The following is a 57,671-nucleotide window of genomic DNA, read 5'->3' as shown; positions in this document are numbered from 1 at the left end:
GTTTCACAAATAATTGGACATTCTTGTGTATACCGTTCACAAAAGCTACAATAGAATGGTGAATCTGTGTAAAGGTGGTCCAGTATGAATATTTTTAAACAATTAATTAAAAGTATCTATTCTCCAAAGGATATTGCCCTATTTCGTTTTCAAGGAATCGGAAAAACCATTTTATTTGTCTTCTTCTTGACATTAATTTCTATTCTGCCATCAATTATTTTTTTTAGTACCGCCCTTTCTACTGGAATAAATTCCGCTAGAACCATTATAAGTGATGAATTACCTGCTTTTTCAATAAAGAACGGTCAACTTACTGCCGATACAAAGGTTCCCGTTACGAGTAATCAAGATGACTTAACGATTATTCTCGATCCAACAGGGGCAGTTTCAAACACTGATGTTGAGAATGAAGGAAATGCCTTTGCTTTATTAAAGGATGAATTTGTCCTTGCTTCAGGGGGCAGGAGTAATACATATCCTTATTCCATGCTACAGGGGTTAAATTTCTCTAAAGAAGATTTGCTGAAATTTATTGATATAATGGGTGAAAATCAGGGGATTATCATCCCAATTATCTCCGTGTTACTCTTTTTATTTTCTAGTGCAGCCAGTTTTATCGAAGTTTCCGTTCTAGCATTAATTGGATTAGCATTAAAAAACCTGTTAGGCAGAAAGTTAACATATCGGCAATTATGGAGAATGGCCGCCTACAGCGAAACCTTGCCTACTCTATTTTTCACCATTATGGCTGCCATTAAAACAACGGTACCTAACAGTTTTATGATTAATTGGTTAGTCGTGATTATCGTCTTATACTTAGCTATTAACGAAATACCGAAACCAAAACAGAAGATTAATTAAAAAGCGTCCATTGGATGCTTTTTTTTTATCCTGAGGTTCTTTTTGAAAGTGGACAAGCATAGGAATGTACAAATATTCCATTTTGGAGGCTTGTCCGATGAAAAAAATTTTGGGTTTCCTATTCGCTGTTCTTGTCATATATGTTATTTATTTCGATTTAACAATTGGCACGCTTCCAACTGCATCAATTCAGCAGCAAGTGGATGCCAACGTTAAAACAACAGGAAAACCAAAAATCGATATTCCCTCCTTTGACGCAAAAGTAAAGCCTGGTGAAACAGTGATCTCAATTGTTGAGCATAAGATAAATAAACCACTGCCGATTTCAATTGCCGATCTGATAGTCGACTTTCGTAAACTAAATCCTGGTCAAACACCTGAAAAAATTCAAACTGGGTCTACCTATCATTTTCCTGATTACTCACACTAAAGCGGATAGACGCTAATTCTTGTCAAAAACAGTAGTAGACTGATAAAATAGAGTCGAATTGTTTTTTATCCCCTATTCGAATTCCAATTAAAGGAGCGAATGAAAGTTGAATGAAATTATCCATCGCACAAAGACCCGACCAATAAAAGTTGGTAATTTAACGATTGGCGGGAGCAATGAATTAATTATACAAAGTATGACAACAACCAAAACCCATGATGTTGAGGCAACTGTTGCTGAGATAAAACGCCTAGAGGATGCAGGCTGTCAAATTGTTCGAGTTGCCTGCCCGGATGAACGTGCAGCAAATGCCATCCCAGAAATCAAAAAAAGAATTAATATTCCCCTTGTTGTTGATATTCACTTTGATTATAAATTAGCCCTCAAAGCGATTGAAGGCGGGGCTGATAAAATCAGGATTAACCCTGGGAACATTGGGAAACGGGAAAAGGTTGAAGCAGTCGTAAAAGCCGCAAAAAAACGCGGTATTCCAATCCGAATTGGGGTAAATGCTGGTTCTCTTGAAAAGAAGATACTAGACAAATACGGTTATCCAACTGCAGATGGTATGGTTGAGAGTGCGCTCCACCATATTAAAATTCTTGAGGATTTAGATTTTCATGATATTATCGTCTCTATGAAGGCATCTGACGTAAATCTGGCAATTGAAGCTTACGATAAGGCAGCACGAGCTTTCGATTATCCGTTGCATTTAGGAATAACTGAATCAGGAACACTTTTTTCCGGTTCTGTAAAAAGCGCTGCAGGACTTGGTGCCATCATCAATAAAGGAATTGGAAACACACTTCGGATCTCCTTAAGTGCCGACCCTGTTCAAGAGGTAAAAGTAGCACGAGAGCTCTTAAAGGTATTTGGTCTTTCATCTAATGCTGCAACACTTATTTCTTGTCCAACCTGCGGACGTATCGAGATTGACCTGATTAGTATTGCAAATGAAGTCGAGGAATATATTCAAAATATTAAGGCACCCATAAAGGTTTCAGTCCTTGGCTGCGCCGTTAATGGACCGGGTGAAGCTCGAGAAGCTGACATCGGTATTGCTGGTGCACGCGGGGAAGGACTATTATTCCGGAAGGGCGAAATTGTCCGAAAGGTCCCGGAAGCGCAAATGGTTGAAGAATTGAAAAAGGAAATCGATCAAGTCGCAGAAGAATACTTCCGGAAAAAAGCCGAGGAAGAAAAAATAACAAAATAAACATTAAGAAACCCGGTGATTTTACCGGGTTTCTTTTTGCTCCTATGCAGTATCGTGTTAAAAAAAGGGAAGAATAAAGATACCGACAATTATCGACATCGCCCCAATTCCGATTGCCCATGCACCAAGTCCTGTAGCACCTCTGCTTCTTGCAATGAACCCTAACACAATACCTGCAGCACCAAAAAGAATAGGCATTACAAACAGTGATAAAATCGAAAGCGCTAAAGCAAGTGTACCCATTCCGGTTCCACCTGCAGTCGTTTCCCTTTCGTCATCCCGTTCTCTTCCTCGTACGACTGGAACAGGCGCCGCAATTTCTGCGGCTGTTTCTTCCTGATAAGCTGATTTAATTGGTACCGTAGCACCTATTTCTGGAGACATTTCTTCTTTATAGGCTGAAGATTTCATTGGAACAGACGCACCAATTATCGAGTCAGCATTTTCCCTATTTGTTGTGGATTCAGTCGTTACTGGTTGATCATTTTCCGCTGCTGCATCCCTAAACTCTGAAGGGAAATTTGGGATATCTTCACCGATATTAGCATTTTGGAGAGCTTCTTGTACTTTCTTGTCTCTTTCATCTGCCATCCGAATCCCTCGCTTTCAGTAATAGGAGCATTTATTATTGTTTGCCCTTATCGCAATTTTAATATGTTAATGTTTGTCACATCTAGTTAATCATTTCTTCTCCAGATGAGATTTTCCACTAAATAGATACTTTATTGAAACCTCGACTTTGGTAAAATAAAAGTAGATAATCTACAGCAATTTGAAGGTGAGCATAACTAATGAAAAAAAGATTTGGAATGGACATCGATGGGACAATCACATGCCCTAAATCAATAATACCTTATATTAATAAAGCTTTTTGCATGAACATTGCTTATGAGGAGGTTGATCAATACGAATTAACCCCCTTCGTTAATGTTCCTGAAGAGGTATTTGCAAAATGGTTTAGCGAAAATGAACCGATTATTTACCAGGGCTCCCCGCCCGCACATGGCGTAATAAAAGTACTTAATAACTGGAAAAAGGACCATGAATTGTATTTTATTAGTGCGCGATCATCCTATTTATTAGAAGTGACTGAAAAATGGTTCCTTGATCATCGATTAACTTTTGATCACATCGAACTAATCGGTTCCCATGATAAAGTTGAAACAGCCAAAAAGCATGAAGTGGATATCTTTTTTGAAGATAAACATGATAATGCCGTAATGATTCATGAAGAATGCCAAATTCCTGTTATATTATTTGATACACCTTATAATCAGCAACCAATTCCAAAAGGTGTCATCCGCGTCAATGATTGGAAAGAGGCAAATATTTGGGTAGAAAACTGGCTAAAGAACGAAAAATATCGCCAACAACTGGTTTTGGAACATAATAAGAAAAGCGCAAGCGCCCGTTAAGCGGCGTATGGACTGGAACACTTTGACTTATCGTAGGGAAAAGGGCGAAGTACACTAGCCGCTGGGCGCTGGAGCTGGACAATTCTCAAAGTCGAAAATCTTATACTTTCATATTTTTTAACAAAAAAACTCGCCGTTTTTGAAATTGGCGAGTTTTCTTTTACAAGCATTCTGGACAACGTCCATAAATCTCGAATTTATGTCCGGAAATATCATATCCTTTTAAGTTTTCGCTTAATCCATTCATAGGGCATGTATCAATTTCTTTCGTTTTGCCACAGTCAAGACAGATAAAATGATGGTGATGTTGGTGTCTAGAACAAGTAAAGCGGAAGTGCTTTTCTCCTGATAACTCGGTCATTTCTAAAATCCCCATATTCACAAATAACGTCAAGTTTCGATAAATAGTATCAAAGCTCAAGCCCGGATATTCATCCTTTAACTGATCAAGGACTTCCTTTGCCGTTAAATATTTATCACTATCAGCAAATAGTTGAAGCATATCTTCACGTTTTCCTGTCTGTTTAAATCCATGTTCTTTTAAATATTGAATAGCCTCCTGTACGTTCACTTGGCTGCCCTCCCTATATCTACGTGTTTATTAATCATTATTTTTTTATAAAAGATTACCAACACTAATATTAGCACCGCTAGCATGACAATGGTTCCACCAGGAGCTAGGTCTAGATAATAGGCTGTGAAAAGCCCTCCAAGCACGGAAATTTCCCCAAAAAGGATGGATAAGAATATCGTCTGTTTAAAACCTTTAGCAATGCGAATACTTGCTGCAACTGGTAACGTCATTAACGAGGAAACCAAAAGGATCCCGACAATTCTCATCGAAGCCGCAATCACAAGCGCAACCATGATAATAAATATGAAATGAATGCTTTTCGCTGCAATTCCTGAGGCCTTCGCATGCTCTTCATCAAATGAAAGTAAAAATAGCTCTTTATACAATGAAATAATCACGATAATGACTACGATACTAATGATAAAAATAACCCATAAATCGGCCCGGCTGACGGCGGATACACTTCCAAATAAATAACTGAATAAATCAGTATTAAATCCATTTGCCAGCGAAATAAAAATAACCCCGAGCCCAATGCCACTTGAAAGGATAATTGGAATCGCCAATTCTTGATAGTGTTTATAGACACCTCTTAGTTTTTCAATGAACAATGATCCGCCCACTGAAAAAGCCATCCCTAAGTAAAGAGGATTTAGACCTGCCATCATCGGAAAATTTCTTTCGATGAGTAGGCTTGCAGCAATACCTGCCAGTGTCACATGACTAAGGGCATCAGCAATCAAGGATAATCTTCGAACGACGATAAATACCCCAAGGAGCGGGGCAAGGATTCCGATCAGTATCCCTGTTAGGAAAGCATTTTGTAAAAATTCATAATGAAAAAGTCCTTGAATCATTTTTAAACGCCTCCGTGCTCATGGTGATGGGCAAGCAAATGAACATCATGACCATAAAACTCAGAAACACCTTCAGTTCTAAGCTGTTCAAATTCCTTTGTTTCACCGTGAAAATGCAAATGCTTATTTAAACAGGCAACATGTGAGACCCTATCCGATATCGTACCAATATCATGGGTAACCAATAGGAGGGCGATATTTCTGCTCTTATTTAATTCACCAAGCATTTGATAGAAAGAATTGACATTCTCGGCATCGACCCCAACAGTTGGTTCATCAAGGATAAGCAGCCGTGGTTCACTCACAAGGGCGCGGGCAATAAAAATCCTTTGCTGCTGTCCACCTGAGAGTTCGCCAATATTTCTGTTACTATACCCTTTCATTCCGACAGCATCTAGAGCCTCGTTTACTTTTATTGCATGTTCTTTTTTAAAAAATGTAAACAGACCTAATTTTTTTGTTAAACCACTTGCGACGACTTCAAAAACAGTAGCTGGAAAACCTGTATTAAAGGAATTAGCCTTTTGCGATACATATCCAACTTGCTGCCAATCCTTAAACTTAGTTATTTCCTGACCAAATAAAAGAATCTGACCTTTTTGCAGCTTTAGCAAGCCTAATATTAACTTTAAAAGTGTTGATTTCCCTGACCCATTTGGGCCGACAATCGCCAAAAAAGAACCATAAGGAATAGTCATATTGATATTCTCAAGGACAGTATCTTTTTCATAGCGATAGGTTAGCTGTTTTATTTCAATAATTGATTGCATAGTCTTTATTCTCACCTTTAATTTTAAGAATCATTCCGATTTAACTTTAAGTAGTATACAATAGGCCCAACTAATTTGTAAAGGATACAGCCTGGTTGCTCTAACAATAATCGATTGTCACACTCCTGTATCTTCTTCATACATTAACATGGAGGAGTGGTGAGAGTGAAAATTTTTGAAAACATCATTAATCATAAGATTAACACGATTACAGCTGAAGAATTATTAAAGTACGCCCATCAATTTAATATTGCCGTTAGCAGGCATCAGGCTAGAAAAATCGCCGAATACTTAAAAGGGAAAAATGTGAATATATTTGATGATGCAGAGCGTGCACAATTAGTAAAACAAATAGCCAAATCAGCCGGACCCGAGACGGCACGTGAAGTTAATAAATTATTTCTACAGTTTACAAAACAGTAAAAGCTGTGCACTAGGCACAGCTTTTTGTTCCGATAATTATGCTTGGATAATTTTATCAAGTAAATCCGCGTCAAACTCTCTACTCTGAAGCATGGCTATTTCGAATTGATAGGGTGCTTTTTTATTATTTTTATCTTCACCTACATAGGGGGTTTCTAAAATTTTGGGCACATCAGCTAACTGTGGATGATGAACAATGTATTGGAGTGCCTGAAAACCGATATGACCAAACCCGATATTTTCATGTCTGTCCTTCCGCATACCCACTGCATTTTTGCTGTCATTAATATGGAGCACCTTTAATTTGTCGAGACCAATGATTTTATCAAACTCATTTAATACACCGTCAAAATCTTCGATAAGGTTATAGCCAGCGTCATGGGTATGGCAGGTATCGAAACACACAGACAACCTATCACTATAGTTGACACCATCGATGATCATCGCGAGTTCCTCGAATGACTTACCACACTCAGAGCCTTTTCCTGCCATTGTTTCCAAAGCAATTTGAACCTGCTCCTTACCCGTTAATACTTCATTTAAGCCCTCAATAATCTTCTTAATCCCCGCCTCTGTGCCTGCACCAACATGGGCCCCAGGGTGGAGGACAATTTGTTGTGCCCCAATCGCTTCTGTTCGTTCTATTTCACTGCGAAGGAACCTAACCCCCAATTCAAATGTGTCCGGATTGGTAGTATTGCCAATATTGATGATATAGGGCGCATGGACAACAATTTCGGAGATCCCGTTTGCCTCCATATGTCGTCTCCCTGCTTCAATATTTAGGTCTTCAATTTTCTTTCGTCTTGTATTTTGCGGTGCGCCCGTGTAGACCATAAACGTATTAGCGCCATATGATACCGCCTCTTCACTTGCAGCAAGCAGCATATTTTTCCCACTCATCGAAACATGTGAGCCAATTTTTAACATCCCTACCCTCTCCAATCCTTCCTTATTTCTTTCTCTGATCTATTTTTCTTTGACGTTTTTTAATTTTATCCATTTCCCATTGCATTTTCTTTTTATAGCCTGGTTTCACATTTTGCGGTTTCTTAATCATTGATTTGGCTTTTTTATCTGCCTCATCCTCTTTCCTCACGCGGGTCTTTCTTTTATTTCGATCATCCGCTTCGACAAAACCGTCTTTCTTTAGATCCACATAGTTAAATTGAATACCCATTTTTTCTAATCGATTTAATGCATCTTCATCGGAAAGTTCAAACACAGTAAGAGCAATCCCTGAATTTCCTGCTCGCGCTGTTCTTCCCACCCTGTGAATATAAAAATCTAAATCAGAAGGCAATTCATAGTTAATAACATGGCTGACTCCTTCAATATCAATCCCTCGGGAAGCTAGGTCAGTGGCAACAATATATTGGTATTCCAAATCCTGAATCTGTTTCATCATCTTTTTTCGTTCACGCGGGTTTAAATCACCATGAACGCGGCCAACCTTTAATCCTTTTCCAGTTAAAAAGCCGGCCACTTCTTCAGCCATTTTTTTGGTATTTGTAAAAACAATGGCCAAATATGGATTGTACTGAATGAGTGCATCATGAACAAGCTGCTTTTTATTACGATGCCTTGATGGCAGAAGATAATGCTGCAGGTTTTCAGCCGCTTTTCTTTTTGAATCAATCTGAACCGTCTTTGGATTTTCCATATATTTTTTTAGAAATGGTTTTAATTTCTCAGGAATAGTTGCTGAAAAAACAAGCATCTGCAGGTTTACCGGCATTTTAGCAGCTACTTGATCCATATCTTCAATAAATCCCATATCGAGCATCATATCTGCTTCATCCACCACCAGGATACTCGAAGTATGGATAAAAAGAGCCTTCTCAATCATTAGATCCTTAATTCTCCCCGGCGTTCCAACGACAATATGCGGCTGCACCTTCAATTTCTCAATTGTACGCTGCTTGTCCGTGCCCCCGACATAGCATCTTGTCATGATAGGGTTTTCCGGGTTGCATTGTTCTGTAACTTTCAGGATTTGGTGATAAATTTGGGTTGCTAGTTCTCTTGTCGGTGCGGTAATAACAGCCTGAACTTCCTGTCGCTGTGGATTGATTTTTTCAAGGATGGGTAAAACATAGGCAAATGTTTTACCAGTCCCTGTTTGCGATTGACCGATAGCACTTTCTCCCTTTAAAACGACTGGAATCATCCGCTCCTGAATTTCCGTCGGCTCAAAAAAGCCAAATTTATTCATGGATTCTATAATAAAAGACTGAAACTTAAAACGCTCAAATTGGTTTACTTTCATATAATTGCTCCTTATTTTAAAAATTCTCTAGTGATTATGACGTAGTTTTCTTCCCTCAGCATGAGCTTTCACTTTCTTTCCATCCTGTAATTATAGTAGAGTTTCTCTAAAATCACCAGTTAACATTTCTTTTATCCTCATCTTTTACCTTTCGTCCACTTTTTAAAAACGTAAATTTAGTTTTTTCTATGTGTTTAATACCTAAACCAAATTAGGTTAATTGCATATTTTAATGTATGAAGGATATTGAAAGGAGTAGTTTGTATGCAGCCAAGACCAAGAATGCCCATGCAAGGCGGGATGGGCCAAGGTCTGTTTGGAGGAAGAGGTCCAATGATGGGACCAGGCGGAAATCCATTTGGCGGGAGGGGACCGATGATGGGGGCTCCACCCAATTTTATGGGTGGTAGGAATCCGATGATGGGGCAATTGATGGGACCCTCACAAATGAATAGGGGCGGCGGTGGTTTACTCTCGAAAATTCTCGGCAGAGGAGGCACCCAAGCTGGCGGTCCAGGTGGTCTTTTGGGTATGCAAGGAGCAGGAAGAGCTGCAGGCGGCGGTCCAGGTGGTCTTTTGGGTATGCAAGGAGCGGGAAGAGCTGCAGGCGGCGGAGGCTTGCTCAAATCATTAAGTAATCCTGCAGGAATATCTGGCTTTCTGAACAATACCCAGCAGGTATTAAAGACAGCACAGTCAATTGGACCGATGGTTCAACAGTACGGCCCTATGGTCAGAAATATCCCAGCCATTTGGAAATTATATAGAGGCTTCAAAAATGCCTCAAAAAGCACTGAAAATTCATCAGATGAAACTAAAAAAGCAACAGAAGCATTTATCGATGAGTCGTCAAGCACTGAATCTAAAGAAAACAAGACTACCACCCGAGTAAAAACTAGCCGAAAAAAAGAACAACGGCCACGTTCTGAAAAAAGAAGTCAGCCTAGTTCCGAAAAAAGAAATAAGCCTAGCTCCGAAAAAAGAAATCACCACCAAAGGGGAACTTCGAGACCTAAATTGTATATATAAATCGAGAATGCTGAAAAACAGCATTCTTTTTTACTTCCCAAAGCTAAAAGGTAAAATGTATCTTTGTATTATATCTATTAGTTTTATATAATACATACATAGACTATTAAACAATGTCTTTTTAGGGGGACTTCCTATATGCAAATTATCAAAATCTCACCACGAGGTTACTGTTATGGTGTTGTCGATGCAATGGTTATTGCCAGAAATGCCGCATTAGATAAATCACTGCCACGGCCAATCTACATTTTAGGGATGATTGTTCATAATAAACATGTTACCGATGCTTTCGAAGAGGAAGGAATTATTACCCTTGACGGGAAAAATCGGAAAGATATACTCGATAAAGTAGAAAAAGGTACTGTTATTTTTACTGCACATGGAATCTCCCCGGAGGTACGGCAGCTTGCGAAAAAGAAAGGTCTTGTAACGATTGATGCAACCTGTCCTGATGTCACAAGAACACATGACCTGATTGAGGAAAAAACGAAACAAGGGTATCAAGTCATATACATTGGAAAAAAAGGACATCCTGAACCAGAGGGAGCCGTTGGTGTTGCTCCAGGTATGGTCCATCTTGTTGAAACTCCAAAGGATGTTGAAGCGTTAACATTGGAAAGTGATAACCTAATTGTTACAAACCAAACAACCATGAGCCAATGGGACGTTTCCGATACGATGAAAAAAGTAAAGGAAAAATATCCCCATGTAGAAGTTTATAATGAAATTTGCCATGCAACTCAAATCCGACAGGAAGCGGTTGCTGAACAGGCAACCGAAGCGGATGTGACTATTGTGGTTGGTGATCCGAAGAGTAACAATTCCAATCGATTAGCACAGGTTTCTGAGGAAATTGCCGGAACAAAGGCCTATCGTATTGCTGATATCACTGAATTAGAAATAGAATGGATTAAAGAGGCCAAAAATGTTGCAGTAACATCTGGAGCCTCCACCCCAACACCGATAACAAAAGAAGTGATTACGTTCCTTGAACAATTCGACCCAAATAATGAAGCTACCTGGGAACGCAGAAAAAAGGTCCAATTAAGCAGGATTCTACCACGGGTTAAAAAAGCTGAGGTTTAAAATAAGAAAAGCAAAAGCGCCCGTTTAGCGGCGTATAGACTGGAGCGCTTCGACTGAGATAAAGGAAAATCGAAAAGCGGAAGTGCCTTGCCCAGAGGCGACAGGCATAAGACGAGCCGGCGAGAAGGCTGTCTTTTAGCCTTCTTGACGGATTGACTTATGACCCTGAGCCCCTAGGCGCTGCAGCTAGACAACACGGAGAGCAATAGTGATCCGATGTTGACTTATCGTAGGGAGAAGAGCGAAGTCTACTAGCCGCTGGGCGCTGGAGCTGGACAATTCTCAAAGTCCAATGATATAAATTCTGATAGTATTAGAAAGAACCGTGTCATTGACCGGTTCTTTTTGTTTGTCTATGTTAAAAAATAGCTATTGTTTTAAAAACTTACTGCTCTTTTGATTAATATAAGCCCGATTGGCTACCGTTGGCTTCAGTATTTTGACTTTTCGGTCGCTTAGAACCCTAAAAAAGTTTCACAAAACTCTATAAAAATTGAAACGGGTCAGTATTTACTTCGGAAGGAAAAATCTCTACTTCAAAGCCTGATTCTTGGCACATCCATTGTAGCTTCGCTGTCAGACCTTTTTTCATTACCTTTTCAACGTTATGACCGGGATCAATCATATTCAAGCCTTGCATCATGGCGTCATGGGCAGTGTGATAATAAATATCTCCTGTCACATATACATCTGCCCCTTTAAACTTGGCATTCATGAAATATTTGTTGCCATCCCCGCCTAGAACAGCAACCTTTTTAACCTTCGTGGTTAAATCCCCCACTACCCGAACTTTTTCCACTTCAAGCGCTGTTTTGACTTTTTCCGCAAATTCACCAAGGGTCATTTCACTTACCTTGCCAATTCTGCCAAGCCCAAGCACTTCTCCTTGATTTTCCACTGAATATACATCATAGGCAACCTCTTCATATGGATGTGCCTTTATCATTGCGGTAATCGTCTTCTTCAAAAGCGGCTCAGGAACGATTGTCTCAATCCGAACCTCATCCACTTCTTCTAACTTGCCAGCTTGACCCAAGTAAGGGTTAGTATGATCCCCCGGCAAAAACCTGCCAGTACCATTTGCCGAGAAAGAACAATGGCTGTAATTACCAATAAACCCCGCCCCTGCATTGCCCAGGACTTGCCTGATTTCTTCCCCATGGCTGGTAGGAACAAAAACGACTATTTTCTTAAGCTTTGTTTCATATGTAGGCACGAGCACCTCTGCATCTTCTAACCCTAACGCTGCAGCCAAGAGATCATTTACTCCGCCCTTCGCTACATCCAGATTTGTATGTGCCGCGTACACTGCAATATCATGTTTTAATAATTTTTCAATCATTCTTCCCTGTACCGTATCAGTCAGTAAGTTCTTAAGTGGGCGATAAATGATGGGGTGATGGGCGATAATCAGCTGCACTTTTTTTTCGATGGCCTCGTCGATTACATTCTCGAGAACATCGAGGGCAATCATAATTCGCTCAACCTTTTGGTTTAAGCGGCCGATTTGTAAGCCTATCTTATCACCCTCCATCGCCAAACCCTTCGGTGAAAACTGTTCAAACAGCTGAATAACCTCATAGCCATTAGGATTCTTCATTCTTCAAAACCTCCTCTACTAATTTTATTTTTTCGCTTATTTCTTGCTTTTTTTCAATTGTCTCGACGGTTTCAGCTGCACCCTCAAGAGCAGCATATATGCGCTGCCAATTTTTCTTCTCAGCTGTCCATTTCTTAATAAATATTTCGTCCTGTTTTTTTACAAGTAATGGTCCTAATAAGAGTCCAGTTTCCAGATCTGATTTATAAGGTCTGTCAGGCACACCCTTTTCGCCAACCAAAACCTCATAAATCTTTCCGTCTTCTTCAATTATTTCTTCCGAGGTGAGCTCCCAGTTGTTATCCAAAAACCACTTCCGAATCGATATCGCACTGATATTTGGTTGTAAAATAAGACGATTGACTGAACCTAGCTTATCTTTTCCCCGTTCTAAAATATTTGTAATTAAGGCACCGCCCATTCCGGCAATTGTCACACAATCAACCTCACCAGATTGAATAACGTCAAGACCGTCACCCAAACGAACAGAAATAATTTCTGACAATCCTTCAGCTAAAACATTTCTTTCCGCCGATTGATAGGGACCTGCAGCCACTTCACCAGCTACGGCAAATAGTATCTCCGCGTTCTTCACTAAGTAACAAGGTAAATAAGCATGATCGGAACCAATATCCACCATTCTTGCTCCTTTGGGTACATATTTAGCAACCGTACCCAATCGGACTGATAACTTATCTGTATTCAAAAAAACCACCACTTTTTAATTTATGTATTTAGATTCTTTTAATTATAAAAAAAGTCCTTTACAGATGCAAAGGACCTTTCTTAATAAAACTTATTTAATTTTAGATACCCATTCTACCATCGCATCCATTTGTTCAGGTTTTACCAAGCCAGGTGGCATTCCTTTTGGACTACCATTGGTTAAAAATCCCTTGATTTGGTCTTTTGATAACTTGTCACCAATACCTTTTAACGCAGGGCCCATTCCCCCTTGATACTGATTACCGTGGCAACCAATACAACCGGCATTTTTATAAATATCCTCTGGGTTGGATGAAGCTACTTCTGTTGTCTTACCGCCTTCCCCTTTATCCTTAGCGACTTCTTTCATATCTCCAAGGCCTTTGAAGGACAAGATAAAGACAAGAACAATTCCAAAAACCAGGATGAGAATGTAAGGAATAACCGGATTTTTTTTCATGATATAACCTCCCTATGTACGTAAATCTGTTAAATATAAAAACCGTCTACAAACAACTACTATTTTACTTGAAAAAGAACAGAAGGAAAAGCCCTAAACTTATTTTATCACTATAATCTTTGTAAAAAAGAATAAGAGGCGAAATATATATATTAACTTCAGCCTCTTGTTATCTTCCCCTATTTAGTTATTTACAACCAATTAATCGTGAAATAACCATTCGTTGAACTTCAGACGTACCCTCGCCAATTTCGAGCAGTTTCGCATCACGCATCATTCTTTCGACGTGATATTCCTTCATATAGCCGTAACCTCCATGAATTTGCACGGCTTGATCCGTCACTTCCATACAAATTTCTGAAGCATATAGTTTACACATCGCAGCTTCTTTTGAAAACGGTCTTCCCTGGTCTTTTAACCATGCTGCCTTATATACCATATTTCGTGCTAATTCAATTTTCATCGCCATATCGGCAAGCTTAAATTGAATCGCTTGAAAGGAGGAAATCGATTTGCCAAACTGTTTCCGTTCCTTCGAGTAGGCAAGGGCCTTATCAAATGCTCCCTGAGCAATCCCTACTGCCATTGCACCAATTCCTATACGTCCGCCATCAAGTGTAATTAAAAACTGCCTAAAGCCCTCTCCACGCTTCCCTAAGAGGTTTTCGACCGGGACTCGTACATCCTCTAACACAAGCTCTGTCGTATTAGAAGAATTCAAGCCCATTTTTTCATAGTTATCAATAACCGTAAAACCAGCCTCGTGAGTAGGGACGATTATAGCTGAAATCTCCTTTTCTCCCTCCTTCTCACCAGTCACAGCCGTTAACGCTAAATGGTTTGCGAAGCTAGCATTGGTAATAAAACACTTATTACCATTAATAATAAATTCACCGTTTTCTTCCTTGGCAGATGTTCTTGTTCCGCCTGCATCAGAACCAGCATTCGGTTCCGTCAAACCAAAAGCACCAAAAGATTCTCCTCTACAAATCGGAATTAAATATTTTTGTTTTTGCTCCTCCGTTCCAAACAAATAAAGCGGTGCCCCTCCTAAAGAAATATGGGCTGAATAGGTAATACCTGTCGAACCGCAAGCTCTGCTTAATTCTTCGACTACAATAGCAAAACTGACAGTATCTGCACCGCCACCACCATATTCTTCAGGAAAAGGAAGCCCCATAATCCCCATTTCTGCTAATTCCTTAAATATCTCTACTGGAAATCTTTTCGTTCTATCGCGTTCTATGGCACCAGGTGCAACTTCTTCGTCAGCAAACTGGCTGATCATGCGTTTAATCATTTCTTGTTCAGAAGTTAAATCAAAATTCATTTCCATCCCCCTCAGAAACTTTGTATACGCTTTCTTTATTATTATAAGAGCAACTATCTTATTTTCTCAACATTTAAAAATTTTTAAAAATAAAATATTATCTAAATATAATAAATGCAACAAAATAGCTTTTAGGATAAAGATAATTGAATGGGGATTTTAAACACATCCTATAACATAGAAGATCTGTTAGTCAGTTTTCACAAAAATAAAAACCTCAATAATTTGCTAATATTTCCATAAGCCTATTTGCAAAATGAAAGACAATTCAGTAAAATAAACAGAAAGTGCTTCGACTAAGATTAAGCCTAAATGATATAAATTCTGGTAATAAAAAAATAGTTCACTCCTATTAAGAAGTAAACTATTTTTTCGCGATCTTTATCTAGTTTGTCGCGCCTAGACAAATTGCTTCCGCTTTTCTATTTATTCTAAAAAGTCTTTTAATCGTTTGCTGCGGCTTGGATGGCGTAATTTCCGCAATGCCTTTGCTTCAATTTGACGAATTCGTTCACGAGTTACACCAAAAACCTTACCTACCTCTTCAAGGGTACGAGTCCGGCCATCATCCAGTCCAAAACGGAGGCGAAGAACATTTTCTTCCCGGTCTGTTAGCGTATCAAGGACATCTTCAAGCTGCTCTTTTAATAATTCATAGGCTGCGTGCTCTGAAGGCGAAGTAGCATCCTGGTCTTCAATAAAATCTCCAAGGTGTGAATCATCTTCTTCACCAATCGGTGTTTCAAGTGATACAGGCTCTTGGGCAATTTTTAGTATTTCCCTTACCTTATCTGGTGTTAAATCCATATCTTCACCAATTTCTTCAGGTGTAGGTTCACGTCCAAGATCCTGAAGTAACTGACGTTGGACACGAATCAATTTATTAATGGTCTCAACCATATGCACGGGAATACGAATCGTCCTAGCTTGGTCAGCGATCGCACGGGTAATCGCTTGACGAATCCACCACGTTGCGTAAGTACTAAACTTAAAGCCTTTTCGATAGTCAAATTTTTCAACGGCTTTAATCAGACCCATATTTCCTTCTTGAATCAAATCAAGAAACAACATTCCCCGACCCACATACCGTTTGGCAATACTAACAACAAGGCGTAGGTTTGCTTCTGCCAGACGTCGTTTAGCTTCTTCGTCGCCCTCTTCAATTCGATTAGCGAGTTTAATTTCTTCTTCAGCAGAAAGCAAATCAACCCGGCCAATTTCTTTTAAGTACATGCGAACAGGATCATTAATCTTAACTCCTGGAGGAACACTAAGATCATTTAAATCAAATTCCTCATCATCTTCTTTTGCTAATTTTTTAATATCTGGATCTTCCTCGTCACTTTCACCGACTAATTCGATTCCTTGATCACCAAGAAATTCTAGGAATTCATCCATTTGATCGGATTCTAATTCGAAATTTGCCATTTTTTCAGCAATATCATCATAGGCAAGGACGCCGGTCTTTTTACCCAGTGCCGTTAACTGGTCTTTCACTTGTTCAAAAGTTAATTCATTTTCAACCTCTTTTGAACGGGCTGATTTTTCAGCAGCCATATGGGCCCCTCCTTCCAGTATCAAAACAATAAAATGGAATCTATAGCGATTTACGTAATCGAATGATTTCAATTCCAATTGCTGCAGCTTTCGTAAAATCACTTTGACGCTCAGCTTCTTTTTGTTCCGCTTCTTTTTCTTTTATCATTAACAACTTTGGATAATTCAACACCTGTTTGATATAATCAGTTAATTCCTGATTGCTTAACTCTTCATTTATCGACATCATTTCGATATTGGCAATCATTCTTCTAAGATTATCATCTTGAATATAGGTTAAAAACGCGCTTGAGTCTGGTTCTAAGTGATCTTCATAAAATCCTAACAGATATGTGATTATTGCCTGATGTTCATCAATATTAAACGAATTCCCTGCAAGCAAATCCTGAACCTTATAAGCAATCTCCCGATTTTTCAACATATGGGCAATTAAACACCGTTCAGCCGTATAATGAGCTGGCTTTAGCTTATTTGCTGGCTGAGTTAGTAAAATTGGCTTGTTTTTCGGTTCACTTTTACCCTTTGAAAGTCTCTTTTCAGCAAAGAAAATTTGCTTTTGCTGTTGGTTTAAAGCATCTAACGAAAGCGAAAATTCTGCTGCAAGCTGCCGCAAATAGTGATCTCTTTCAACAGCTTTAGTTAATTTGCTGATTTCTTTAATTATGACTTCGATATATGCAAGCCGTTCTCCTTCAATCTGAAGATTTTTTCCTCTTCGAAAGTAAAGAAATTTAAAGGCCATCCAGGTTAAACTTGCCCCTAACACTTCATTGCGGAATTTTTCAGGACCATTTTTCTTAATGTATTCATCAGGGTCCATTCCATCTGACATTATTGCTATCTTGATTTGAAAACCCGCATCATTAAGGTGATTTCCTGCCCTGAAAGCAGCTTCAATTCCCGCTTTGTCAGAATCATAGCAGATGGTTACGGATTGAGAGCTTTGCCTAAGTAGGGATATATGTTCATCTGTCAAGGATGTCCCCATTGTGGCAATACCATTCTCTACTCCAGACCGTTGTGCAGCTATACAATCGGCAAATCCCTCAAATAAAATAGCGTGCTGCATTTTTTTTATACTTGGTTTAGCCAAATGATAATTATATAAAATTTTGCTTTTATTAAAGATTGCTGTCTCAGGGCTATTTAAATATTTTGGCTCATCAAGCCCGAGTGATCTCCCTGAAAAAGCAATCGTATTGCCATTTCGGTCAAAAATCGGAAACATAATGCGATCCCTGAAGCGATCGAAATAAGTTCCATCCCTTTCACGCTTGATAATTAATCCGGCTTTTTCCATCCATTCAGGCAAAAAATCCCTTTTTGAAAGGAATTTATAAACAAAATCCCATGAATTTAAGGAGTAGCCAATTTGAAACTTATCAATTGATTCCCTAGTAAAACCTCTCCCTAGCAAATACTCCAACGCATGCTGACCTTCTTTTGTATTTACCAGCAAGTGATGATAAAATTTCCGTAACAACTCATGAGCATCATACATGGCTTGAAGTTCTTTGGAAACTTTTTTCTCACCAAGTGCCGGAGACAAGTTAATTTCAAGGTCAATATTTACCTTTTGCGCTAGTTTAATGGCGGCTTCCTGGAATGTGACCCCCTCAAGCTCCATTAAAAAAGAAAAAACATTTCCACCAGCTCCGCAGCCAAAGCAATGGAAAATTTGTTTGTCGGGTGACACTGAAAATGATGGGGTACTTTCTCCATGGAAAGGACATAGTCCGAAGTAATTTCGCCCCTGTTTTTTCAGCTGAACATAATCACTGATTATCTCGACAATATCAACAGTCTGACGAATTTGATCAATCTTTTCTTCGGCAATACGGTCTGCCATGAAAACAACTCCAATTGTATTACAGGTATTCGGCAGAAACTAATTAAATTCCTGCAAATTTCGACAAAATTTTTGTTAATTCTACCGTAAATCTAACTCGATCTTCCGATTGAAAAGGTTTTGGCCCTTTTCCATAAACTCCTCTTTTTCTTGCCTTCGCATTTAGGAAACGTAAGTCAAGGGCAGTTTGTATCGCTTTTTCCTCAAATACAACCCCCCTCGGGGATAAAACTTGAACACCCTTAAGCAGTAATGTGGATGCAAGTCCAATATCCTGTGTTATAGTAATATTTCCTTTACTTGCATGGTTCATAATAACAGGTCGGCGGCTTCCTTTCCAGAATCAACATATTTCCAGGCTGCATATGTAGTCTTGTCTTTCACATGATGATCATAGGAAGCAACAAAAAGGAAAGGTGTGGAAAAATTGTAAGCAATTTCGACAATCTCCTCTTTAACCGGACATGAATCTGCATCGACAAAAATTGTCGGAATGCTTTTTACTTAAGTATTAATTCTACATCACTCCGCATATTCCTTCTTTAAGAAATAACTTTTATAAAAGGATTTATGTCGAATTTTTTTTAGGGGCTTGCCTTGACATCTAACAATAAATAGTTTATTCGTTCCCAAGCAACTCTAAACCTAAAAAGATACATTTTTATCACAATTTTTTATTATAGTATATTCAATATCATTTTGCCATAATTTTTTCTTATAATTTTTCTTTTTCTTTTGTTTAAAAAACACATAATCAACAGATTATGTGTTAGGGTCTACCTTTTTGAATATAATTTAGAATGACATTTGCTGTTTCTTCAACAGCTTTATTGGTCACATCAATAACTGGACATTTAATTTTGTTCATTACATTTTCGAAGAAGGTTAATTCCTCTTTAATTCGCTCAATATTCGCATAACTCGCCTGATCATTTAAACCTAATGAGATTAATCGTTCCCGTCTAATATTATTTAGCTTTTCCGGGCTAATTTTTAACCCAAAGCACTTTTCAATTGGAACTTTATAAAGTTCTTCCGGTGGGTCAACCTCTGGAACGAGCGGGACATTCGCCACTTTTAGGCGCTTATGTGCCAAGTATTGTGATAATGGCGTTTTGGAGGTTCTGGACACCCCAATCAAAACAATATCTGCTTTTAATATTCCTCTTGGGTCGCGGCCATCATCATATTTGACAGCAAATTCGATGGCTTCCACCTTTTTAAAGTAATCCTCATCGAGCTTTCTGACAAGTCCTGGTTCACATAATGGTGCCTTACCAGTGAAAACCTGGATTTGATCCATGATTGGACCCATTAAATCAACAGCGATAATCGCTTCTTGTTCCGCTTTTTGCTTTATATATGTACGCATTTCTGGTTTAACAAGTGTAAAGGCAATCATTCCCTTATCAAGAGACACAAGCGATAATACTTCATCAATATGTTCATTATCTTCTACATATGGAAACCTTTTTAACGTCATTCCCACACCATTAAACTGGCTTATCGCCGCTTTTGTAACTAATTCAGCAGTTTCACCTACAGAATCAGATACAACATAAATAATTGGCAAATTCATTCTTCCTCAACAGCTCCTCTTATATTGATTTACTCGTCGCCTAACGAAACAAACGCTTTAATGATGTTTGTTTTTGTTACTCTGCCAATTACCTCGTAACCTTTTTCTGATTTTTTTACCACCGGTAGGGCATCTATTTGCTTTTCAATCAATTTTTTAGCGACCTCAATTAATAAATCATCTCGTTCACACATGGTAATATTGGGCATCCTTGTCATAATAATATGTACAGGGATACTTGTAAGTTCCTGTTTTCCAATGCTGGCTCTAAGCAAATCCTTTCTTGAAAGAACGCCAACTAGAATAGAGTTTGGGTCAACTACAAATAATGTACCAACATCTTCAAGGAACATCGTGCAAATGGCATCGTAAACAGATACATTTTCACTCACTACTACTGGGATAGACTGATAATCCTTGACATAAATCTTCTGCAGATTTTCCGTCAGTAGTTGTGTACCTGATTTCCCTGAATAAAAATAGCCGACACGCGGTCTGGCATCTAAAAAGCCAGCCATCGTTAAGATAGCAAGATCCGGCCTTAATGTAGCTCTAGTCAAGCTTAGTTGGTCAGCAATTTGTTCACCTGTTATCGGTCCATTGTCTTTAACGATTTGCAATATATGTTCTTGACGTTTAGTCAGTTCGATTGTCCTCACCACCTTGAGATTTCTCTATGTTTTAATTAAATGACATACTTTAATAGAAATATTATATCCTAATTATATTTTATTTGAAATGGATTCGCTGTCTATACTACAGAAAAGGTGCGGTAGAAAACCGCACCTTTTCATTAAAACATTATCTTATCCTGCAAAAAGCTGACAAGTTCAGCAATCGGTAAACGTTTTTGTTCCATTGTATCCCGGTCTCTAACTGTAACCATGTTGTCTTCTTTTGAATCAAAATCATAAGTAATACAGTATGGTGTACCAATTTCATCATGGCGACGATATCGTTTACCGATGGAACCGGCTTCGTCATAATCCACCGTGAAATGCTTAGATAAAGCGGTAAATACTTCTCTTGCTTCTTCTGACAGCTTCTTCGATAAAGGAAGAATTGCTGCTTTGAATGGCGCTAAAGCCGGGTGGAAATGCATCACCGTCCTAGAAGTTCCATCTTCAAGTTGCTCTTCTTCATAGGCATCAATCAAGAATGCAAGCGTTACCCGGTCCGCACCCAGTGATGGTTCAATACAGTATGGGACATATTTCTCATTCGTTTCCGGATCAAGATAATGGAAGTCCTCACCGGAATACTCCATATGCTGTTTCAAATCATAGTCCGTTCTTGAAGCAACTCCCCATAATTCTCCCCAGCCAAACGGGAATTTAAATTCAAAATCAGTTGTCGCATTGCTGTAGTGAGAAAGTTCATCTTCAGAATGGTCGCGCAGTCTTAAATTTTCTTCAGTAAGACCTAATGCCAGCAACCATTCTTTGGCAAATTGTTTCCAATAATCGAACCATTTTAATTCTTCACCTGGTTTGCAGAAAAATTCAAGCTCCATTTGTTCAAACTCTCTTGTACGGAAGGTAAAATTACCAGGGGTAATTTCATTGCGGAAACTCTTTCCGATTTGCGCAATACCAAATGGCAATTTCTTTCTCATTGTGCGCTGAACATTTTTAAAGTTTACAAAAATACCTTGAGCTGTCTCAGGGCGCAGGAAGATTTCATTTGTGCTTGATTCGGTAACTCCCTGAAAGGTTTTAAACATTAAATTGAACTGGCGGATGCCGGTAAAATCATGGCTACCACAGTCAGGGCAATCGATGTTGTGCTCTTTAACCAACTCTTCCATTTTTTCAAACGGTAAGCCATCTACGACCATTTCAATGCCTTTTTCATCTAGCGCATTTTCAATTAATTTATCTGCCCGATGTCGTGCTTTACAATTTTTACAGTCGATCATCGGGTCATTAAAGTTGCCAATATGTCCAGATGCTTCCCAAGTGCGGGGATTCATCAGGATACTGGCGTCAAGACCAACATTATAAGGAGACTCCTGTACGAATTTTCTCCACCATGCCTGTTTTATATTGTTTTTAAATTCAACGCCTAGCGGACCGTAATCCCAAGTGTTGGCAAGACCACCGTAAATCTCTGATCCTGGAAAAATAAATCCCCTATGCTTAGCATGTGATACAATTTGCTCCATTGATACCTTCATTGTTTTTCTCTCCTTCTTTTTAAATGTCTAGCTACAGTGCCTAGCCAACGAGGTCGCTTCCGCTTTTCTAAAAAAATAAAAAACTCCCGTCCCTATGCTATTGAAGCATAGGGACGAGAGTTACCCGCGGTTCCACCCTATTTGCTGCGATGAAAGCAGCCTCTTTTAATTTGTGTTTACTAACACTTATTTGCTCAGGAACGCCTTCCTTAGTACCCTATACCCTAGCTCACACCATCCTAGGTTCGCTTTTTATAGAAATAACTAAATACTCTTTTCCATCACTGCAATTATGATATTAAACAGAATTTTAACCAAAACTCCAACCATTGTCAACAAGGCAATTATAAGAGATTGCGAAAATGGTCCATGGAGTTAAGAAACTTCTTAGTTTTAAGGTAAAGACCGGAATATTCTTCATAGTAGGCAGTGATCACATTTTTTAATTCAGTTTTTGTTTCCTCTTTAACAGAAATATTGCCTAACCTTGAAAGATCAAAAAAATAAAATAGCCGTAATAATTTTACAGTAGCTGGTGATAATTTAAAATGGTATGGATCTTTATCTAGACATCGATGGCAAATAAACCCGCCTTCTCGAATCGAAAAAGAAAAATGCCCGTCTGTACTGCCACAAACGGAACACTGATTTAAAATTGGATACAACCCCATCACATTTAACATCTTCATCTCATATATATTCATGAGGATGTCTGGTTCATAGCCTTCATTCATGTAATTCAATGTTTGAAAAAGCAATTCAAAATGGAAAGGGTTTGGCTTTTTTTCTTCCGTAACTTTATCGGTTAATTCCGCAATATAACTGGCATAGGCAGTTAAAAATATGTCTTCACCGATTGATCTCATAGAGGATATGATTTCACCCTGCTGCAGACTTCCTAATCCTGACCCACGTTGAATGAGAAAATATCCGTGTGTAAAAAGTTGGGAAATCGAGGAGAGACGGCTGTTTGGCTTTTTAGCTCCCCTTGCCATCACACCAATCTTTCCCCATTCCCTTGTATATATGGTCACAATTTTATTGGTCTCACCATAATCTGTAGTTCTAATGACGATGCCTTCACACTTTTGAAGCATTAAAAGTCACCTTCTAAGTAGCGCAAAGACAAACTTATGAAACGGGAAAATCGATGTGTGCTAGCTCTTCATTCAGATTTCCGGGTATTTCTTGGTTTTCCTTCTCCATCTCTTTGAAGAGAAGATATGTGTCAATATTGCCTGTTTGAAGGAATACTTTCCACGTAAAATCCATCAACGAAAACCCCACCTTTCAATATTTAGACTAGCCTTATAACTATCCCAAACCTTACAATTATCATAGCCTGCCAGCGCAAAAATCATAAGACGAAAAATTTGTTAATGTTGTCCATGCATAATCTTGTTAATTAGGTAATATTTTAATTAGGGTTATTAGTTAGTATTCATCCTCATTGAAGCCATAATCACGAAGCTGGGACATCTTATTTCGCCAGTCCTTTTGAACCTTAACCCAAAGCTCTAAAAACACCTTTGACCCTAGTAGATTTTCAATATCCACCCGGGCACGCTTTCCAATTTCTTTTAGCATACTTCCTTGTTTTCCAATAACAATTCCTTTTTGAGAATCTCTTTCCACAATCACAGTGGCCATGACATGAATGATATCTTTACCCTGTTGCCGCTCCATTTTGTCTAGGACAACAGCCAATGAATGAGGAATTTCTTCTCTCGTTAAGTGCAGTGCCTTTTCCCTTATCAGCTCGGTAATGATAAATCGTTCCGGATGATCGGTAACTTGGTCGGCAGGATAATATTGTGGACCCTCAGGTAAAAACATTTTTATTTGGTCTAAGAGGCGTTCCACATTATTTCCTTCAAGAGCAGAAATAGGGACTATTTCTTTAAAGGCGTATTTTTCTTTATAGGATTCAATAATTGGTAGCAATTTATCCGGATGAATTTGGTCAATTTTATTAATCACTAGAAAGATTGGAGTGTTTACTGTTTGGAATTTTTCAAGAATAAATTCTTCCCCACGTCCAAATCCCTCTTCTGCATTTACCATAAATAAAATCAAATCAACTTCTTTAAGGGTATTTTGTGCAACCTTCATCATAAAGTCGCCCAATTTGTGTTTTGGTTTATGAATACCTGGTGTATCAATAAAAACCATTTGTGAATCATTCAGAGTTAATACCCCTTGAATTTTATTGCGGGTGGTTTGAGGTTTATCACTCATAATGGCGATTTTCTGACCAATTACACGGTTAAGGAAAGTAGATTTCCCAACATTTGGCCTGCCAATAATAGAGATAAATCCTGACTTGTATTCGGTTTCACTCCTATTATTTAGCATGTAGGTCCTCCGGTGTAAAAGCCCCTGGTAATAAATTTTCGACTGTGGTTTCTAGAATATCACCTTTTAGGTTGGTTAAAACCACCTTCATGTCTTTGGAGCATAATTCAGATATAACTTGCCTGCATGCACCACATGGAGAGCAGGGTCGGTCTGTATCAGCAACAACAGCTAATAGTGCGAAATCCCGATCGCCTTCCGAATAGGCTTTAAATAAGGCAGTACGTTCGGCACAGTTACACATACTATAAGCGGCATTTTCTATATTACAGCCATGATATACTTTTCCATCCGTTGTTAACAATGCTGCTCCTACTCCAAACTTCGAATAGGGAACATAGGCTTTTTCTCTTGCCTTTTTTGCTTCTTCAATTAATTGTTCAATGTGCACTAGTCTTCTTCCCTTCCAGCAGAAATCTGCTGTTCCTTTATTTTACATCAAAAATTCGAGAAAATCATTACTTGCAACAAAAAAGTAATATAAAATTTAAAATAATTAGAATTTTCCCACAAATCAACTTGGCTTTTTTATAGCAAGCTGATAAATTATTTTACCGAATTTACCATTCGATTTCAAATCGATAAAACCAACTCAAAACATATGTAAGATATACGGCAAAAAGATGAAAATCCCAATGGCAACCGCGAGAGCAGCATAAACCAAGACAGCCCCTGCTGCCAAGTCCTTTGCCTGCTTAGCAAGCGGATGATATTCTACTGTGACAAGATCTACTACACGCTCGATCGCGGTATTAATTAATTCTAGAGCAAACATGCCGCCAATTACGAAAAGGATAAATAGCCACTCCATTTTTGTAATGGAAAAGTAAAAAGAAAGAACTAAAACTATAACCGAGCTAATGAAATGGATGCGCATATTTCTTTCAGTTTTAAGTGCTGTCATGATTCCTGAAACGGCAAATGAAAACGAGCTAATGAATGGTATAGGTTTTCGTTTATCTTGTAAGTCCATACTCGTTTAATATTTCCTTTTGCAATGTGAACATTTCCTTTTCCTCATCCTCAGTCATGTGATCATAACCTAACAAATGCAGGAATCCATGAACCGCAAGAAACCCCAGCTCTCGAATAAAAGAATGGCCATACTCCTCTGCCTGCACTTTTGCCTTGGGAATTGAGATGATAATATCTCCTAAGACACGTGGCATCTCAGCACCTACTAATTCAACTTCACCTTCACCAAGCTCCTCCATCGCAAAAGAAATGACATCTGTTGGTATATCTTTATCACGATATTCCCGGTTAATTTCCTGAATTCTTTCATTTGAAACAAATGTTACAGAAACTTCGCTTTGCTCTTCTACATTCTGTTTATTGGCGGCAAAATTAATTAACCTTTCGATTTCAAGCATTTGATCTTCTGCTAATTCATTCGTTTCGTCTATACAATCAATTAATAAACTCATCCTTGCTTCACCTTTTTCTTCGTCATTTCTGGATACTCAATCCGAGAGTGAAAAATCCCTTTTAGCGTCTCACATAAGGTATGGGAAACTATTTCAATTTCCTTTATTGTGATATCACATTCATTTAACTGACCATCCTGCAAACGGTCTGCCACAATTTTTTTTACAAGTGATTCAATTAATTCTGGAGTCGGCTGTGATAAAGAGCGGACAGCTGCCTCAACGCTATCGGCAATTCCTACTACTGCCGACTCTTTTGACTGTGCCTTTGGACCTGGATAACGGAACTCATCCTCCTTAATTTCGGCATCACTTTGAAGTGCTTTATGATAAAAGAATTTAAGCAGTGTTGTCCCATGATGCTGTTCGGCAATATCAACAATTTCTTTAGGCATATGGTGTTTCTTTAACATATTTGCTCCATCTGTCACATGGGCAATAATTATATGTGCACTTTTGTCTGGCGGCAAACGATCATGGGGATTCTCATGATGCATTTGATTTTCAATAAAAAAGTTCGGTCTTTTTGTTTTTCCAATATCGTGATAATAGCTTCCAACCCTTGCCAAAAGGCCATTTGCCCCAATTGCCTCACAGGCAGTTTCGGCTAAATTTGCTACCATCACACTGTGATGATAAGTACCGGGTGCTTCGATTAAAATTTTCCTTAAAAGCGGATGGTTAGGGTTTGAAAGTTCAATTAGTCTCATCGTTGAAAGAATCCCAAAACTTGCCTCAAGGAAAGGCAGAAATCCAATTGTTAACACAGCAGATCCAATTCCTGAGACAAGAGCAGTAATAAAATAGTAACCATATTCAAGCCATGAAAACTGTCCATTTGGCAAAAACAGTAACGCTAGAATCGTCAACAGATTGACAATTGCCGCAAAAGAACCAGCTTGTAATATTTTAGAACGGTGATTTTGACCGCTTAAAAATAGGATACCCGCTAAAGCACTGAAAAGGAAATAGATCCCCTCTGAAAAGTTTAGAGTCCCCGTAACCCCTTCATTGAAAAGAATACTGCCACAAACCGCCATAATAATCGACATAAGAATGGCAAGCTTCTCATCAATTAAAATTTTGATTATCATACCTCCCATTGCAGCAGGGAATATGTAGCCAATTCCGGCATAATTAAATATTTGCAGCATGCTAACAATTTTCATAATAAAAATGGAGAGGATAAAAATAATCCCAAACAACAATAAGTGCGTTTGTCTCTTTTCAGGATGAGATTTCATTTGATAAAAATAATAGCAGATAGCCGAAAGCATGATGATAATCAACATACCTAAGCCAATGAAAGGCTTAAATGATTTTTCATTATTTAACAGACCAACCAGCTTTAACTGCCGATAAATATCCTGATTAATTAATTTTCCTTCTTCAACAATAATCTGTCCCTGGAGAATTTTCACAGGTTCTACACTTTCCGCAGCCTGCTGCCTGAGCTCTTCTGTGGCAACGGAATCATAAAACTCATTCTGAATAACTGCATATCTCCCTAATTCAACCGCAGCTAATCTTAAATTATCATTCTGTGTTGTATATTTTATTTCCTCTTCCACTCTTTTTTTAGCATTTTCTACTTCATCGGCAGAAATTCTTTTTGTCATGACATTGTTGATAGCTGTAACAGTCAAATCCTTTGCGATCGACAATTCATCTTTACTTGATTGAACCAAAGCAGAGAAAACCTGATCAGATAGATCATCGGACACAGTGGATGTCAATTTTGCTTTTAACTTGGTTACTTTGTCTGCTACACTTGGTTCCCCTTTTGCCGGTTTTTCCATAGTTGCTGTTTCTTGCTGCTTCTTCACTTCCTCCTTTATTTCATCATTGACCTCTACCGCTGATTGAAAGATGGAGGTAATTAAATCGACTCGGTTTTGGGTGTATTCTTTTTTTAAGGCATAGACATCCTGCACTTGGTCACGAGCATCTTTACGCTTATTTTCAGTACTTTTTTTGTCCTCTACTGTCCCTGGGGAACGGATTGTTTTCTCAGCAACTGAAAACAAACTTACATTTAGTTTTTCTGGTTTCACATTACTATACATAGCTGCATAAAGGACAATCCCTAATATGATAAAAAATAGTATTCGAAAAAAAGTATTATCAAGCAGTTTTCGTATCCGTATGAAGTATTTCTGTAGTTTATCCAACTAAATCCCCCTAACCACAGCCCAGGATATATTTTCATCTGATTCCAAAAGAATAAGCTAATATTTGGTGAAAGTGTGCTTTATGTAAAATGATAACAGTTTTTCCGAGAAGTTTCACCTTATTAAAGATGAAGTTTAATTTAAAGAGAAAAAGGGATAAACCTTCAACAGGCTTACCCCTCATTTTTATTTTGGATAGCTTTTTTCTCATAAGCTTCAATGATTCGGCCGACCAGCGGATGACGGACAACGTCACCTTGTTCTAATATGATAAATGATATGCCATTAACATTTTGTAAAATTTCTTCTGCCACAATTAGCCCAGATTTTGCACCTCTCGGCAAATCAACTTGTGTTTGGTCACCCGTTATCACCATTTTCGATCCAAAACCGAGTCTAGTCAAAAACATTTTCATTTGCTTATCAGTAGTATTTTGAGCCTCATCTAATATCACAAAGGCATCATCTAACGTGCGGCCTCTCATATATGCTAGCGGGGCAATTTCAATCGTCCCACGTTCGATTAACCTTTGTGTATGCTCTGCCCCTAAAACGTCATTTAAAGCATCATACAACGGTCTTAAATAAGGATCTACCTTTTCTTTTAAGTCCCCTGGCAGAAACCCAAGACTTTCCCCTGCCTCAACCGCTGGCCTTGTTAAGATGATTTTATTCACCTGACCATTTTTTAAGGCATTGACGGCCATAACAACAGCAAGATACGTTTTTCCTGTTCCCGCTGGCCCAATCCCAAAGACAAGGTCATGCTTCTTAATAGCCATAACATATTGCCTTTGTCCGAGGGTTTTAATCCGAATAGATTTGCCTTTGACATTTTTGCCGATTTCCTCGTCATACAAATTGACAAAGTAATCAAGCGTTCCCTTATTTGCCATTTGGATGGCATATAAGACGTCTCTTTGACTAATATTAATACCCTTGCGAATGACAAACATTAATTTATCTATTATTTGTCCGGCTAGACTGACCTTCTCCGCGTCGCCTGACAAGCTAACAGATTCACCTCTTGTGATGATGGAAACATCAAGCTCTTGTTCAATAATTTTTAAATTTTGATCAGAATTTCCCAGCAGGGTAATGGCCTCCGCTGGATTCTCAAGCTGCACATTTATCGTTGTTAACTTTTCTATCATTCAGGAGTCTCCTTGGAAATCGGTTGTCCGACTGCAATATTTTCAATTATCTTAAAATGAATATCTAGTATAACTTTACCATTTTCATTCGCTTTGTGTAAAATTTTTTCATCTTTTATTATAGCATCTTCATCTAATTGACCTTTTATTTCTTTTTTAGCCAACTCAAGCGCAATTTGTTCGGCCTGTTCATTAGTATATTCGCGGGTAAATGATTCCCGCTCTCGGATCGTTTTATGAATATAAGATATTGGCAATTCCCACTTTAAAAAATGAATTTTGCGAACATCTTTTTCTGTTTCAAATTCTTTGAATTCCGTTTTTCCAAAACCCCAAACAGGTATTTCTAATTTTCCCAGTAAAATAGAGTGCTTTTGCTTTTCCTTGCCCGTATATACGTGAAATTTAGTTACCAAAGGGAGTTTTACATGACTTTTATACCAGGTTTCTCCCCAAACCTCTCCCTTTGCTGCAACTAGCTCTTGTTTCCCTTCTTGTCCAAATGCACCTGAAACAAGCAATTGACCCTCTTCCACATGATCATGAATATCTACAACCTTTTGGCCATTCTCAATAAACATTTTCACAATAATAGCCTTCTTTTTGGCAATAAGATCTTGCGGTGCTAAATGCTCCTGCTTTTTGGGTTCATTTTTTTCAACCACTTGAAGATGGTAGGTTGTCCCGTTTAATTCCACACCAACCCAAGTAAGGTCACCGATATTATTGGTTAATTTCCTTTGAATACCTTCGACATTATCAACAAAGAATTGAACCTTGCCAATTTTTACACCCATCTTGTCCAATTCTTTTCGAATTTTATACTCTGTAGCTGGTTTGGCCCCTTTTATCTCAATGCCCCAAATCACATTCGATAAGAAAAAAATGATGAACAGGAAAATAGCTCCTCCTATCATAAAGCCGCTATTTTTTAACAATCTTTTGAATAAAAAAGGAACTCCGCTTCTTTGTAAAAATCTAATCGAACAGTCACTTTTCCTTGCATAAATTCTAATGTTCTTGGCATCCCGAAGTCTCATCTTAAAGGTAATGGTTTCCGTTCCATGCCGTTTTACGTTCCAAATATGAAGACCATCCCTCGTCAGCACATTTAAAAAGCGCTCAAGCCCCTTTCCAGATACTTTTACTATAACCCTGCCATAGAGAAATTCAATCCACTGGTTTTTCATTTTGTTCCTCCTGGATTATCCGTTATATAAATGACCTGATCAATTTGACCTTCTAATAAAATTTCTTCAGGTAAAATCGTTTTAATTACAAAAGACTTACCCTTTATCAACAATTGGCCCTTCTTTAACAGCAAACGGAGTTCTTTATCTGTAAAGGCAAGCAAGCCTCGGTGGTTCTCAATATATACATGGATTTGGCCAATCATCGTAATACGAGGCAGATCCATCATGACATCTTGAGGAAGATCCATTTTATTAGCCATCCAGTTCCGGATCCGTTGGCTCCATTTTTTTGCCATAAAAAAAGAACCCCCTTTCATCTCATATTTATGAAATGAAAGGGGGTTCTAGCACATCTTTTTCTATTTGGTACCTTTTAAAATCAAACTAGCCTCTTTTTGCAAAATAAGGTTTCTTTGAGCGCGGCTCTCCAAGAATTTCTGACCATACAATTCCATTCACCAGTGTTTTTGCATCTGGATATTCAGAAATAATGGTTTCTCCTTCTTCATGCCTTTCAGTCTTTGCCTGATCTTTGAGTTTTTCGCTTTGCTGCCGAGATATAGCCATTCCAATTCGACTGGATTCTGACTCTTGTCGTACTTTTAGGTATTCTTTTTCGAGATTATTTAAATTAGTTTGTAGCTTTTCTACTTTTTGTTCAGCCTTAATTGGACTTATTTTGCTTGATTCTTCCATCGGGCTCGTTTCTCTTGGTTCATTATTGGTAAGCTCGTTAAAAAGTTTTCGAATATCTTCCATCCCATTCATTGAAAACGGCTTATTTTTCGATTGTCCTTGATTACTTTTTGCTTTACCAAAGATAGCTGAGATAATACCGACAATAATCATAAATAATAGTGTTTCCAAAAACTCCACCCTCCTTTTTTAAACAAAGTGGGTTTTACTGATCGTCCTTTTTCTCGCCTGTTATCTTCCCGATGGATCCTCGCATATCTGTATCTGCGGAAATGTTTTTAATGTTCATATAGTCCATGACACCAATATTACCTGATTTAAGCGCTTCAGCCATCGCAAGTGGTACCTCTGCTTCCGCCTCGACAACTTTTGCTCTCATTTCTTGTACTTTTGCCTTCATTTCTTGTTCTTGTGCTACTGCCATTGCCCGGCGCTCTTCAGCCTTTGCTTGGGCAATTTTCTTATCTGCTTCCGCTTGTTCTGTTTGAAGCTCGGCACCGATATTTTTACCGATATCAACATCCGCAATATCAATCGACAGAATTTCAAAAGCTGTACCAGCATCAAGTCCTTTTGCAAGCACCGTTTGCGAGATTAAATCGGGATTTTCCAAGACCTTGCTATGACTATCCGATGAACCGATTGTTGAAACAACCCCTTCGCCAACACGGGCAACAACGGTTTCTTCACCAGCCCCACCAACGAGACGGTCGATATTTGCACGTACAGTAATTCTTGCTTTTGCTTTTACTTCAATCCCATTCATGGCAACACCGGCGATGAATGGTGTTTCAATTACTTTTGGATTAACACTCATTTGCACCGCTTCTAAAACATCACGTCCAGCAAGATCAATCGCTGCACAACGCTCAAATGATAGTTCGATGTTGGCACGGTGTGCGGCAATCAGTGCATTTACCACTCTGTCTACATTACCACCAGCTAAATAGTGGCTTTCAAGCTGATTAATTGTTACATTGATTCCAGCTTTATGGGCTTTAATTAGCGGATTTACTACCCGACTTGGAGTTACCCTTCTAAGCCTCATCCCTACAAGTGTAAAAATGCTAATTCTAACACCAGCAGCCAGTGCAGAAATCCAAAGCATGACCGGTACAAAGGATAATAATATTCCTAAGAAAATTACAGCAACAACGACAACAGCAACGATAAAAATAGTTCCTCCAGATACCACATCCATTACAAAAACCTCCTTTTATTCAATCTCTCTAACAACAATTCGTGCTCCTTCAACCTTAATAACCTTTATTGATGCATTTTGTTCAATAAAGCCACCTTCACTCACCACGTCAACTCGTTCATTATTAATAATCACGGTTCCGGCAGGCCTTAAAATAGTTAAGGCTGTCCCTTCCCTTCCTAAAAGGTCCGTACGGTTAATATTAGAAACATAACCATCTTCTTTTTTAGCTGAGTCAAACAATACCATTCTATTAAATAGAACAAGTTTTTTACCAAAAATCTTAATCATCATAAAGAAAACCACAATAGAAAAGAAAATGGCAATTAATATGGAAACACCTATTTGTAGGACATCTCCACTCGCTAAAAAAAGGCTTAAAATCAAAGCAGCAACACCAAGCGTTCCTGAAACAGCACCAGGCAAAAATAACTCTAAAAAGATAAGCAGAATTCCTGCAACAAATAAAAGTAATGTTCCATATCCCGCTAGCCCCGCTTGAAAATGCCCATAAAAGAAGATAATTAGCGCCAAAACACCGATAAATCCGGCAATACCAAACTTCGCTGAAAACAGTTCCAATACGATTCCAACTCCCGCAATCGTTAAGAGAACGGTTATAATAACCGGGTTTGTCAGAAATTCAATCATCTGATGAACCCCCCTTTCTAGTTTTCATCTGACTGTAATCTATACGGATGAATGCCAAAAAAGTTTCATTTTTTAAAAATTTAAAAGACCGCAGACGGAATTGCCTGCGATCTCGGTGTCAGAATACTATGAAAGGTGTTGTTGTACAAATTTATTTACAAGTGATCCGTCTGCTTTTCCCTTTACTTTAGGCATAATCGCAGCCATCACTTTTCCCATTTCCGCTTTTGATGTTGCACCGACTTCAGCAATCGTTTCTTTTACGATTACGGACAGCTCATCTTCAGAAAGCTGTTTCGGCATATACAGTTCGACGATAGCCAACTCTGTACGCAATTTTTCAACTAGATCTTCACGACCAGCTTTATCAAATTCATGGAGGGAGTCTTTGCGTTGTTTTACTTCGCGAGAAAGGACTGTTAGCTCTACATCTTCGGAAAGCTCTTTAGTACCAAGCTTAATGGCTTCATTTTGCAATGAGGCTTTAACCATCCGAATGACTGAGAGTCTGTCTTTTTCCTTGTTTTTCATCGCTTGTTTCATATCATTATTTAAACGCTCGAGAAGACTCATGTATTACACCCTCTCTTAAAACTTACGTTTTCTTGCTGCTTCAGACTTTTTCTTACGTTTTACACTTGGCTTTTCATAGAATTCGCGCTTTCTTGCCTCTTGCAAAGTACCAGTTTTTGATACTGTACGTTTGAAGCGACGAAGAGCATCTTCAAGCGATTCGTTTTTACGAACGACGGTTTTAGACATTCTCTTTCCCTCCCTCCGAAACACAACACACTAACATTCAATCCATGTACCTTGCAATTATAATATAACCTTGATACAAGGTCAACTGAAAATCGTATAGTTAAAACAACCTTTTCACTTTTTTATACTCATAAACATAATAGCCTGTCTTTATTTTCTGTTAAAGTGGCATGTCCCTTCATATAGGACCATACACTGAAAGAAGGGGGCCAAAAAATGCAATACATACTTTTATTTGTTCTTTGTATTTTTTTATTTATTTTTGGAATGACGATTATTAGGTTTGGATTATTTAATTTGTCAGCAACTAAATTGAAAACATGGTTGATAAAACTAACTAGGACACCATTAAAAGGAATGTTGACCGGGACGTTTATTACAGCCCTTCTTCAAAGCAGCTCCGCTGTTATGGTCATAACAATTGGATTAATTTCCGCAAGAATCATGACCTTTCCTCAATCTATCGGAATTATTCTCGGAACTAATATTGGAACGACCTTTAAAACAGAGTTAATTACGTTTAATTTGGATGCCATCCTTGTTCCTTTGGCTATTAGCGGTGCCCTACTTATTTTATTTAAAAACAAAAAAGCCAGAAGTATTGGCATGCTGCTGTTTGGAATCGCCTCTGTTTTTACTGCGATGAAAGGATTCGAGTTACTAGCGCATCCATTAACAACAATGAACTATATTAATAAATTTATTTTATCCATCAATGACAATATCATCTTCAGTTTATTAACGGGGGCCATAATCACGGCTATTATTCAGTCAAGCACTGCAATGACTGGAATGGCCATGGGCTTTCTAACTGCCGGCCTTTTGCAGCTGGATGCGGGAATTGCCATTGTGCTTGGCGCTAATATTGGAACATGCATTACAGCCGTCATTGCTTCCATGGGAGGTGGAACAGAATCAAGACTGGCAGCTTATGCCCATGTTTGGCTCAATGTTTTTGGCGTTTTACTATTTATCCCTCTGATTCCACTTCTCACCGATAACGCAACAATACTAGCTAGTAAAAAAGACGTTCAATTAGCTCATATTAGTGTGATTTTTAATGTGGCCACCTCATTGGTCGTTTTACCATTTGCAACAAGATTTGGTGAGATGATTTTATTTTTACACAACAGAAAGCCTAAGCGACCTATTTCTTGAACAAAAAAACGGCTTAATCGCCGTCTTTTTGTTAGTAATCAGAGCTTACTGTAAGTCCATTTATGATCGCAACGCTTGAACTTGCACCAATCCTCGTTGCCCCAGCCTCAATCATTTTTTGGGCATCCTCTGTGCTTCGTACACCACCGGAAGCTTTGACACCGATATCCGGCCCCACTGTTTGTCTCATGAGAGCAATGTCATCAGCGGTAGCTCCTCCTGTTGAAAACCCTGTAGAGGTTTTCACATAGTCAGCACCTGCTTTTACGGAAAGCTCACAGGCACGGATTTTTTCATCCCTTGTTAATAAACATGTTTCAATAATCACTTTTGAGAGTGCCCTGCCCTTTGCAACTTCGACAACAGCACGGATGTCACTTTCCACTAGTTCATCGTTTCGATCTTTAAGCGCACCAATATTGATGACCATATCCACTTCATCGGCACCATGATCAATTGCATTTTTCGTTTCGAACTCTTTTGTTTCAGAAGTTGACGCCCCTAAAGGAAATCCTATGACAGTACAGACCTTCACACCGCTGCCCGTTAATAATTCTTTTGCTGTACTGACCCAGAATGGATTAATACAAACGGAAAAGAATTTATTCTCCTTAGCTTCTTGGCATAAGGTTTCAATCTGCTGCCTCGTTGCTTCTGGCTTTAGTAAGGTGTGGTCAATCATTGCAGCAACATTTGTAGTAGTCATTTATATGCCTCCTTCAAATATCAGTCTAAAAATTTTATGGTTTAGATAGAAATTTGCTGCTGATGATAGTATGCCCCAAAATAAAAAGGACCCGCAAGAGGTCCTTTTTCCTTAAATAGCAGCTTCTTCTTTATGAAAAACTTCATTCTTCACTAACGAAGTATCTTCAACAACTCTTACAAATTGGCCTTCATTGTGAGGATAGCCGGCTTTTGTGATTTTAATTTTAACAATTTTACCAATCAACTCTTCAGGGCCTGAAAAAACAACTTTCATGTAATTATCAGAGTATCCCAGCAAAAAACCAGAATTAGCTTCTTCCATGGATACCTCTTCAGGAATCACATCCAATACTTCACCTTCAAATAAGGATGCATATTCCTTTGCCAGCTGATCAGAAAGGGAAATTAAGCGATGAACCCGTTCATTTTTCACATCTTCATCCACTTGGTCCTCCATGCGGGCAGCCGGTGTACCAGTACGCTTAGAATATGGGAAAACGTGAAGCTCAGAGAATTTATGGTCTTTAATAAAATTATACGTTTCCATGAATTCTTCTTCTGTTTCTCCAGGGAATCCAACAATGACATCAGAGGTAACCGCAAGTCCTGGAAGTACCTCTTTCAGGCGATCAAGTCTCTCTCCAAAGAATTCCATCGTATATTTCCGACGCATTCGTTTTAGGACGGAATTGGAACCAGATTGCAATGGAATGTGCAAATGACGAACAACGATATTCGAGTGCTTAATAACTTCAATTACTTCATCAGTAATCTGACTCGCTTCAATCGACGAAATACGGAGGCGTTCTATCCCCTTTACCTCTGCTTCTAAATCACGAAGCAATAAAGCAAGATTGTAGTCCTTCAAGTCTTCTCCATAACCGCCAGTGTGTATTCCAGTTAAGACGATTTCCTTGTACCCAGCATCCACTAACTGCTGGGCTTGGCGGATCACTTCCTTTGGATCACGAGATCTCATCAGACCGCGGGCCCAAGGGATGATACAGAAGGTACAAAAATTATTACAGCCCTCCTGAATTTTTAACGATGCACGTGTCCTGTCGGTAAAAGCGGGAACGTCAAGCTCTTCGTAAATACGATTTTTCATGATATTGCCAACACCATTAATCGGCTGGCGTTCCGCTTTATATTGCTCAATATAATCAAGCATTTTCACTCGGTCCTGTGTACCTACAACAATATCGACACCAGGAATCGCCATAATTTCCGCAGGTGATGTTTGTGCATAACACCCAGTTACACAAATAACAGCATCAGGATTTTTCCTTACAGCACGTCTAATGACTTGACGACTTTTTTTATCACCAGTATTCGTTACTGTACAAGTATTAATAATATATACATCCGAGATTGATTCAAATTCAACTCGTTCGTAGCCTTCCTGCTTAAACAACTGCCAGATGGCTTCAGTTTCATAATGGTTCACCTTGCATCCAAGAGTATGAAACGCGACTGTTGCCATTGCAAACTCACCTCAATAATTCAAAATGATAGGAAATAGCCGCAAGAGAATATAATGGCGCCGTTTCCGTTCTTAAAATTCGTGGGCCTAATCCGCAAAGACCAAACCCATAATTCCGTAATTGCTGAACCTCTTCATCCGCTAAGCCGCCTTCTGGTCCAAAAACTAAAAGGAGGGATTCCCCTTTTTTCATTTGTTGGAGGGTTGAAGAAAAAACGGAAATTTCACCGTTTCTACTCTCTTCTTCAAAGGCAGCTAATTTATAATCAAAATCCTTACTTATTCCCATTAAAGCTTTAAAGTTCATCGGGCTAACGATTTTAGGCATGACAGCACGATGGGATTGTTCAGCAGCTTCTTTAGCGATTTTTTTCCATCTATCTATTTTCTTGGCTGCTTTTTTTTCATCCCATTTCACGACTGAGCGGGCAGCTGAAAATGGAAGAAACTGATGGGCACCGAGTTCCGTTCCCTTTTGGATAATCCATTCTAGCTTGTCCCCTTTGGGCAGACCACTCGCAATCGTAATTAAAATTGGAAGCTCCGGAATCGCTTCTATCCATTGTACAACGTCTGCAACGACACTTTCATCGGTAATTTCTGCAAGCCTGCAAACTGCTTGTCTCCCTTCAGGGTCAACGCAAATAATTTGATCGCCAATTTGCATCCTCATCACCTTAACGATATGATGGCGGTCTTCTTCATCGATGAAAAAACGATCCTCATTTGCTTTTTTGTTAACAAAGTAGCGTTGCACACAATTGCACCCTCTCTAAAACGTTTACTCATTATTTTACTAAAAACATACTTATTTTGAAAGCAGAAAAAGGGGTATTCCCCCTTTCTCACCCTTGTTATATCCTTTTTGCGATAAGCGCAACCCAATCTTCCATAAGATTGGTTTCGGTAATCTCAAATCCTGAAGCTATTAAAGCCTCTTTCACCTGATCTTTTTTCGGCTGAATGATTCCAGATGCGATAAACACTCCACCCGGCTTGACTATACGAGCAACATCATCTGTAAACCGTAAGATGACTTCTGCTAAAATATTCGCGACAATCACATCGGCTGAGTTTTCCTCGACACCATCTAAAAGATTGTTTTGGGAAATTGATACAGTTTTACTTACCTTATTTAACTTAATATTCAGCTTAGCAGATGTTACCGCTACTTCATCAAGGTCATAGGCTCTAACATCTTCCGCACCAAGCATTGCCGCGGCAATACTTAATACTCCTGATCCAGTCCCGACATCAATAACCCTGTCACCCGGTCGGACAATTCTTTCAAGGGCTTGAATACACAGGACCGTTGTTGGATGTGTTCCAGTACCGAAAGCCATCCCAGGGTCTAATTCAATGATTAATTCATCACTGCTGACAGGCTCATAAATCTCCCAAGTAGGGACAATCGTAAATTTCTCAGAAATTTTCACCGGATTATAGTATTTCTTCCAAGCGGTTGCCCACTCTTCTTCGTGGACTTCACTAATGGTCACTTTGTTTTTTCCTAAATCAATATCATAAATAATGAGATTATTAATTGATTCCTTTATGGCCTCAACGGTCTCTCCTAAGAAACTGTTGACAGGAAGGTAGGCTTTAACCATAACGCCTTCCTCCGGATAATCATCTGGATTAAGTTGGTAGATTTCTCCGAATTGATCTTCCCTTTCCTTCGTCAATTCAAATGGATCTTCAATGACTACACCGCTCGCACCAGATTCATGCAAAATATAAGAAATAGGTTCGATCGCCTCGTTTGTTGTGTGGATACTGATTTCTGACCACTTCATTCTACCAACTCCATCCTTACTCGCTTTTAAAGGCACGTTTTACTTTTGAGAAAAAACTTTCTTCATGTTCACCAATCGGAGAATTACCGCTGAGCTCCGCAAATTCTCTTAAAAGCTGCTTTTGTTTCTCAGAGAGCTTCGTTGGCGTAATAATTCGAACGATTATATACTGATCTCCGACACCATATCCACGGACATTTGGTACACCTTTTCCTTTTAAACGGAATTTCTTACCCGTTTGCGTACCAGCAGGGATTTTCAGCTTCACTTTTCCATGCAAAGTTGGGACTTCAATTTCATCACCCAGCGATGCTTGAACAAACGTGATTGGCATTTCACAATAAATATCATCGCCATCTCGTTCAAAAAACTCATGTTGACGGACATGAAATACCACATAAAGGTCTCCTGATGGTCCTCCATTAATCCCGACTTCCCCTTGACCAGCCATACGTAACTGCTGACCGTCATCAATACCTGCTGGAATTTTAACGTGAATTTTCTTACGTTTTTTCACTTTTCCTGCACCGCCGCAGGTTGAACACTTATGCTTTATTTCTTTCCCGCTACCATTACAATGGTGACATGTACGGCGATTTACAATCCTGCCGAAAGGAGTGTTTTGCTCTACATTCAATTGGCCAGTTCCTTGGCAATGCTGACAAGTCTCTGGTTTTGTTCCTGGTTTTGCGCCTGATCCACTGCAAGTTTCGCATGTTTCTTCCCGTGGAATTTCAATATCTGTTTCTTTACCAAACGCTGCTTCTTCAAATGAAACAGTCATCGTGTACTGAAGGTCTGCCCCTTGTCTTGGTGCATTTGGATCACGTCGTCTCGAGCTGCCGCCTCCGCTACCAAAGAAGGTATTAAAGATATCTTCAAAACCCCCAAAACCGCCGCCGAAATCAGAACCACCGCCAAACCCTTGGTTCGGGTCCGTATGGCCAAACTGGTCATAATGGGCCTTTTTTTGATCATCGCTTAATACTTCATAAGCTTCGGTAATTTCCTTGAATTTATCAGCCGCATCTGGCTCTTTATTAATATCTGGATGATATTGTTTAGACAGTTTACGATAAGCTTTTTTTATTTCATCCTTTGAAGCACTCTTACTAATCCCTAGCACTTCATAGTAATCCCGTTTATTCATTGATTACCACTCCCGAATTCTTTCACATAAAGATTATTCTAACACCCTTAAGATAGTTAAAGCAACAAAAAAGCCAAAGCCACGAGACTGACTTTGACTTTTTCGCGAGTTAACAAATAATTACATATAACAAAGGTACCTGTGTAGCTACAGCGCCAAGGCGCTGTAGCTTATCTGTATTATTTATCGTCTTTTACTTCTTCAAATTCTGCATCGACAACATCGTCGTCTTTAGCAGTGGTACTTCCATCTTCTTGGCCGCCTTGCTGTGCTTGTGCCTGTTTAGCTGCTTCTTCATAAAGTTTAACGGTCAAGGCTTGAACGATTTCTTGTAATGCATCCTTTTTAGTACGGATTTCATTAAGATCATTTTTCTCAATCGCTTCTTTTAAAGCATCCTTAGCTTCATTTGCTTTTGCAACTTCACCCGCATCAACTTTATCTTCAAGGTCTTTTAATGTTTTTTCTGTTGTAAAGACAAGTTGGTCAGCTTCATTGCGAAGCTCCACTTCTTCCTTACGTTGTTTATCTGCATCCGCATTTTCTTCCGCTTCTCTGACCATTTTTTGAATTTCTTCGTCAGAAAGTCCTGTTGAAGATTTAATCGTAATTTGTTGTTCTTTATTTGTGCCAAGGTCTTTCGCACGTACATTTACAATACCATTTTTATCAATATCAAAATTCACTTCGATTTGTGGAATTCCACGTGGTGCTGGTGGAATATCCGATAACTGGAAACGGCCTAACGTTTTATTATTAGCTGCCATTGGACGTTCCCCTTGAAGGACATGAATATCCACAGCAGTTTGGCTGTCAGCAGCAGTTGAGAATACCTGTGATTTTGATGTAGGGATGGTGGTATTACGATCAATTAATTTCGTAAATACGCCGCCCATTGTTTCAATACCAAGCGATAATGGAGTAACATCAAGCAAGACAACATCTTTAACATCACCAGTGATAACTCCACCCTGAATAGCAGCACCCATTGCTACAACTTCATCTGGATTTACGCCGCGGTGAGGCTCCTGTCCAGTTGCTTTTTTAATTGCTTCTTGCACAGCAGGAATTCGTGTTGAACCACCTACAAGAATTACTTTATCAATTTGTGATGGCGACATGCCAGCATCGCTAAGAGCTTGACGAGTTGGACCCATTGTCCGTTCCACAAGATGAGCGGATAATTCATCAAATTTCGCTCTGGACATGGTTACTTCAAGGTGAAGCGGTCCAGCAGCCCCAGCTGTGATAAATGGAAGCGAAATTTGTGTTGAAGTTACACCAGATAAATCTTTTTTCGCTTTTTCTGCAGCATCCTTTAATCGCTGTAAAGCCATTTTATCTTGAGAAAGGTCAATACCATTTTCTTTCTTGAATTGGTCAACTAAATAATCAATAATCACTTGGTCAAAATCGTCACCACCAAGTCGATTATCACCTGCAGTTGCTTTAACTTGGAATACGCCGTCTCCAAGTTCAAGAATGGAAACGTCAAATGTACCACCACCAAGATCGTAAACAAGGATTGTATGATCATGATCGGTTTTATCTAGACCGTAAGCAAGCGCTGCAGCAGTCGGTTCATTGATAATACGTTCTACTTCAAGGCCAGCAATTTTTCCGGCATCTTTAGTTGCTTGACGTTCTGCATCATTAAAATAGGCCGGTACCGTAATAACAGCTTTTGTTACTGGCTCACCAAGATAATCTTCAGCAAATGATTTTAAATATTGAAGAATGATGGCAGATAGTTCCTGTGGAGTATAATTCTTGCCTTCAATCTCTTGCTTAAAACTTGTGCCCATATGACGTTTGATTGACATGATTGTATTTGGATTCGTAATTGCTTGGCGCTTTGCCACTTCTCCGACTTGACGCTCTCCATTTTTAAATGCAATAACGGAAGGAGTTGTACGATTTCCTTCTGGATTCGGAATTACTTTTGGTTCTCCGCCTTCAAGCACAGACACACAAGAGTTTGTTGTTCCAAGGTCAATACCAATTATTTTACTCATTGACTTTTCCTCCTAAATAAATATGTAAACTTATTGATTTACTTTTACCATTGCTGGGCGAATAACACGGTCCTTTAATAGATAACCCTTTTGAAATTCATCAGTAATAATATTGGATCCATAATTCTCATCCTCACCCTGCATCACGGCATGATGCTGATGTGGATCAAACTCTTTACCAACAGCTTCAATTTGTTCAACACCTTCTTTTTTCAAGGCATCTAAAAGACTACGATACACCATATCCATACCTTGCAAAAGTGACTTTGTTTGTTCATTGTCAGCTTCTATATTCATTGCCCTTTCAAAATTATCTAATGCAGGCAACAATTCGGTAATTAATGCTTGGGCTCTATATTTTTCGCTCGCATCTAGATCCAATCTAGTGCGACGGCGGAAATTATCAAAATCTGCTTGAAGTCGTAGATAACGATTATCTGCCAACTCTAACTTACTGTTTAGCTGTTGAATTTCTTGCAGTTGCTCTTCAATGGGATTTACATCCGTTTGTTCCGTTGTTTCCATCTCATCCGAAACAGTCTCTGCTGCTTTTTCTTCAGTAAGTTCAACGTGATCAGTACTCTCAGTTTCTACTTCTTCTTTCAATGTTTCGTTTCTCTCATTCATCAACTTACTCACCTCCCTTAAAGCATTTGCTTTTTTTACAAAAAAATCAATATTCATAGTTAAAGGGGTGAAACAAACAGGCATTTCACCCTTACTCAATATTACCTTTGCTAATTGGTTTGATACAGCTTCGTTAAGACCGCGGTCAAATCCTTGCTAAAAAATTGCAGCAGGCTAATCACACGTGAATATTCCATTCTTGTTGGACCAAGGATGGCAATGGTGCCTAAATTTTCAACACCTGCCGAATAGGTAGCTGTAATTAAACTACAATTATCCATAATACTATTATTGTTTTCCCTGCCAATTTTGATATGAATACCTGCCGATTCAGTTCTGATTAAATTATATATCCACTCTTCTTGATCAATCATTGTTAGAAGACTGCGGATTTTTGTAATATCATGAAATTCCGGCTGGCTTAACATATTTGTTTTTCCCCCGAAGAAAAGCTTTTCGGTTGCTGGCATTTTTAAAGAATCTGCAATCGTATGAAGCATTAAATCGTAGTTATGGATATGCTGTCTTAACAGCATCGCCACTTCCTTATAGATCTTATCGTTTAAATCATCAAGAGGCACTCCTGCTAAACGATTGTTCAAAATATTAACGGTTTTTTCTAAATCACTCGCATCAACCGAGGCAGGCAATGAAAAGGTTCGATTTTCAACATGGCCTGTATCGGTAACAAAAATAGCGACTGCTGTTTCTTTATTTAACGGTATGATTTGGATTTTTTTCAACTTATTAATACTCACGGCTGGTCCAAGAACAATCGAAGTATAATTGGTTAGATCCGATAGAATTTTAGCAGATCGTTGAATAATTTTTTCAAACTCAAAAATTTTCTCTGCAAAAATAGATTGAATAATCGTGATATCTTGCTGATTTAAAACCTGAGGCGACAGTAAATGATCAACATAATACCGATACCCTTTTTCCGATGGAACACGCCCTGAAGAGGTATGCGTTTTTTCAATAAATCCCAACTCTTCAAGGTCAGCCATTTCATTGCGAATCGTTGCTGAACTGAAGGAAATTTCCTCCTTTTTCGACAAACTCCTCGAGCCAACTGGTTGGGCAGATCGAATAAAGTCATCAACAATAACCTGAAGAATTAACAATTGACGATCTGTTAACAACATTCATCACCTCTGTTAGCACTCCCAGTTACCGAGTGCTAATTATACTAATAAATTATCAAAAAAGGGGGGATGGTGTCAATCATTTGATACTAAGAAAAAGCAGAACCTACTTCCAAGTCAAACAGTAACTAAGAAGGATTGAAAAACTTCATTTCCTAATAGCCGGCCCTTTTTTGTTAAAAATATTTTTTCTTTCTCCACTTCGATCCATTGTTTAGTAATTAAGTCGGCAATCTCATTCCTAAATATGTCTCGTGGGTCCCGGTCAAATTTCTCGATAAAATGAGAAATCGAAACTCCCTCTGTTTTACGTAACCCAAGGAACATTTCCTCTTCCATTTGTTCAGCTTTGGTTACCAGATGGTCTTCTAAAATCGGAAGAACACCGCTGTTTATTTGCTCGATATATTTTTTCAATGGACCTGAATTGGAGCGTCTGATTCCATTTAGATAACTGTGTGCACCAGCCCCAAAGCCATAATAATATTCGTTATTCCAATAGGTTAAGTTGTGCTTGCTTTCAAATCCAGGTTTTGAAAAATTGCTTATTTCATATTGTTTAAATCCTTGTTTTTCCATTTTATCCATCAAAAGCTCATACATCGCAGCTTCTACATCTTCACCTGGCGTTGCTAGTTTGCCTTTTTTCAGTAAGTTATAAAAAACCGTCTTTGGTTCAATGATTAAGGAATAAGCGGAATAATGAGTAATATCTAAGGAAAATGCCTCAATTAATGATTCTTCAAAATCTGTAATGGTTTGTGTTGGCAAGCTAAAGATGAGATCTATACTGATATTTTCAAATCCTACCTTTTTGGCATTTTCTACGGATTGATAAACATCCTTTGCTCGATGGACACGGCCGATTTTCTTTAACAGCTCATCATTAAAGGTTTGGACTCCAAGACTGATTCGGTTTACACCCGCATCCTTTAATATTTGTAATTTCTCCTTTGTTAAATCACCAGGATTTGCTTCAAAAGTGAATTCCAGCTTTTCGGCTTTGGGTAAATTCCTGTTAATACTTTCACAAAATCGATATAGCTGTTGTTCATTTAAAGAAGTCGGCGTGCCACCCCCAACAAATATCGTTTGCAGGTGATTTGTCGGATATTGAGCAAGAGTCATCTTCATTTCTTGGTCAAGAGCCTGCAAATAGTCATCTACAGGCTGTCCTTTTAGAAACACCTTATTAAAATCACAATAATGGCAAATATGTTCACAAAAAGGGATGTGAATATAGGCAGCTTGAATCATGTTTACACCTTCTCTTCTCATAACAAAAAGAGGCTGGATTTCGCCTTTAAGTAGACTAGTCCCACCCTCCCAATTAGTTTTTTATTTCTTTGTATTATTATCATCCATTTTTAAGACAGCCATAAATGCCTCTTGAGGTACTTCAACGGATCCGACTTGCTTCATCCGTTTTTTACCTTCCTTTTGTTTCTCGAGCAATTTACGCTTTCGGGAGATATCCCCGCCATAACATTTTGCCAATACGTTTTTCCGCATAGCTTTAATGGTGGAACGAGCAACAATCTTTTGACCGATAGCAGCTTGGATTGGAACCTCAAATTGCTGTCTTGGGATTAGTTCCTTCAATTTGTCAACGATTACTTTACCGCGGTCATAAGCAAAATCCTTGTGGACAATAAAGCTTAAGGCATCGACTTTTTCAGCGTTTAACAAGATATCCATTTTAACCAGGCTGGATGGTTTATAGCCAATCAGTTCATAATCGAAGGAGGCGTAACCCCTTGTACTTGATTTCAGTTGATCAAAGAAATCATAGACAATTTCAGCCAATGGAATTTCATAAATAATGCTTACCCGATTTTCCCCTTGATACTGCATATCAATAAAAATTCCACGCTTGAATTGGCATAGCTCCATAATAGCTCCAACATACTCGTTTGGTGCCATCATTGTTGCTTTCACATATGGCTCTTCGACACGATCAATTTTCTGCGGGTCCGGTAAATTAGACGGGTTATCCACTTTCAACTCGGAACCGTCTGTCATATGAACATGATAAATTACGCTTGGTGCTGTTGTAATTAAATCAATTTTGAATTCACGTTCAATCCGTTCTTGGATGATTTCCATGTGAAGCAGTCCGAGGAATCCGCATCGGAAGCCAAAACCAAGTGCCTGAGAGGTTTCTGGTTCGAATTGTAAGGCCGAATCATTCAATTGTAACTTTTCAAGTGCTTCACGAAGGTCATTAAATTTGGCCGTGTCGATTGGGTAAAGACCGCAATAAACCATCGGATTAAGCTTTCGATAACCTGGAAGCGGCTCAGTAGCCCCATTCTTCGCATTTGTGATCGTATCACCGACACGTGTATCGCCAACGTTTTTAATAGATGCTGTCAGAAAGCCAACATCACCAACGGTTAACTCATCAAGCAACGTCGATTTCGGTGAAAAAACACCTACTTCATTTACTTCAAACTCTTTTCCGGTTGCCATCATTTTTATTTTGTCGCCCACTTTAACAGAACCATCGACAACACGAATATAGGCAACAACTCCACGATAGGCATCATATAAGGAGTCAAAAATCAAGGCCTTTAATGGTGCATCCGGATCCCCAGTTGGCGCCGGCACAGTTTTGACAACTTGTTCAAGGATTTCTTCAATGCCAATTCCTGCTTTGGCGGAGGCTAAGACAGCTTCTGAGGCATCTAGGCCAATGACTTCTTCAATCTCACCGCGAACCCTTTCAGGCTCGGCACTTGGTAAGTCGATTTTATTAATAACCGGCAATATTTCAAGGTCGTTATCAAGGGCAAGGTATACGTTCGCTAGTGTCTGTGCTTCAATTCCCTGCGCAGCGTCAACGACTAAAATAGCCCCTTCGCATGCAGCAAGGCTCCTTGATACCTCATATGTGAAATCGACGTGTCCCGGTGTATCAATTAGATGAAAAATATATTCTTCTCCATCTTTTGCTTTATATTTTAACTGAACGGCATTTAACTTGATTGTAATCCCGCGTTCTCTCTCTAAATCCATTGAATCCAAGAGCTGGTCTTTCATTTCTCGAGATGACAGCGCATTGGTTTTTTCCAATATACGATCTGCCAATGTGGATTTCCCATGGTCAATATGAGCAATAATCGAGAAATTTCTTATCTTTGCTTGTCGTTTGAGTCTTTCTTCTCTGTTCATGGTCGTTCACTCCTACTTTACTCGCACATGTACACTATTGTTGATTATATCAGCAAAGAAAAGTGGAAATCAATGTTTTTAGAACAAGAAACTGCCTACGTAGAACACTTCTACATCGACTTTAGCTTTCTTTTTTCGTGGAAACGCCTACGTAGAACACCTCTACATCAGCTTTCGCCTTCTTTTTTCGTGGAAACACCTACGTAGAGCCCCTCTACATCGGCTTTTGCCTTCTTTTTTCGTGGAAACACCTACGTAGAACACCTCTACATCGGCTTTCGCCTTCTTTTTTCGTGGAAACGCCTACGTAGAGTCCCTCCCCGACTTTTGCCTTCTTTTTTCGTGGAAACGCCTACGTAGAGTCCCTCTACATCGACTTTCGCCTTCTTTTTTTGTGGAAACGCCTACGTAGAGTCCTTCTACATCGGCATACCCCTTCATTTTTCGTGGAAACACCTACGTAGAACACCTCTACATCGGCTTTTGCCTTCTTTTTTCAATAGCAGCACCATTGTGGCGCCGCTTTCATGACTAATCCGTTATTAGTTGAATCAATTTTTCGGAGGCGCTGGAAATACCGTTTGACATTTTCTTTCCCATCGAAGAGAAGAAATTAAACGCACTTATTTCCTCTAATTTCTTCTTTTTCGCCTCAATATCATGACTAGTGATATCCTTACCTAAAAAGGAGGCCCTTAAATCAGTATTCGTTTCTTTTATCGAGACAGCATTTTGAAAGTTTGGATCGTCATAGCCCTTCATTTTATGAATTCCGCCATTTGCAATTTGCATTCCGGTTAAAACGGAGATGAACATAAGAACGGCAATTCCAAAACTTTTCAGGATAAACATTTTCATAAATATGCTCCCTTACAGCTATTGTTTTTTTGTCGATTGGTCAACATCCTTGTTCACTTTCTCTGCCTGCCAGTAATATTCACTAAACACATCTGCAAGAGCGTCAGCCGAACGATTTAATTCTTCAAACGTATTATCGACGCCGCCGAATTCGATTAAGATTGCCTTATCTGATAGGTTTTGATTATAGATACTATTTGAGCCTGCATAATTTTTTACAATAACTCCCCGGCTTAGACCCTTATATTTTTTTTCTAAAAGACTATGAAGTTCCCTCGCCAACTTTTCATTCTTTTCATAATTGGGGTTTTTACCACCGATGATAAAGGCAAGTTTAGCAAATGAGTTCCCGTTTATAGTAACAGTTGTTTTGTCTTTTCGTTGTGAGTCTCTATGGATATCGATTAAATACTGTAAATCACGATTGGAAGCCATCGCAGCTTGAACAACCGAGCCGGATTCTTGGTAAGACCTTGTGTAACTTATCCCTTTTTTATTTAAATTCGCCTGAATATCAGTTTTATCAATAAACGTACCAATTCCTCGACCTTCTAAGCTCGTTTTTAATTGATCGCCAATTTTGGTTACGTTAATTTGAGAATGGTAGGCCATATCCGGATCCGTTACACCTTTAAGATAGGGTAAATAGGATTCCCTTGTATGTGTGAAATAAACGTAAACCAATTTGCGCTTGCCTGTGGATTGATCCGGCGTTGTTGGAGGCTTTTCACCTGTTGGTTTCTCAAGTCCTTCTAAATTCTGCAGCGCTGCCTCCCGCTCGGCTTTCATTATTTCAATCGGTGGCGAAGACTCAATTGGCATATTCGTATAATTCGTCCCTTCGCCAGCAACAACAATTTTCCCATCAAATTGAAAGAATCCAGGGAGCTCCCTTCCCAGAAGGCTTCGCGGGTCATTCAGATTAATATTGCTTGCTAACTTAATTACCAAACTGGTCAGCTTGGGGGTTGCCGCCAACTTTTTTTCCGCCTTCAAAAAATGATGGTTTTCCCAACCCATTAGTTGATATAGCCATTCACCGTTTACATTTATAGTTGCTTGATTTACTGAGGACGACATTAGTCTATATTGTGGCTTTAACGAAGTTAAGAGCCCGCTGATTGAAAAGACCAATATCATAAATAATGATAGAGCCGCGACAATTTTTAGAATACTTGTTCCTTGTACGCTCAGAAACGTACTTGATGTTCTAGCATTTTTCATGGTTCCACCCCGCTTCAACAATTCTAGTAAATCTTATGACAATACTAGAATTGATAGAACCATTTATTTTTTCTAGAAAATGAACTAATAGGGACCTCAACTTGCCCGGCCCCTTAAAGCAAAAAGCTATTTTGTATAAAATCCAGCATTCTCTTGATCAACCACACTGTGAAGTGAGGCATTCAACCCGTTCGCCAGCAGATTTGCCATATCCTCTATGAAAACGTCTACTTCCTTTGGTGTCACCATTAAATTGTGGCCGATTGGGGACAGGACTTCATAGATTAACTTTCGTTTTTCATCATCTGACAAGGTGCCTATCATACCGAGAAACGTCTTCCGATGTTTTTCTTCAGGTAAATCTTCTTCCGTTAGCTTTCTTTTTTCGCCAAAGCTCATTCCTGCTGGTGCAAGTGCCCTTGAAGGGCGATTACCTTCTCTCAACTCTTTCCCAAAATGTTTTAGAATGAAATCGATTGTGTCACTTGTAATTGACACAGCATCTACAACCGTTGGAACTCCGATGGCAATGACAGGAATGCCCAATGTTTCTTTACTGAGTTCCTTTCTTTTGTTACCGACTCCTGAACCAGGGTGAATGCCAGTATCGGAAATTTGGATGGTCGAATTTACTCTCTCAATGGATCTTGAAGCCAAAGCGTCAATGGCAATCACAAAATCAGGTTTTGTTTTTTCAACAACGCCAAAAATAATATCACTTGTCTCAATCCCTGTCAGACCCATAACACCTGGAGATAATGCACTTACGGAGCGATATCCTTCCTCCACATTTTCCGGCTGTAACTGGAATAAATGACGTGTGACAAGTAAGTTTTCACAAACCAACGGTCCAAGTGCATCTGGGGTTACATTCCAATTCCCAAGACCAACAACAAGACATGAATCTGTTTTTTTAATCCCGGAGCCTTCTAAAAAATATGAAAACTCCCTTGCAAATATCTCACCAACCTGCTTCTGGACCTCCGTATTTTGCTGACGGATTCCTTGTACCTCTACTGTTAAGTATCTTCCTGCTTTTTTACCGAGCTGCGCTTCTCCCTGTTTAGTTACTTCAACTAATGAAATTTTTATATCATCGACATCTTTTTCCTTGATGATGACGCCCTCAATTTGTGAAAGGTTTTCCTCGTTCCCGACTGTCCCCGCCCTACCGGCAATGACCATTTCCCTTGCTTCAATCGCTAAATCGGTTCGAACAGAATATTGACTTAAGTCAATCGACTCACCCATTTTTTTATTCACTCCTAACCCTATAAATTGAAACTATTTCCTATTTTTGCCCTTTTCGTCCTAAAACATGCAATTTATAAACAAGTATTGCAATATAGGCCTCTATTTGATAAAATACTTCTTGTTCTGAATTATTATGGATGAATGTATAGTCGAGTTCATATAGTCTCGATTCTTTGTAGGAGGTGAATGGAATGCCTAACATTAAATCTGCTATTAAGCGTGTAAAAACAAATGAAGCTAAAAATGCTCAAAATACAACTGCTAAATCCGCAATGCGTACAGCTGTTAAAAAAGTAGAAGCTGCGGTTTCAACTAACGACACTGTTGCTGCGAAAGAAGCATTAGTAACTGCTGCTAGTAAATTAGACAAGGCTGCTGCAAAAGGTCTTATCCACAAAAATGCTGCTGCTCGTAAAAAATCACGTCTAATGAAAAAATCTAACGCTTTATAAAAAACGGAAGCTTCCTTTGCGCGAAGTATACTAGCGCAGGAACACCAATTAATAAATAAGCGTAAAAAAACGATTCCCGATACAGGAATCGTTTTTTTTACTTTTTTAAGCGAAACAATAACATTTCAATTAGTAATGATTTATTCATACCGCCAGTTTTCATTTGATAGTCCGCCTCGGCAAGCAGCTCCATAAGGCCGGCTAATTCTTCATCAGAAAATTTGTTAGCCTGGCCGAGTGCCAGCTTAACACGGAACGGATGTGTTTTCAAATAACCAGCAATTTGCTGCTGCCCGTAGCCCCGTCTAGAAAGCTCCTTCACTTGGTAAATTAATCGGAATTGACCTGCCATGAGCGCCAAGATTTTGATTGGTTCTTCATTTTGCTTTAATAAGTCATAATAAATCCGTAAAGCCTCATCAAGCTTTCGCTGCACAACTTTTTCTATCAAGGAGAATATATTTTGCTCTAGCGATCTGGCCACTAACATTTCCACTAAATTTACATCAATTCTCTTTTGATCCGCGGCATATAAGGCCAGTTTATCTACTTCATTGGTAATCATAAACATATTTGTACCCACAAGTGCCAGTAGCTGTTCCACTGCCTCAGGTTCGAATTCTATCCCGCTGGCTTTCGCACGGTCTTTTACCCAATTGATTAATTCGTGGGCTCGTAACTTTTTTGCTTCAACAATTTCGGCATTTCGTTTTAATTCTTTAGTTACTTTTTTTCGTTCGTCTAGTTTTTCATAAGGAGCAGAAATAACCATTACCGTATATGGCGCTGGTTCCTTCAGATAAGCCTCAAATTTGGCTAAATTATGGTCAACCTTCTCTTTTGATTTTTCTGCAGTTAAAAAAGCTGGATTATGTAAAAAAACTACTTTTCTTTCACCAAAGAACGGAAATGTTTCGGCATCTTCTAAGGCCACATCTATTGGAGTTTCTTCTAAATCATACGCTGAAAAATTAAAATCCTTTTCTTCTTCGTTTAAAACATGGTTAAGTAGTAATTGTTTCGTTTCATTAATTAAATACGCCTCTGTTCCATATAATAAATAAATAGGAGCAAAATCCCTTTTTTTAATTTTTCGCCAAATATCTAATACCATTGTCCGCGCTCCCCTTCATTTCACTCACTACTTATCGTAATGAAGCTTGGACCATTTGACAAGTATTAAAAGGGAATTAGCTACTTTTCCAAAAATCCAAAAAGCGCCAATTCCCGCTCTATTATAAACGCCTGCAATATTTTGACCTAGGATCTTTTATTGCCTGGCGGAGTTCCCTTTCGTAATTATAGTGTAGCCTCTCTTGAGTCAAACTATTTTGACAACTCTTGTCAGTTCAGGAAAAGCAATTCGAAGTAGGCTGGATTTTTTTTACCGAATGACTTATACTATATGTTGAAATAGGAGGGGTAGACTGTGAACGAATTTGAAAAAAATCCGCAGAGTAAGCGTAACGATGCAATCGATTCTGGAGTAGGATTTGGGGTTTCCTTTGGCTTTTTTGCATTAATGTTTATCATTGCAACAGTCATTAAGCTAATCGGTTCATAATTGGATGGCTACATATGTGTAATTTCTAGGGCTGCGAATGCAGCCTCTTTTATTTATCCAATAGCAATGGTATAACTTTCCTATCAGGGAGAAGTGCAATCACACCCCTGTCTTCGCCTAACGGCTTGCCGATCGTAAGTTTTCTTTATTTTTATCCTATGGCAAAAAGTAGAAAAGGTTCCTTTATTTCGATAAAAACGGAAGGTTATCGCCCCCTGCAGATCCGTCCGGTAAATCGTGGTGTTCGTTTCTCTTAAACGCTCTAATACCTCTTGATGGGGATGTCCATATCGATTTTTTTCACCGGCAGAAATCAACGCAGTACTCGGTTTTATTTGCTTGATGAACGCTTCAGCACTAGAGGTTTTACTTCCATGATGACCTGCTTTTAAAACATCAACCATTAAATTAGGATATTTTTTAATGATTTTCATTTCCCCTTCTTGGTCAAGGTCTCCTCCAAAGAACCAGTTAACTCCCCCAATTTGAACAATTATTGTAATCGATCCACTGTTTCGTTCACCGCTAAAATTTTTTTCGGGTGAAAGAACATAAAATATACTCTGTTCAGTTTGCCATTGATCCCCTGCAGCTACTTTGAGGATTGGGATTCCCTTTTTATTTGCTGCTTGGATAATGTTTATTTCATTTTCAGAGGGGGCTGTAACAGATGGGAGGAGTATTTGCTTTACGTTAAGCTCTTTTATAATCGAAAAAGCCCCGCCCATATGGTCCATATCACCATGGGTAAGAATAAGTTTGTCGATTTTCGTGATTCCCTTTGCTTTCAAAAAAGGAACAACAACATCTCTGCCCACTTCATACGGTTTTGACCGTTGTCGCCATTCTTCTTCAGCAAACCTAATCGTCCCTCCTGTATCGATGAGATAGGTTCCCTTACCATGGGGGAAATGAATCAAAATACTATCACCTTGGCCAACATCAATTATCGTAACTTCCCCAAGCGGAGATAGCCAATTCCAGACATGTTGAAAGGTGAACAGAATCACAATCAGCGAGATAAGGTGGACTTTTCTTTTTGGATAAGACTTTTTTTCCCAGAGGTAGAAAATGCCTATTACGATAAGAATGTATATAATTATCTGGATTACGCTCGGCCTGCCAGAAACAAACCGGGCGAAACTTAAATCGGCAAGAGAACCAATAAGTTGATTAGATAAATAAATGATTTTCAAAAAAACAGTGATTAGGATTTGCGGCGTTTTTCCGAATAGAATTTGAATCATTAACAGGAAATATAATCCAGGGAGATAAATAAAGGAAAAAAGTGGGATGTACAACAGATTGGCTGCTATACCAATCAAAGACATTTCGAAATAATGATACAGCAATAATGGTAGCGCAGCCAATTGAGCTGTAACGGAAGTAGCCAGCATGCCTGCAAGATTTTCTTGAAACTGCCGCAATATAAATGGCGCTGACAGAATGATAGCAAGACTTACTGTAAAGGAAAGCTGAAAGCCAACATCAAAAATGACCTTGGGGGTAAAAAATAAAAAAATCATAAATGCCAAACTAATCGCATCAATTGCTAGAAGCTTTAGTTTACTTTTCCATTTTACAGTAATTAAGACAAGATAAATCATTAATGCTGCCCGGATTACAGATGGTGAAGCCCCAGTAAGAATAACATAAATTGGTAAAATAATGAAAAGGAAATTCATCATAAACTGTCTTGTTAATCCGATGCGAAGTCCCAGATAAGAAACCATTCCTATCAATATCGATACATGAAGGCCGGAAATGGCAAGCAAATGGACGATGCCGGTTTTTTGATAATCTCCTAATAAAACCGGATCAAGCATGCTTCGGTCACCAAATATTAAAGCGGACGAAAGTGAGGCAATTTCCTTTGGAAAATGGGCTTCAAGATAATGAATACCTGAAAAACGCAGCTGTTTAATCATGGTCATGGGAGAAGGTCTAATCGGGGAACAAGTTTGAAGTGGATTAGCCTGAATTTCTACAATCCAATAAATATTCTTCGAGGCTAGATAGGCACGATAGTTAAAGCCATTAGGATTTTTTTCACTGGAGGGTTTCTTCATGGTGCCTGACACCTTGCATAAACAGTCGTACATACTTTTATTTTTTACAACTTGTTTTTCTTCTTCTGATTTGATTTTGTAGCGGATGAGCAGTTTTTCTTTGAATTGTTTTTCGACTGCCGGTACCAGTAGCAGGTCGCCATCTATTTTGGGGTCTTGGATATATTCGAGATGAAAGGTGGTTGTTGTTTCGGGAATGATCGTCTTATTTATTGTTACTGCATGGTATCCAACTAGCAAAAAAAGCAACCAAATAGCCATTACTAGAATTAGCTGTGTTTTCTTAAATTGTTTGTTTTTGGATAAGGCCCAAAGATAAATAAAAAATAATAAAAAGAAAGGTAGAAATTTAATAAATGTGCAAAGTGCAGCTAATAAAGAGGCTATTGCAAAATATAGATATTTTCCACTCATATCTTTTCTCCATTTGTGATTTTTAATTTAGACGGACTTTTCTTAATGGTGTGAAACGCCGGCTTTTAACCGGCGTCTACAGAGAAATTTACTGATTAATTTTTCGAAAATCGATGACCGGTTCTTTCAGTTCCACCTTTTCTACTTTCACGTTTGCTTGTTCAAATAATTCGATAGCATACGGGTGATTCTTATAATCCACCGCATAATAAACCTTTTTAATACCTGCCTGGATAATCGCTTTACAGCATTGCAGGCAAGGAAAATGTGTAACATAAACTTCTGCCTCGGAGGTAGGCACACCAAACTTGGCACATTGCAGCAGTGCATTTATTTCCGCATGAATGGTCCTTACGCAATGATTATCAATCACATAACAACCTTTTTCAATACAATGATCCCCGCCTGCTATCGAGCCGTTGTAGCCGCCGGCAATAATTCGTTTATCTCTGACAATCGTTGCTCCAACAGTCAATCTTGTGCACGTGCTTCTTAATGCAAGCAAATGACTTTGGGCCATAAAATATTGATCCCATGAAATCCTGGTCACTAATTCCACTCCTTAGAAATACCTTTTATTTTAAGTGTAAGGGGGCTTGTCCAATTTGGTCAATGGAAGAATCAGTGAACCATAATCAAATCCTTTAATTTTTCAAACGTTTTTTCGCCAATACCGCTTATATTTTTTAAATCCTCCACTGCTTTAAATGGCCCGCTCGTATTCCGATATTCAACGATCGCCTTCGCTTTTGCTGGACCTATCCCAGGAAGCTTTTGTAGCTCCGTTTCATCGGCTTTATTGATATTAATCTTCCCTTGGTTTTGACTAGTGCCTCCTGATGCGATGGGTGGCCCTCCTGATGTGCCAGATGATGTGAAACCCTCTTCCCCCTTTGCTGGGATGTAAACAACCATTTCATCCTGGACATGCTCGGCAAAATTCACCTGACTTTGGTCTGCTTGGTCTGTTAATCCACCTGCCCGATTAATCACATCCATTACCCGTTCACCCTGTGTGGCTAGATAAACCCCAGGCAATTTAATCTGCCCCTTTACATCTACCATGATTTTTCCTGGCAGTTCAGCCTGTTTTGATTGATTGTTATTTTCTGCTTCCTTGCCAACAGTCTCTAGCTTATTGTCTAGCTGACTAATGGAAGAATTGGCTGGAGATTCTTCAAGGATATATAAATAATAATAACTCCCAAAAGCAATCAAAACAGCAGCCACTACATAAAACTTGTGTTCAATTAACCAGTCTTTCAACTGAATTCATCCTTTCTAAAGGTATATTTTATTATCCGTTTTCATATGGTTATAAAAGAATATTTCATGCGAAGGAGGGTCGGAAGATGAATATAGGTATCATTGGTACCGGTAATATGGGGAGTATTTTAGTTGAGGCCTTAATTGACGGTAATGCCGTATCCCCTTCATCCATAATGATTACAAACAGAACAAAAGCAAAAGCGATGTTGCTTAAAAATAAATATAGGGAAATTAGGATTGGGGCAAATGTCGAAGAAGTAGCGTTGGAGTCCGATTTGTTATTTATTTGCGTTAAACCATTAGATGTATATAAAATTCTCGATGAAATCAATCCACATTTAAGTACAGAAAAATGTCTTATTTCGATAACGAGTCCTGTCAGTACAAGCCAAATTGAACAAAAGGTATCCTGTTCAACCGTCCGGGTTATCCCAAGCATCACAAATCGTGCTTTATCCGGGGTGTCATTAATTACTTACGGAAAAAATTGCAATGAGCTGTGGAGAGAAAAAATAGACCAATTAATTACGAAGATTTCTGTCCCGGTTTATATTGATGAAAAAATTACGAGGGTTGCCTCTGATATCGTTAGTTGTGGCCCTGCCTTCTTCAGCTATCTCCTTCAGTGCTTCATCCAAGCAGCAGTAAAAGAAACAGAAATTGACAAAAATACTGCGACCATCTTTGCCAGTGAAATGATTGTCGGCCTTGGTGAGTTAATAAAACAAGGACATTATACCTTACCGTCGCTACAAGAAAAAGTTTGTGTAAAAGGTGGAATTACAGGTGAAGGAATAAAAGTATTGGAAAATGAGCTGGGGGAAGTGTTTGAACACCTGTTTCAGGCGACACATGCAAAGTTTAAAGAGGATCTGGATAAAGTAGAATTGCAGTTCTCTACTCAATAATTCGTGTCAACTTGACAAATTCCTGCTTTCTTTTTATAAAAGGCCATCTTTTTTTATAAGATGGCCTCAGTCTGTCGAAAAACCTTCGACAGCCTTTATTTTTTTATGTCACTTTAACATTTCACCGCGTTAATTTTATTAATGCAACATGTCTGTTGATTTGCGCTCCAATCAACAGGTGCAAATTCAATAATGTCCTCACACAACCAAAAAAATAAAAAAATAAGTGGTGAAATCTATGTTTAAACCAAGAGAATCTTCCCAAAGTGAATATGAATTTGTGTCTATTGATGAATTAGTTCCTGATGATCACCTCCTTCGTTTGATTGATAAATAGATTGATTTTTCGTTTCTTCTTGAATAAGTTCGCCCTTATTATAGTAATGATAACGGCCCACTACTATCCCAATGTACACGTTCGAAAAATATGGTAAAAGTTGTAACACGACATGTATGGGAGGAGCACTAGGAAAAGGTAAGGTTAAATTGCTTATCTAAATCGGGAAAATTGCTTTATAAATTTTGAAAGGAAAAATTGGAGCGAAGCTTCGTAGACTCAAAAGAGCTGCATGGGCTTCGCTACTGCCGGTTACGGGGATTAAAGAAT

At 38.8% G+C, this 57,671-nt stretch carries 57 protein-coding genes, 3 pseudogenes and 1 other annotated feature; of the genes and pseudogenes, 12 read left to right on the top strand and 48 right to left on the bottom strand.

Annotated features, from left to right (window positions below):
• Positions 1-84: 84 nt before the first annotated feature.
• The 3 genes from RTR43_RS18250 (at position 85) to ispG (ending at position 2,507) form a co-directional block, all read left to right on the top strand.
• Entirely contained in the window at positions 85-861 is a 777-nt protein-coding gene (locus RTR43_RS18250; RefSeq protein ID WP_312473645.1) for a DUF1189 domain-containing protein, read from the top strand.
• 97 nt (positions 862-958) lie between these two features.
• The gene (locus RTR43_RS18245) at positions 959-1,291 is read left to right on the top strand and encodes a hypothetical protein (protein ID WP_312473644.1); all 333 of its coding nucleotides are present in this window, start codon (positions 959-961) and stop codon (positions 1,289-1,291) included.
• A 115-nt stretch (positions 1,292-1,406) separates the two neighbouring features.
• Positions 1,407-2,507 (top strand): flavodoxin-dependent (E)-4-hydroxy-3-methylbut-2-enyl-diphosphate synthase, encoded by a 1,101-nt coding sequence (gene ispG, locus RTR43_RS18240; protein WP_312473654.1) that lies wholly within the window; start codon positions 1,407-1,409, stop codon positions 2,505-2,507.
• Positions 2,508-2,564: 57 nt separating this feature from the next.
• Here the strand turns inward: ispG and RTR43_RS18235 are convergent, their stop codons facing one another.
• Entirely contained in the window at positions 2,565-2,891 is a 327-nt protein-coding gene (locus RTR43_RS18235) for a hypothetical protein (RefSeq protein WP_312473653.1), read from the bottom strand.
• 407 nt (positions 2,892-3,298) lie between these two features.
• Between RTR43_RS18235 and RTR43_RS18230 the strand changes: the two genes are divergently transcribed.
• Positions 3,299-3,922 (top strand): hypothetical protein, encoded by a 624-nt coding sequence (locus tag RTR43_RS18230; protein ID WP_312473643.1) that lies wholly within the window; start codon positions 3,299-3,301, stop codon positions 3,920-3,922.
• Positions 3,923-4,082: 160 nt separating this feature from the next.
• Here the strand turns inward: RTR43_RS18230 and zur are convergent, their stop codons facing one another.
• The 3 genes from zur to RTR43_RS18215 are packed head-to-tail and all read right to left on the bottom strand — an operon-like array spanning position 4,083 to position 6,123.
• Positions 4,083-4,493 (bottom strand): zinc uptake transcriptional repressor Zur, encoded by a 411-nt coding sequence (zur, locus tag RTR43_RS18225; protein ID WP_248735691.1) that lies wholly within the window; start codon positions 4,491-4,493, stop codon positions 4,083-4,085.
• On the bottom strand, positions 4,490-5,353 hold the full coding sequence (locus RTR43_RS18220; protein WP_312473642.1) for a metal ABC transporter permease: 864 nt from the start codon (positions 5,351-5,353) through the stop codon (positions 4,490-4,492). The genes zur and RTR43_RS18220 overlap by 4 nt, the downstream gene beginning before the upstream one ends.
• A 2-nt stretch (positions 5,354-5,355) precedes the next feature.
• Positions 5,356-6,123 carry a metal ABC transporter ATP-binding protein gene (locus tag RTR43_RS18215; protein ID WP_312473641.1) on the bottom strand — a complete coding sequence of 256 codons (768 nt, stop codon included), beginning with the start codon at positions 6,121-6,123 and terminating at the stop codon, positions 5,356-5,358.
• Between the two features lie 165 nt (positions 6,124-6,288).
• Between RTR43_RS18215 and RTR43_RS18210 the strand changes: the two genes are divergently transcribed.
• A complete protein-coding gene (locus RTR43_RS18210) occupies positions 6,289-6,546 on the top strand; it encodes a DUF2624 domain-containing protein (RefSeq protein WP_312473640.1) in 258 nt (85 codons plus the stop codon).
• Between the two features lie 36 nt (positions 6,547-6,582).
• Here the strand turns inward: RTR43_RS18210 and RTR43_RS18205 are convergent, their stop codons facing one another.
• Together RTR43_RS18205 and RTR43_RS18200 are read right to left on the bottom strand one after the other, a co-directional pair.
• Entirely contained in the window at positions 6,583-7,476 is an 894-nt protein-coding gene (locus tag RTR43_RS18205) for a deoxyribonuclease IV (RefSeq protein WP_248735695.1), read from the bottom strand.
• 22 nt (positions 7,477-7,498) lie between these two features.
• Positions 7,499-8,815 (bottom strand): DEAD/DEAH box helicase, encoded by a 1,317-nt coding sequence (locus RTR43_RS18200; protein WP_312473639.1) that lies wholly within the window; start codon positions 8,813-8,815, stop codon positions 7,499-7,501.
• 264 nt (positions 8,816-9,079) lie between these two features.
• On the opposite strand from RTR43_RS18200, the gene vrrA reads away from it, so the two are divergent.
• Positions 9,080-9,844, top strand: a complete 765-nt coding sequence (gene vrrA, locus RTR43_RS18195) for a VrrA/YqfQ family protein (protein WP_312473638.1) — start codon at positions 9,080-9,082, stop codon at positions 9,842-9,844.
• Positions 9,845-9,982: 138 nt separating this feature from the next.
• Entirely contained in the window at positions 9,983-10,930 is a 948-nt protein-coding gene (locus tag RTR43_RS18190) for a 4-hydroxy-3-methylbut-2-enyl diphosphate reductase (RefSeq protein ID WP_312473637.1), read from the top strand.
• A gap of 484 nt (positions 10,931-11,414) precedes the next feature.
• Here the strand turns inward: RTR43_RS18190 and RTR43_RS18185 are convergent, their stop codons facing one another.
• The 25 genes and pseudogenes from RTR43_RS18185 to rpsU form a co-directional block, all read right to left on the bottom strand.
• The gene (locus tag RTR43_RS18185) at positions 11,415-12,530 is read right to left on the bottom strand and encodes a Nif3-like dinuclear metal center hexameric protein (RefSeq protein ID WP_312473636.1); all 1,116 of its coding nucleotides are present in this window, start codon (positions 12,528-12,530) and stop codon (positions 11,415-11,417) included.
• Positions 12,517-13,236 carry a tRNA (adenine(22)-N(1))-methyltransferase gene (locus RTR43_RS18180; protein WP_312473635.1) on the bottom strand — a complete coding sequence of 240 codons (720 nt, stop codon included), beginning with the start codon at positions 13,234-13,236 and terminating at the stop codon, positions 12,517-12,519. Before RTR43_RS18180 ends, RTR43_RS18185 begins: the two co-directional genes overlap by 14 nt.
• A 90-nt stretch (positions 13,237-13,326) precedes the next feature.
• Positions 13,327-13,695: a cytochrome c550 gene (gene cccA / locus RTR43_RS18175; RefSeq protein WP_312473634.1), complete on the bottom strand. Its 369-nt coding sequence runs from the start codon at positions 13,693-13,695 to the stop codon at positions 13,327-13,329.
• A gap of 187 nt (positions 13,696-13,882) precedes the next feature.
• The gene (locus RTR43_RS18170) at positions 13,883-15,025 is read right to left on the bottom strand and encodes an acyl-CoA dehydrogenase family protein (protein ID WP_312473633.1); all 1,143 of its coding nucleotides are present in this window, start codon (positions 15,023-15,025) and stop codon (positions 13,883-13,885) included.
• 426 nt (positions 15,026-15,451) lie between these two features.
• Positions 15,452-16,582 carry an RNA polymerase sigma factor RpoD gene (gene rpoD / locus RTR43_RS18165; RefSeq protein ID WP_312473632.1) on the bottom strand — a complete coding sequence of 377 codons (1,131 nt, stop codon included), beginning with the start codon at positions 16,580-16,582 and terminating at the stop codon, positions 15,452-15,454.
• A gap of 40 nt (positions 16,583-16,622) precedes the next feature.
• Positions 16,623-18,431, bottom strand: a complete 1,809-nt coding sequence (gene dnaG, locus RTR43_RS18160) for a DNA primase (RefSeq protein WP_312473631.1) — start codon at positions 18,429-18,431, stop codon at positions 16,623-16,625.
• A gap of 43 nt (positions 18,432-18,474) precedes the next feature.
• A pseudogene (locus tag RTR43_RS18155) lies at positions 18,475-18,926 on the bottom strand (YaiI/YqxD family protein).
• A gap of 274 nt (positions 18,927-19,200) precedes the next feature.
• The gene (locus RTR43_RS18150; protein ID WP_248735705.1) at positions 19,201-20,010 is read right to left on the bottom strand and encodes a pyruvate, water dikinase regulatory protein; all 810 of its coding nucleotides are present in this window, start codon (positions 20,008-20,010) and stop codon (positions 19,201-19,203) included.
• A gap of 29 nt (positions 20,011-20,039) precedes the next feature.
• Positions 20,040-20,672, bottom strand: a complete 633-nt coding sequence (gene ccpN / locus RTR43_RS18145) for a transcriptional regulator CcpN (protein WP_312473630.1) — start codon at positions 20,670-20,672, stop codon at positions 20,040-20,042.
• 131 nt (positions 20,673-20,803) lie between these two features.
• A complete protein-coding gene (locus tag RTR43_RS18140) occupies positions 20,804-22,186 on the bottom strand; it encodes a glycine--tRNA ligase (RefSeq protein WP_312473629.1) in 1,383 nt (460 codons plus the stop codon).
• A 106-nt stretch (positions 22,187-22,292) separates the two neighbouring features.
• Positions 22,293-22,480 (bottom strand) — a binding site (T-box leader).
• A gap of 50 nt (positions 22,481-22,530) precedes the next feature.
• Positions 22,531-23,283 (bottom strand): DNA repair protein RecO, encoded by a 753-nt coding sequence (gene recO / locus RTR43_RS18135; RefSeq protein ID WP_312473628.1) that lies wholly within the window; start codon positions 23,281-23,283, stop codon positions 22,531-22,533.
• A gap of 34 nt (positions 23,284-23,317) precedes the next feature.
• On the bottom strand, positions 23,318-23,461 hold the full coding sequence (locus RTR43_RS18130) for a YqzL family protein (protein WP_312473627.1): 144 nt from the start codon (positions 23,459-23,461) through the stop codon (positions 23,318-23,320).
• Positions 23,462-23,620: 159 nt separating this feature from the next.
• Positions 23,621-24,541 carry a GTPase Era gene (gene era, locus RTR43_RS18125; RefSeq protein WP_312473626.1) on the bottom strand — a complete coding sequence of 307 codons (921 nt, stop codon included), beginning with the start codon at positions 24,539-24,541 and terminating at the stop codon, positions 23,621-23,623.
• A complete protein-coding gene (locus tag RTR43_RS18120; protein ID WP_312473625.1) occupies positions 24,531-24,932 on the bottom strand; it encodes a cytidine deaminase in 402 nt (133 codons plus the stop codon). Before RTR43_RS18120 ends, era begins: the two co-directional genes overlap by 11 nt.
• Before the next feature lie 201 nt (positions 24,933-25,133).
• Complete coding sequence (locus tag RTR43_RS18115; RefSeq protein WP_312473624.1) at positions 25,134-25,514, bottom strand: diacylglycerol kinase family protein; 381 nt, start codon at positions 25,512-25,514, stop codon at positions 25,134-25,136.
• Positions 25,498-25,968, bottom strand: a complete 471-nt coding sequence (ybeY, locus tag RTR43_RS18110; RefSeq protein ID WP_248735712.1) for an rRNA maturation RNase YbeY — start codon at positions 25,966-25,968, stop codon at positions 25,498-25,500. The genes RTR43_RS18115 and ybeY overlap by 17 nt, the downstream gene beginning before the upstream one ends.
• Positions 25,965-28,139: an HD family phosphohydrolase gene (locus RTR43_RS18105; protein ID WP_312473623.1), complete on the bottom strand. Its 2,175-nt coding sequence runs from the start codon at positions 28,137-28,139 to the stop codon at positions 25,965-25,967. The genes ybeY and RTR43_RS18105 overlap by 4 nt, the downstream gene beginning before the upstream one ends.
• Before the next feature lie 173 nt (positions 28,140-28,312).
• Positions 28,313-29,293 carry a PhoH family protein gene (locus RTR43_RS18100; RefSeq protein ID WP_312473622.1) on the bottom strand — a complete coding sequence of 327 codons (981 nt, stop codon included), beginning with the start codon at positions 29,291-29,293 and terminating at the stop codon, positions 28,313-28,315.
• Complete coding sequence (gene yqfD, locus RTR43_RS18095; protein ID WP_312473621.1) at positions 29,290-30,483, bottom strand: sporulation protein YqfD; 1,194 nt, start codon at positions 30,481-30,483, stop codon at positions 29,290-29,292. Before yqfD ends, RTR43_RS18100 begins: the two co-directional genes overlap by 4 nt.
• Entirely contained in the window at positions 30,480-30,782 is a 303-nt protein-coding gene (gene yqfC, locus RTR43_RS18090; RefSeq protein WP_312473620.1) for a sporulation protein YqfC, read from the bottom strand. Before yqfC ends, yqfD begins: the two co-directional genes overlap by 4 nt.
• 88 nt (positions 30,783-30,870) lie before the next feature.
• The gene (locus RTR43_RS18085) at positions 30,871-31,353 is read right to left on the bottom strand and encodes a hypothetical protein (protein WP_312473619.1); all 483 of its coding nucleotides are present in this window, start codon (positions 31,351-31,353) and stop codon (positions 30,871-30,873) included.
• Positions 31,354-31,387: 34 nt separating this feature from the next.
• Positions 31,388-32,383: a flotillin-like protein FloA gene (gene floA, locus RTR43_RS18080; protein ID WP_312473618.1), complete on the bottom strand. Its 996-nt coding sequence runs from the start codon at positions 32,381-32,383 to the stop codon at positions 31,388-31,390.
• A gap of 15 nt (positions 32,384-32,398) precedes the next feature.
• On the bottom strand, positions 32,399-33,034 hold the full coding sequence (locus RTR43_RS18075; protein ID WP_312473617.1) for an NfeD family protein: 636 nt from the start codon (positions 33,032-33,034) through the stop codon (positions 32,399-32,401).
• Between the two features lie 126 nt (positions 33,035-33,160).
• The gene (locus RTR43_RS18070; RefSeq protein WP_312473616.1) at positions 33,161-33,607 is read right to left on the bottom strand and encodes a GatB/YqeY domain-containing protein; all 447 of its coding nucleotides are present in this window, start codon (positions 33,605-33,607) and stop codon (positions 33,161-33,163) included.
• A 15-nt stretch (positions 33,608-33,622) separates the two neighbouring features.
• Positions 33,623-33,796: a 30S ribosomal protein S21 gene (rpsU, locus tag RTR43_RS18065; protein WP_007087607.1), complete on the bottom strand. Its 174-nt coding sequence runs from the start codon at positions 33,794-33,796 to the stop codon at positions 33,623-33,625.
• Positions 33,797-34,012: 216 nt separating this feature from the next.
• On the opposite strand from rpsU, the gene RTR43_RS18060 reads away from it, so the two are divergent.
• Positions 34,013-34,954: a Na/Pi symporter gene (locus RTR43_RS18060; RefSeq protein ID WP_312473615.1), complete on the top strand. Its 942-nt coding sequence runs from the start codon at positions 34,013-34,015 to the stop codon at positions 34,952-34,954.
• 31 nt (positions 34,955-34,985) lie between these two features.
• On the opposite strand, the gene deoC is transcribed toward RTR43_RS18060, so the two are convergent.
• The 13 genes from deoC to gpr form a co-directional block, all read right to left on the bottom strand.
• Positions 34,986-35,660, bottom strand: a complete 675-nt coding sequence (gene deoC / locus RTR43_RS18055) for a deoxyribose-phosphate aldolase (protein ID WP_312473614.1) — start codon at positions 35,658-35,660, stop codon at positions 34,986-34,988.
• 111 nt (positions 35,661-35,771) lie between these two features.
• The gene (gene mtaB / locus RTR43_RS18050) at positions 35,772-37,145 is read right to left on the bottom strand and encodes a tRNA (N(6)-L-threonylcarbamoyladenosine(37)-C(2))-methylthiotransferase MtaB (protein ID WP_312473613.1); all 1,374 of its coding nucleotides are present in this window, start codon (positions 37,143-37,145) and stop codon (positions 35,772-35,774) included.
• Between the two features lie 7 nt (positions 37,146-37,152).
• The gene (locus tag RTR43_RS18045) at positions 37,153-37,902 is read right to left on the bottom strand and encodes a 16S rRNA (uracil(1498)-N(3))-methyltransferase (protein ID WP_312473612.1); all 750 of its coding nucleotides are present in this window, start codon (positions 37,900-37,902) and stop codon (positions 37,153-37,155) included.
• Positions 37,903-37,999: 97 nt separating this feature from the next.
• Entirely contained in the window at positions 38,000-38,941 is a 942-nt protein-coding gene (gene prmA / locus RTR43_RS18040; RefSeq protein WP_248735725.1) for a 50S ribosomal protein L11 methyltransferase, read from the bottom strand.
• Positions 38,942-38,957: 16 nt separating this feature from the next.
• A complete protein-coding gene (dnaJ, locus tag RTR43_RS18035; protein ID WP_312473611.1) occupies positions 38,958-40,091 on the bottom strand; it encodes a molecular chaperone DnaJ in 1,134 nt (377 codons plus the stop codon).
• A gap of 179 nt (positions 40,092-40,270) precedes the next feature.
• The gene (dnaK, locus tag RTR43_RS18030) at positions 40,271-42,106 is read right to left on the bottom strand and encodes a molecular chaperone DnaK (RefSeq protein ID WP_312473610.1); all 1,836 of its coding nucleotides are present in this window, start codon (positions 42,104-42,106) and stop codon (positions 40,271-40,273) included.
• Positions 42,107-42,136: 30 nt separating this feature from the next.
• Positions 42,137-42,733: a nucleotide exchange factor GrpE gene (gene grpE, locus RTR43_RS18025; protein ID WP_312473652.1), complete on the bottom strand. Its 597-nt coding sequence runs from the start codon at positions 42,731-42,733 to the stop codon at positions 42,137-42,139.
• Positions 42,734-42,843: 110 nt separating this feature from the next.
• Positions 42,844-43,875, bottom strand: coding sequence for a heat-inducible transcriptional repressor HrcA (gene hrcA, locus RTR43_RS18020; RefSeq protein ID WP_312473651.1), 1,032 nt, complete (start codon positions 43,873-43,875; stop codon positions 42,844-42,846).
• 120 nt (positions 43,876-43,995) lie between these two features.
• On the bottom strand, positions 43,996-45,135 hold the full coding sequence (gene hemW / locus RTR43_RS18015) for a radical SAM family heme chaperone HemW (protein WP_312473609.1): 1,140 nt from the start codon (positions 45,133-45,135) through the stop codon (positions 43,996-43,998).
• An 81-nt stretch (positions 45,136-45,216) separates the two neighbouring features.
• Positions 45,217-47,052, bottom strand: coding sequence for a translation elongation factor 4 (gene lepA / locus RTR43_RS18010; RefSeq protein WP_312473608.1), 1,836 nt, complete (start codon positions 47,050-47,052; stop codon positions 45,217-45,219).
• 531 nt (positions 47,053-47,583) lie between these two features.
• Positions 47,584-47,910, bottom strand: a complete 327-nt coding sequence (locus RTR43_RS18005; RefSeq protein WP_312473607.1) for a DUF3679 domain-containing protein — start codon at positions 47,908-47,910, stop codon at positions 47,584-47,586.
• A gap of 18 nt (positions 47,911-47,928) precedes the next feature.
• Positions 47,929-49,134, bottom strand: coding sequence for a stage II sporulation protein P (gene spoIIP, locus RTR43_RS18000; RefSeq protein WP_312473606.1), 1,206 nt, complete (start codon positions 49,132-49,134; stop codon positions 47,929-47,931).
• Positions 49,135-49,260: 126 nt separating this feature from the next.
• A complete protein-coding gene (gene gpr, locus RTR43_RS17995) occupies positions 49,261-50,385 on the bottom strand; it encodes a GPR endopeptidase (RefSeq protein ID WP_312473605.1) in 1,125 nt (374 codons plus the stop codon).
• A gap of 194 nt (positions 50,386-50,579) precedes the next feature.
• Here gpr and rpsT point away from each other — a divergent pair, with 194 nt between their 5' ends.
• Entirely contained in the window at positions 50,580-50,840 is a 261-nt protein-coding gene (rpsT, locus tag RTR43_RS17990) for a 30S ribosomal protein S20 (protein ID WP_312473604.1), read from the top strand.
• Between the two features lie 97 nt (positions 50,841-50,937).
• Here rpsT and holA read toward each other — a convergent pair whose 3' ends face one another.
• Positions 50,938-51,954, bottom strand: a complete 1,017-nt coding sequence (holA, locus tag RTR43_RS17985) for a DNA polymerase III subunit delta (RefSeq protein WP_312473603.1) — start codon at positions 51,952-51,954, stop codon at positions 50,938-50,940.
• A gap of 315 nt (positions 51,955-52,269) precedes the next feature.
• Between holA and RTR43_RS17980 the strand changes: the two genes are divergently transcribed.
• Positions 52,270-52,404, top strand: coding sequence for a YqzM family protein (locus RTR43_RS17980; protein ID WP_312473602.1), 135 nt, complete (start codon positions 52,270-52,272; stop codon positions 52,402-52,404).
• Between the two features lie 83 nt (positions 52,405-52,487).
• On the opposite strand, the gene RTR43_RS17975 is transcribed toward RTR43_RS17980, so the two are convergent.
• The 3 genes and pseudogenes from RTR43_RS17975 to RTR43_RS17965 form a co-directional block, all read right to left on the bottom strand.
• A complete protein-coding gene (locus RTR43_RS17975) occupies positions 52,488-54,887 on the bottom strand; it encodes a DNA internalization-related competence protein ComEC/Rec2 (protein WP_312473601.1) in 2,400 nt (799 codons plus the stop codon).
• A gap of 103 nt (positions 54,888-54,990) precedes the next feature.
• Positions 54,991-55,437 (bottom strand): annotated as a pseudogene (locus tag RTR43_RS17970) (ComE operon protein 2); the annotation flags it as partial.
• Between the two features lie 71 nt (positions 55,438-55,508).
• Positions 55,509-56,153, bottom strand: a complete 645-nt coding sequence (locus RTR43_RS17965; protein WP_312473599.1) for a helix-hairpin-helix domain-containing protein — start codon at positions 56,151-56,153, stop codon at positions 55,509-55,511.
• An 86-nt stretch (positions 56,154-56,239) separates the two neighbouring features.
• On the opposite strand from RTR43_RS17965, the gene comER reads away from it, so the two are divergent.
• Together comER and RTR43_RS17955 are read left to right on the top strand one after the other, a co-directional pair.
• A complete protein-coding gene (gene comER, locus RTR43_RS17960) occupies positions 56,240-57,064 on the top strand; it encodes a late competence protein ComER (RefSeq protein ID WP_312473598.1) in 825 nt (274 codons plus the stop codon).
• Positions 57,065-57,458: 394 nt separating this feature from the next.
• Positions 57,459-57,671: pseudogene (locus tag RTR43_RS17955) on the top strand (transposase); the annotation flags it as partial.

It is taken from the genome of Neobacillus sp. (assembly GCF_031988165.1).
In the GTDB taxonomy this organism is placed as follows: domain Bacteria; phylum Bacillota; class Bacilli; order Bacillales; family Cytobacillaceae; genus Neobacillus; species Neobacillus rhizosphaerae.
Note: the sequence above shows the minus strand (reverse complement) of the source record. Positions and strands in the feature narration are given on the sequence as shown.

Excerpts from the sequence above, each read along its gene's own strand:
- RTR43_RS18005 (WP_312473607.1), bottom strand. The coding sequence starts at position 47,910 with ATGAAAATGTTTATCCTGAAAAGTTTTGGAATTGCCGTTCTTATGTTC.
- prmA (WP_248735725.1), bottom strand. The coding sequence starts at position 38,941 with ATGAAGTGGTCAGAAATCAGTATCCACACAACAAACGAGGCGATCGAA.
- RTR43_RS18070 (WP_312473616.1), bottom strand. The coding sequence starts at position 33,607 with ATGAGTCTTCTCGAGCGTTTAAATAATGATATGAAACAAGCGATGAAA.
- RTR43_RS18185 (WP_312473636.1), bottom strand. The coding sequence starts at position 12,530 with ATGAAGAATCCTAATGGCTATGAGGTTATTCAGCTGTTTGAACAGTTT.
- RTR43_RS18115 (WP_312473624.1), bottom strand. The coding sequence starts at position 25,514 with ATGGACTTACAAGATAAACGAAAACCTATACCATTCATTAGCTCGTTT.
- RTR43_RS18200 (WP_312473639.1), bottom strand. The coding sequence starts at position 8,815 with ATGAAAGTAAACCAATTTGAGCGTTTTAAGTTTCAGTCTTTTATTATA.
- holA (WP_312473603.1), bottom strand. The coding sequence starts at position 51,954 with ATGGTATTAGATATTTGGCGAAAAATTAAAAAAAGGGATTTTGCTCCT.
- RTR43_RS17975 (WP_312473601.1), bottom strand. The coding sequence starts at position 54,887 with ATGAGTGGAAAATATCTATATTTTGCAATAGCCTCTTTATTAGCTGCA.
- RTR43_RS18245 (WP_312473644.1), top strand. The coding sequence starts at position 959 with ATGAAAAAAATTTTGGGTTTCCTATTCGCTGTTCTTGTCATATATGTT.
- spoIIP (WP_312473606.1), bottom strand. The coding sequence starts at position 49,134 with ATGAAAAATGCTAGAACATCAAGTACGTTTCTGAGCGTACAAGGAACA.
- ybeY (WP_248735712.1), bottom strand. The coding sequence starts at position 25,968 with ATGAGTTTATTAATTGATTGTATAGACGAAACGAATGAATTAGCAGAA.
- era (WP_312473626.1), bottom strand. The coding sequence starts at position 24,541 with ATGCTAAATAATAGGAGTGAAACCGAATACAAGTCAGGATTTATCTCT.
- rpsU (WP_007087607.1), bottom strand. The coding sequence starts at position 33,796 with ATGTCTAAAACCGTCGTTCGTAAAAACGAATCGCTTGAAGATGCTCTT.
- floA (WP_312473618.1), bottom strand. The coding sequence starts at position 32,383 with ATGGATGTGGTATCTGGAGGAACTATTTTTATCGTTGCTGTTGTCGTT.
- deoC (WP_312473614.1), bottom strand. The coding sequence starts at position 35,660 with ATGACTACTACAAATGTTGCTGCAATGATTGACCACACCTTACTAAAG.
- RTR43_RS18220 (WP_312473642.1), bottom strand. The coding sequence starts at position 5,353 with ATGATTCAAGGACTTTTTCATTATGAATTTTTACAAAATGCTTTCCTA.
- rpsT (WP_312473604.1), top strand. The coding sequence starts at position 50,580 with ATGCCTAACATTAAATCTGCTATTAAGCGTGTAAAAACAAATGAAGCT.
- yqfD (WP_312473621.1), bottom strand. The coding sequence starts at position 30,483 with ATGAAAAACCAGTGGATTGAATTTCTCTATGGCAGGGTTATAGTAAAA.
- RTR43_RS18230 (WP_312473643.1), top strand. The coding sequence starts at position 3,299 with ATGAAAAAAAGATTTGGAATGGACATCGATGGGACAATCACATGCCCT.
- RTR43_RS18100 (WP_312473622.1), bottom strand. The coding sequence starts at position 29,293 with ATGATAGAAAAGTTAACAACGATAAATGTGCAGCTTGAGAATCCAGCG.
- dnaJ (WP_312473611.1), bottom strand. The coding sequence starts at position 40,091 with ATGAATAAACGGGATTACTATGAAGTGCTAGGGATTAGTAAGAGTGCT.
- RTR43_RS18140 (WP_312473629.1), bottom strand. The coding sequence starts at position 22,186 with ATGAAGGTATCAATGGAGCAAATTGTATCACATGCTAAGCATAGGGGA.
- RTR43_RS18250 (WP_312473645.1), top strand. The coding sequence starts at position 85 with ATGAATATTTTTAAACAATTAATTAAAAGTATCTATTCTCCAAAGGAT.
- dnaG (WP_312473631.1), bottom strand. The coding sequence starts at position 18,431 with ATGGCAGACCGTATTGCCGAAGAAAAGATTGATCAAATTCGTCAGACT.
- yqfC (WP_312473620.1), bottom strand. The coding sequence starts at position 30,782 with ATGGCAAAAAAATGGAGCCAACGGATCCGGAACTGGATGGCTAATAAA.
- RTR43_RS18150 (WP_248735705.1), bottom strand. The coding sequence starts at position 20,010 with ATGAATTTGCCAATTATTTATGTTGTATCTGATTCTGTAGGTGAAACT.
- lepA (WP_312473608.1), bottom strand. The coding sequence starts at position 47,052 with ATGAACAGAGAAGAAAGACTCAAACGACAAGCAAAGATAAGAAATTTC.
- hemW (WP_312473609.1), bottom strand. The coding sequence starts at position 45,135 with ATGATTCAAGCTGCCTATATTCACATCCCTTTTTGTGAACATATTTGC.
- RTR43_RS18205 (WP_248735695.1), bottom strand. The coding sequence starts at position 7,476 with ATGTTAAAAATTGGCTCACATGTTTCGATGAGTGGGAAAAATATGCTG.
- cccA (WP_312473634.1), bottom strand. The coding sequence starts at position 13,695 with ATGAAAAAAAATCCGGTTATTCCTTACATTCTCATCCTGGTTTTTGGA.
- gpr (WP_312473605.1), bottom strand. The coding sequence starts at position 50,385 with ATGGGTGAGTCGATTGACTTAAGTCAATATTCTGTTCGAACCGATTTA.
- RTR43_RS18060 (WP_312473615.1), top strand. The coding sequence starts at position 34,013 with ATGCAATACATACTTTTATTTGTTCTTTGTATTTTTTTATTTATTTTT.
- comER (WP_312473598.1), top strand. The coding sequence starts at position 56,240 with ATGAATATAGGTATCATTGGTACCGGTAATATGGGGAGTATTTTAGTT.
- vrrA (WP_312473638.1), top strand. The coding sequence starts at position 9,080 with ATGCAGCCAAGACCAAGAATGCCCATGCAAGGCGGGATGGGCCAAGGT.
- RTR43_RS18075 (WP_312473617.1), bottom strand. The coding sequence starts at position 33,034 with ATGATTGAATTTCTGACAAACCCGGTTATTATAACCGTTCTCTTAACG.
- RTR43_RS18235 (WP_312473653.1), bottom strand. The coding sequence starts at position 2,891 with ATGTCTCCAGAAATAGGTGCTACGGTACCAATTAAATCAGCTTATCAG.
- RTR43_RS18215 (WP_312473641.1), bottom strand. The coding sequence starts at position 6,123 with ATGCAATCAATTATTGAAATAAAACAGCTAACCTATCGCTATGAAAAA.
- recO (WP_312473628.1), bottom strand. The coding sequence starts at position 23,283 with ATGCTTCAAAAGTGTGAAGGCATCGTCATTAGAACTACAGATTATGGT.
- rpoD (WP_312473632.1), bottom strand. The coding sequence starts at position 16,582 with ATGGCTGCTGAAAAATCAGCCCGTTCAAAAGAGGTTGAAAATGAATTA.
- mtaB (WP_312473613.1), bottom strand. The coding sequence starts at position 37,145 with ATGGCAACAGTCGCGTTTCATACTCTTGGATGCAAGGTGAACCATTAT.
- RTR43_RS18190 (WP_312473637.1), top strand. The coding sequence starts at position 9,983 with ATGCAAATTATCAAAATCTCACCACGAGGTTACTGTTATGGTGTTGTC.
- grpE (WP_312473652.1), bottom strand. The coding sequence starts at position 42,733 with ATGAATGAGAGAAACGAAACATTGAAAGAAGAAGTAGAAACTGAGAGT.
- dnaK (WP_312473610.1), bottom strand. The coding sequence starts at position 42,106 with ATGAGTAAAATAATTGGTATTGACCTTGGAACAACAAACTCTTGTGTG.
- RTR43_RS18170 (WP_312473633.1), bottom strand. The coding sequence starts at position 15,025 with ATGAATTTTGATTTAACTTCTGAACAAGAAATGATTAAACGCATGATC.